General features: G+C 57.7%; 29 protein-coding genes and 4 pseudogenes. 16 read left to right on the plus strand and 17 right to left on the minus strand.

The genetic code is table 11. The features are described 5' to 3' along the window. Positions 1 to 539: 539 nt before the first annotated feature. Complete coding sequence (locus tag ACBR42_RS14265; protein ID WP_371208442.1) at positions 540 to 980, plus strand: glycoside hydrolase family protein; 441 nt, start codon at positions 540 to 542, stop codon at positions 978 to 980. Beyond that, complete coding sequence (locus ACBR42_RS14270; protein ID WP_371208443.1) at positions 980 to 1,414, plus strand: hypothetical protein; 435 nt, start codon at positions 980 to 982, stop codon at positions 1,412 to 1,414. Before ACBR42_RS14265 ends, ACBR42_RS14270 begins: the two co-directional genes overlap by 1 nt. A 368-nt stretch (positions 1,415 to 1,782) precedes the next feature. Here the strand turns inward: ACBR42_RS14270 and ACBR42_RS14275 are convergent, their stop codons facing one another. From ACBR42_RS14275 to ACBR42_RS14300, 6 genes and pseudogenes are all read right to left on the minus strand, one after another. After that, entirely contained in the window at positions 1,783 to 2,307 is a 525-nt protein-coding gene (locus ACBR42_RS14275; protein ID WP_371208444.1) for a hypothetical protein, read from the minus strand. Between the two features lie 210 nt (positions 2,308 to 2,517). Continuing rightward, a pseudogene (locus tag ACBR42_RS14280) lies at positions 2,518 to 3,275 on the minus strand (IS5 family transposase). 248 nt (positions 3,276 to 3,523) lie between these two features. Beyond that, complete coding sequence (locus ACBR42_RS14285; RefSeq protein ID WP_371208445.1) at positions 3,524 to 4,099, minus strand: hypothetical protein; 576 nt, start codon at positions 4,097 to 4,099, stop codon at positions 3,524 to 3,526. Between the two features lie 99 nt (positions 4,100 to 4,198). Then, a protein-coding gene (locus tag ACBR42_RS14290) for an IS5 family transposase (protein ID WP_371208446.1) occupies positions 4,199 to 4,953 on the minus strand; the annotation gives its coding sequence in 2 pieces (ribosomal slippage) (positions 4,199 to 4,623 and positions 4,623 to 4,953; 756 coding nt in all). 176 nt (positions 4,954 to 5,129) lie between these two features. Further along, positions 5,130 to 7,070, minus strand: coding sequence for a transglycosylase domain-containing protein (locus ACBR42_RS14295; RefSeq protein ID WP_371208447.1), 1,941 nt, complete (start codon positions 7,068 to 7,070; stop codon positions 5,130 to 5,132). Positions 7,071 to 7,144: 74 nt separating this feature from the next. After that, positions 7,145 to 12,205, minus strand: coding sequence for an alpha-2-macroglobulin (locus ACBR42_RS14300; protein WP_371208448.1), 5,061 nt, complete (start codon positions 12,203 to 12,205; stop codon positions 7,145 to 7,147). Between the two features lie 137 nt (positions 12,206 to 12,342). Between ACBR42_RS14300 and ACBR42_RS14305 the strand changes: the two are divergent. After that, positions 12,343 to 12,675, plus strand: a pseudogene (locus tag ACBR42_RS14305) (transposase); the annotation flags it as partial. Positions 12,676 to 12,819: 144 nt separating this feature from the next. On the opposite strand, the gene ACBR42_RS14310 reads toward ACBR42_RS14305, so the two are convergent. From ACBR42_RS14310 to ACBR42_RS14325, 4 genes are all read right to left on the minus strand, one after another. Beyond that, the gene (locus ACBR42_RS14310) at positions 12,820 to 14,067 is read right to left on the minus strand and encodes a haloacid dehalogenase-like hydrolase (protein WP_371208449.1); all 1,248 of its coding nucleotides are present in this window, start codon (positions 14,065 to 14,067) and stop codon (positions 12,820 to 12,822) included. After that, a complete protein-coding gene (locus ACBR42_RS14315) occupies positions 14,064 to 16,088 on the minus strand; it encodes a phosphocholine-specific phospholipase C (protein WP_371208450.1) in 2,025 nt (674 codons plus the stop codon). The genes ACBR42_RS14310 and ACBR42_RS14315 overlap by 4 nt, the downstream gene beginning before the upstream one ends. A 50-nt stretch (positions 16,089 to 16,138) precedes the next feature. Continuing rightward, complete coding sequence (locus ACBR42_RS14320; protein ID WP_371208451.1) at positions 16,139 to 18,484, minus strand: TonB-dependent receptor; 2,346 nt, start codon at positions 18,482 to 18,484, stop codon at positions 16,139 to 16,141. Between the two features lie 801 nt (positions 18,485 to 19,285). Beyond that, on the minus strand, positions 19,286 to 19,615 hold the full coding sequence (locus tag ACBR42_RS14325) for a transposase (protein WP_371208452.1): 330 nt from the start codon (positions 19,613 to 19,615) through the stop codon (positions 19,286 to 19,288). Positions 19,616 to 19,899: 284 nt separating this feature from the next. Between ACBR42_RS14325 and ACBR42_RS14330 the strand changes: the two genes are divergently transcribed. Genes ACBR42_RS14330 through ACBR42_RS14340 form a run of 3 tightly spaced genes read left to right on the plus strand, consistent with a single transcriptional unit; the run spans position 19,900 to position 25,620 of the window. Next, positions 19,900 to 21,120, plus strand: coding sequence for an efflux RND transporter periplasmic adaptor subunit (locus ACBR42_RS14330; RefSeq protein ID WP_371208453.1), 1,221 nt, complete (start codon positions 19,900 to 19,902; stop codon positions 21,118 to 21,120). Then, complete coding sequence (locus ACBR42_RS14335) at positions 21,098 to 24,202, plus strand: efflux RND transporter permease subunit (protein WP_371208454.1); 3,105 nt, start codon at positions 21,098 to 21,100, stop codon at positions 24,200 to 24,202. Before ACBR42_RS14330 ends, ACBR42_RS14335 begins: the two co-directional genes overlap by 23 nt. Continuing rightward, positions 24,199 to 25,620 carry an efflux transporter outer membrane subunit gene (locus ACBR42_RS14340; RefSeq protein WP_371208455.1) on the plus strand — a complete coding sequence of 474 codons (1,422 nt, stop codon included), beginning with the start codon at positions 24,199 to 24,201 and terminating at the stop codon, positions 25,618 to 25,620. The genes ACBR42_RS14335 and ACBR42_RS14340 overlap by 4 nt, the downstream gene beginning before the upstream one ends. 83 nt (positions 25,621 to 25,703) lie before the next feature. Here ACBR42_RS14340 and ACBR42_RS14345 read toward each other — a convergent pair whose 3' ends face one another. The 3 genes from ACBR42_RS14345 to ACBR42_RS14355 all read right to left on the minus strand — a co-directional run bounded on the left by ACBR42_RS14345 (position 25,704) and on the right by ACBR42_RS14355 (position 28,951). Further along, positions 25,704 to 26,339 carry a TetR/AcrR family transcriptional regulator gene (locus ACBR42_RS14345; protein WP_371208456.1) on the minus strand — a complete coding sequence of 212 codons (636 nt, stop codon included), beginning with the start codon at positions 26,337 to 26,339 and terminating at the stop codon, positions 25,704 to 25,706. A gap of 392 nt (positions 26,340 to 26,731) precedes the next feature. Then, positions 26,732 to 27,472: a TetR/AcrR family transcriptional regulator gene (locus ACBR42_RS14350; RefSeq protein WP_371208457.1), complete on the minus strand. Its 741-nt coding sequence runs from the start codon at positions 27,470 to 27,472 to the stop codon at positions 26,732 to 26,734. Between the two features lie 78 nt (positions 27,473 to 27,550). Next, positions 27,551 to 28,951 (minus strand): PLP-dependent aminotransferase family protein, encoded by a 1,401-nt coding sequence (locus ACBR42_RS14355; RefSeq protein ID WP_282760327.1) that lies wholly within the window; start codon positions 28,949 to 28,951, stop codon positions 27,551 to 27,553. 143 nt (positions 28,952 to 29,094) lie between these two features. Between ACBR42_RS14355 and ACBR42_RS14360 the strand changes: the two genes are divergently transcribed. Further along, a complete protein-coding gene (locus ACBR42_RS14360) occupies positions 29,095 to 30,447 on the plus strand; it encodes an aspartate aminotransferase family protein (RefSeq protein WP_371208458.1) in 1,353 nt (450 codons plus the stop codon). 34 nt (positions 30,448 to 30,481) lie between these two features. Next, positions 30,482 to 30,895, plus strand: a complete 414-nt coding sequence (locus tag ACBR42_RS14365; protein ID WP_371208459.1) for a tautomerase family protein — start codon at positions 30,482 to 30,484, stop codon at positions 30,893 to 30,895. Between the two features lie 94 nt (positions 30,896 to 30,989). Here the strand turns inward: ACBR42_RS14365 and ACBR42_RS14370 are convergent, their stop codons facing one another. Then, positions 30,990 to 31,592: a nucleoside 2-deoxyribosyltransferase gene (locus ACBR42_RS14370; protein WP_371208460.1), complete on the minus strand. Its 603-nt coding sequence runs from the start codon at positions 31,590 to 31,592 to the stop codon at positions 30,990 to 30,992. A 142-nt stretch (positions 31,593 to 31,734) separates the two neighbouring features. Here ACBR42_RS14370 and ACBR42_RS14375 point away from each other — a divergent pair, with 142 nt between their 5' ends. Continuing rightward, the gene (locus ACBR42_RS14375) at positions 31,735 to 32,664 is read left to right on the plus strand and encodes a nucleoside hydrolase (protein ID WP_371208461.1); all 930 of its coding nucleotides are present in this window, start codon (positions 31,735 to 31,737) and stop codon (positions 32,662 to 32,664) included. Positions 32,665 to 32,710: 46 nt separating this feature from the next. Here the strand turns inward: ACBR42_RS14375 and hydA are convergent, their stop codons facing one another. Next, entirely contained in the window at positions 32,711 to 34,096 is a 1,386-nt protein-coding gene (hydA, locus tag ACBR42_RS14380; protein WP_371208462.1) for a dihydropyrimidinase, read from the minus strand. 131 nt (positions 34,097 to 34,227) lie between these two features. Here hydA and ACBR42_RS14385 point away from each other — a divergent pair, with 131 nt between their 5' ends. Next, complete coding sequence (locus ACBR42_RS14385) at positions 34,228 to 35,679, plus strand: NCS1 family nucleobase:cation symporter-1 (protein WP_371208463.1); 1,452 nt, start codon at positions 34,228 to 34,230, stop codon at positions 35,677 to 35,679. A 50-nt stretch (positions 35,680 to 35,729) separates the two neighbouring features. Here ACBR42_RS14385 and ACBR42_RS14390 read toward each other — a convergent pair whose 3' ends face one another. Next, positions 35,730 to 36,671 (minus strand): nucleoside hydrolase, encoded by a 942-nt coding sequence (locus ACBR42_RS14390; RefSeq protein ID WP_371208464.1) that lies wholly within the window; start codon positions 36,669 to 36,671, stop codon positions 35,730 to 35,732. 677 nt (positions 36,672 to 37,348) lie between these two features. On the opposite strand from ACBR42_RS14390, the gene ACBR42_RS14395 reads away from it, so the two are divergent. From ACBR42_RS14395 to ACBR42_RS14415, 5 genes are all read left to right on the plus strand, one after another. Then, entirely contained in the window at positions 37,349 to 39,469 is a 2,121-nt protein-coding gene (locus ACBR42_RS14395; protein WP_371208465.1) for a TonB-dependent receptor, read from the plus strand. A gap of 474 nt (positions 39,470 to 39,943) precedes the next feature. Next, positions 39,944 to 41,293: an NAD(P)-dependent oxidoreductase gene (locus ACBR42_RS14400; protein ID WP_371208466.1), complete on the plus strand. Its 1,350-nt coding sequence runs from the start codon at positions 39,944 to 39,946 to the stop codon at positions 41,291 to 41,293. An 11-nt stretch (positions 41,294 to 41,304) separates the two neighbouring features. Further along, positions 41,305 to 42,579: an NAD-dependent dihydropyrimidine dehydrogenase subunit PreA gene (gene preA / locus ACBR42_RS14405; protein ID WP_118963504.1), complete on the plus strand. Its 1,275-nt coding sequence runs from the start codon at positions 41,305 to 41,307 to the stop codon at positions 42,577 to 42,579. Positions 42,580 to 42,619: 40 nt separating this feature from the next. After that, positions 42,620 to 43,891: a Zn-dependent hydrolase gene (locus ACBR42_RS14410; protein WP_371208467.1), complete on the plus strand. Its 1,272-nt coding sequence runs from the start codon at positions 42,620 to 42,622 to the stop codon at positions 43,889 to 43,891. A gap of 675 nt (positions 43,892 to 44,566) precedes the next feature. After that, on the plus strand, positions 44,567 to 45,802 hold the full coding sequence (locus tag ACBR42_RS14415) for a NupC/NupG family nucleoside CNT transporter (protein WP_282760359.1): 1,236 nt from the start codon (positions 44,567 to 44,569) through the stop codon (positions 45,800 to 45,802). 16 nt (positions 45,803 to 45,818) lie between these two features. Here ACBR42_RS14415 and ACBR42_RS14420 read toward each other — a convergent pair. Then, positions 45,819 to 46,573, minus strand: a pseudogene (locus tag ACBR42_RS14420) (IS5 family transposase); the annotation flags it as partial. Between the two features lie 145 nt (positions 46,574 to 46,718). Here ACBR42_RS14420 and ACBR42_RS14425 point away from each other — a divergent pair. Continuing rightward, positions 46,719 to 47,306: pseudogene (locus tag ACBR42_RS14425) on the plus strand (IS5 family transposase); the annotation flags it as partial. Positions 47,307 to 47,693 lie beyond the last annotated feature (387 nt).

A 47,693-nucleotide genomic window follows, 5' to 3' on the forward strand; every position in this document is an offset into this window, starting at 1 on the left:
GGCACGGATCAATGACATCCCCAATCCACGCCTCCATGAACTCCTGCCCTGGCACTGGAAAGCCCACCAGCAGGTCCACAATACCATCGCCGCCTGAATACGCCCGCGTCTCCCGCCGGATGCTTACATACCAACCAGCATCTCGCCCTGACATGTGTCATGAGCGAACACCAACTCGTCAGCGTCGTCAGACGCTATCTGCCAAGCCAGAAACCGGGCAGAAGGTCTGGCTACGATCGGCTTCGGAGCTGTGGAAATGGCCGGGGCTACGCGTCTCTCTAGGGCTACGTGCTGATTAACTTTTTAGCTTATCTGTGGCATCAAGCCATAGGGAATGAGGAAACATGTCTGGCTCAAACTGTACCTGTAATCCATCCTACCCCCGGTCATCGTCAGAATCGTCACGTGCTCCCAGCGCGACTAAGACGTCGCTTCAAGGAAGCGGTTTTATTGAACGCCACGAAGAGATGAGGGGCGTCAGCAACCGTCTGCACTGGCCGGGCGGGGCATCCGGGGTAACGCTCGGGCCTGGCTATGACATGCGCGATCGTTCCCGGGCTGAGATTGAACAGAAATTGCGGGATATCGGCATCAACTCTAGTCTGGTGTCTCGCGTGGCGGCGGGGGCCGGCCTGCGTGGCGAAGCGGCCAGGAGGTTCGCCCGGGATAACAGAAATCTCGTCAATCTGACGGACGATCAGCAGAGACGCCTTCTACAGGTCAATCTCCCGAGCTATGAGGCGATCGTTCGTCGGGGCATCCATGTCTACCTGACACAAAATGAGTTCAATGCCCTCGTCTCGTTCGTCTATAATCCGGGAAGAGGTTGGCGGGGCGTCCGTGCTGCTATCAACAGCGGCGACAAACGCAAGGCCGCCAGAATAATCGAGGAGCAGGTGCGCTCGAAAGGCAAGGTCTTGCGTGGCCTGGTCAAGAGACGGCACGACGAGGCCATGCTTCTGCTGGAAGGACGATATTGATGATCCGCGCTATCTTAAGCCTGATTTGCGCCGTCTGTATCGGCGGGACCGCCCTCGCGGACGCCAGGCCGGAGTCCCTGGAGGAGCTGACCTACAATCTCAACACGGTGCTCAACGAGGAGCTCGATGGAAAGGCGTTTCTCAATGGGCGGTTGATCGTGCGCGTCGAGCGTGTTTCGACCTGTGTGTCGGCGGTCTGGACCCGCAGCGGCGATGTCGGATCGCCGCTGCGGCGCGAGTTGCTGGAATGGAACAAAATGTTCGATGGCGATCCTCGGATCGAGGCTCAGTCTTACTATTTGACGTTCGTCTATACTGACCATCGGAGCGACGATGTTGTGTCCATGCCTCTTACGGCGCATCCGGATCGTTTTGAAGATACGGCGGGTGTCTACCTCCCATCGTGCCAACCGAAACAGCATCATCGCAAGTGACGATCTTTGCGCCGGGCGATCCGGCCGACAACATAACGCTCGGCGGGTCTGCCAGAGCGGAACCCATTCAGATGGGATCATCTGAATGGGCGAAGATGCTTGCAAAAACCAATGAAACAGAGCCTTTCTGCTGAATTAGAGTTCTGTGGAAATTCTCCAGACACCGTTTATCTCCCAAAGCCGACCTTCCGCATCCCCCCTATTTGCCTGTCTGCTCAGCGATATAAGAGCAGACAGGCAGCAGTCGCCTCTTTTCGGACGCCAGAGCGCGGTATGATTTTTCCTAAAAGCGGACGTGGCAACATGCGTCCGCGAGGATTGATCTCCGTCGATCCCGGTGAGGTTCAAACCTAGTTTTGTGTTTCCGGTCAGTTGAAGGCGCCACTTAGATCCTCGTAAGTCGTGCGCTCGGAAACCATTCCGGCTTCGCTGGCCGTGACCTCGCGCTCGAGGACGCGGTTCTTGTCGAAGCGGATGCGCACCTGCGTTGCTGCTGCCGCGTCGCCGCAGTTCAGGGTCAGGACAAACTGTGTCCAGCCATAGGCCGCGAGGCTCGCCGTGTTAACGTCGCTCAGGGTGGCAACCAAGGAATCAGGAATGTAAACGGTCGTCGGCCCGACCGTGAGCGACAGCTTTTCGACGGGGGAGCAGGTCGTGCGGCCGCCGGAACAGAGGTGGACCGAGTGGCTCGGCGTAGTGGCGGTTACCAGCGTTGCTGTGACTTTCGTGTCGGCGAGGGTTGTCTTAAGGGTAATCGCGCCGGTTGTGGGTATTTCTGTCGGTGTTGGGGTTTGGGACTCTGCACGGGCAGAGCTTGCGCCGAGAAGCGCGAGAAGTGCGCAGGCGGGCAGCGCCAGGAGGCGGTTGTGCGATGGCGGGCGGTGCGGGGGCATTGTTGTCTCCGATTGCACTGCAATCCGCAGTTTCAGCAGGAAGAGGGCGGGTAGTCAGGAACATAGGATAAGCAGCTGACGCTCTTCCATTGAAATGCAATTCACATTGCGGCTCAAAAGTTCACTTTTTCGTCCTGTGGTAAGATCTTCTAACTGAAGCAAGGGTCTACCCAGCCGGTATCACCCTGCAATACAGCTTAGGCTCAGGACTCATAACCAGAAGATGACGGTTGCAGCGAGGCAGATGGCTGAGAAGAAGACGTTCGGGCATCTGTCATAGCGTGTTGCGACCCGCCGCCAGTCCTTGAGGCGGCCGAACATGATTTCGATGCGGTTGCGTCTTTTGTATTTTCGCTTGTCGTATTTGACTGGTTTTCCGCGGGATCTTCTTCCCGGAATGCAGGGCCTGATCCCTTTTTCCTCCAGGGCATCCCGGAACCAGTCAGCATCATAACCCCGATCCGCCAGCAATCACTGTGCCATGGGAAGGCTGCCCAGCAAAGCGGAGGCTCCGGTGTAATCACTGATCTGTCCGGCTGTCATAAAGAAGCTCAGCGGTCGTCCGTTCTGATCGGTGATGGCATGCAGCTTGGTGTTCATGCCCCCTTTAGTGCGTCCGATCAGGCGGCCTGGATCCCCTTTTTTAACCGCAGACTTGAAGCCGTGCGGTGTGCCTTGAGATAGGTCGCATCAATCATAATAGTCTGAGGCTCAGCCTTCGCGGCAGACAGGCCATCCATCATCCGCATGAAAATGCCCATGTCGCCCCAACGCTTCCAACGGTTGTAGAGCGTCTTGTGCGGACTGTATTCCCGGGGCGCATCACGCCAGCGCATACCATTGCGGTTCACAAAAATGATGCCGCTCAGCACGCGGCGGTCATCAACGCGAGCTTTACCATGGCTCTTGGGAAAAAACGGCCGCAGACGCTCCATCTGTTCATCCGTCAGCCAAAACAGGTCGCTCATCTTCAGCTTCCTTGCAGAGCCTGAATCAAAATTCCCTACAAAAATCAATGGGTCCTGAGCCTAACTGTTTAAACTTTGGCATATCTATTCATCTCAGATGAGATAGTGTCGGTGGCGCACCCCGACCACCGATGGAGCCCTGATGACGTCTATAGGCACGCAGGACATGGAGCTTGTGTGTGTGCCGCAACTACGTTTCACTCAAAGAGTTCCACGTATGGCAATTTAGCTTGGGTGCCGCTCTAGCCTTAATAAACTTCGCGAGCACGCTTCTTGTCAAGTTCTCTCGAAAGATTAAAGTTCTCCCAGTTGGTAAACCAGTAAGGAGACGCACGCTGAAGCAAAGGTAACCGCGCAGTTTCAACCCCGTAGCTGGTCGCGATATATTCTTTGAGCCCTTGAGAAATGTAAGGGCAACACTGAAGATCGAGCGCAGCGATTACGAGCTCCGAATCCTGATGCAAGTAGGCACTTCTATCTTTGAAAATTTTCTTGATTTCGGCCTCTAGAAAGTCACGAAGTTTTCTGTACCTAGCTTGATTTCTTATGTAGAGCAGGCAAACAGAAATAGAGAAGTAGCTCATGTGCCGCTTGAATGAGTAATCTCCAGCATCATTGATTTCCAACCCAATGAAAGTCGCTATGTTTTGTTCATTAATTCGATAGCCGCGCCCTAATTTGTTAAGAGTAAGTAGCAGATAAAGCGTCTCGACCTCATGAAATCGATCATGAGGTGTATGTTTGATGTGTCGATTTATACTGTCGAAGATAAACTTAAAGACGCGATCCTTTAGGTCTCGTTCAACTTCATGCACTTTGTCCACTATCGTAGTGATAATTCTTGTTAATCTGACAGCAAAGTTAATACGAGGCTGAGCTGCGTAAATAAACGCGGAAAACTCCAAAATTCCTACGGCGTGTCGTCAGTTAAGCAGGATGATGATTGAGGCGAACTGCACGGCTGCGAGGAAGGTCGATTTCAGTTTATCGTAGCGGGTTGCGATAGCGCGAAACTGCTTGAGTTTATTGAAGAACCTCTCAACAAGGTTCCGTTCGCGGTAGAGAGAAAAATCGGTTTTCCGTCGTGTCGTTCTGTTGCGTTTTGGCGGGATGACCGGGGTAATCCCGCGCTGTATCAGCCGATCGATCAACCTGTCCGCGTCATACGCCCTGTCAGCAAGGAAAGCATCCGGGTCGATGTTTTCCAGAAGTGGTTCTGCCTGGGTGATATCGGCATCCTGTCCCGGTGTGATGCCGAGTTCCACCGGATTGTCCAGAGCGTCGCAGATGGCATGGATCTTTGTAGTCAACCCGCCTCGTGATCGTCCGATGGCCTGATCCGTGCCTCTTTTTTGAGAGCTCCGGCACTATGCTGATGCGCCCGGACAATTGTGCTGTCGATCATCATGTATTCGTTGTCGTGATCAGCGGCCAGATAACGAAATATCCGTTCGATGACGCCGCTTTCACACCAGCGGCGCAGACGCCGGTGCACGTTTTTCCAGTCCCCGAAACGGGCAGGAAGGTCGCGCCATGGAATACCAGCGCGATAGCGATACAGCACCGCCTCCACGAACAGACGGTTGTCCACCGCAGTGCCGCCGACATAGCCTTCTCGACCGGGAAGAAGATCCTTTATCCGCTCCCACTGGTCATCGCGTAAACTATAGCGCCGCATCTGTCTGTTTCCCTCAAAAAACGGGAAAACAGTCAGCACACGCAGACACAAAGTACAACCCTCACATGCCACATTCAGAGCTTAACTGACGACACGCCGTAGTCCACATCAGGCTGATTGGCTGGGAAATGGAAAACTTGTTATAAAATAAATCGACAGTGCAAGAGGGTTCCATTTTACCGTATACGAATATCAATAGTCGCATGGGCGTTTTGCGCGTCCGCAAGAGTGATGTGGGCAAAGCCAGGTGCATCGGGCGTCCAGGAAGGTTGCGCATCGGGCGGCACGTCCAGCGGAATGCCATTGATATACCAATGATAAGGCGGGTGGCCGCCTGAGCCTTCCAGTCCGACGGGAAGCATCATGCCCTCGGAAGAGCGGCTTTCAATTTCGGAATGATTGCGCGGAAAGATGATCTGCGGTGCCTGCCGTTGTTGCAGGGTGCGCAAAGCAGGTGACAGGACTGCAACAGCACGATGAGGTTGGGTACTGGCTGGCGGGGCTGATGTATGCGGGGATGAAGAAAGCAGAGAGAGGAGAACTGCCAGCACTGGCCCTGCCGTATCCCGTCCTGTCAGCCCGGGAGAGGCGGTGCCGTCCGGGCGTCCGGCCCAGACACCGACTGTTGCCTGCGGGGTGGAGGCCATCGCCCATCCGTCACGATTGCCATAGGATGTGCCTGTCTTGAAGGCAACTCCCTCCCATGATGCTACGCCAGCCGGTGGAGCGGTGCCCCGCAGGATTGTACGAATGTCGGCATTTGCTCTGCTGGACAGCAGGACTGTCCCGGGTGCAGGGCCTGCCGATTTCAGACCTGTCGGTTCACGATGCAGGGAGGCGACGTGACCATCATGATCGAGTGCCGCGTACAGCATTGTCAGGTCATGGAGTGAGATGCCTGCCCCCCCGAGCACGATCGCGAGGCTCGGCGCGCTTTGTGTGCCATCCGGGTTTTCTGGCAGTCGCAACCGCACACCGCAGGCGGAGAGGCGGTCCATGAACCGGGAGGGGCCAACCCGCTCCATTGCCTGAATGGCAGGCACATTGAGTGAAAGCTGAAGGGCTTCACTCACAGTGGTTTCACCCCGGAAAGCATGGTCAAAATCCCTAGGGGCATAGCCACCAATGGCAAGTCGGCTATCGCGCACACGTGTGCGGGGTGTCATCCAGCCTTTTTCGAACGCCATGCCATAGACAAACGGCTTGAGTGTGGAACCGGGGGAGCGGGGCGCCAAAACAGCATCTATCGCATTGCCCGGAGCCTTATGCTCGGCCCCTCCGACCCATGCAACGATCTGCCGTTCATGGTCGACAATCAGTGCTGCAAATGTTCCACGCAGCGGGGCAGGGTGGCTGGCAAGCACCTGCCGTGCGTTGCGCTGGAGCCTTGCATCAAGCGTGGTCACCACCACGCCGTTGCGCCCTGCGCTGAGAAAATGACCGGCGAGTTCAGGGGCGTCATGCGGTACGCCGCGTGTGTCTGGTGTTGGCCATGCAACAGGTCGTAATGAAGTGGCGCGTTGCAGTGTGCGGTGTGCAGCGTTCAGCAAGGCGTCAGGATGGCGGTCCGGGCGGAGTGCGGCGGGTCGCCGGGGTAAAGTTACAAGAAACGCGGCCTCGGTGGGTGTCAGATGGCTGGGCTCATGTCCGAAATAGAGCAGGGATGCCGCACGGATGCCTTCGATATTCGTGCCTTCAGGAGCCAGCGTGAGGTAAAGGTTCAATACACCCCGGCGCCCGAAATGCCATTCAAGCTGAAGGGCGCGCAGGATATCGCGCAGCTTGCCGCCCCATGTATGACGGTGCGGGGTAAGGAGGCGGCTTGTCTGCATGGCCAGCGTGGAACCGCCCGAGACAATATGACCACGCCGGGCCAGTTGCCAGATGGCGCGCGCAAGGGCCTGCGGATCAACCCCCGGATGGCTTTCAAAGCGGTGGTCTTCCGTCATCATCAGGAGTGTGATGTAGGTCGGGTCAACATCCCGGCTTTCAACCGGCAGGCGCCAGAAGCCATCGCGGCTTGTATGGCCGTCAAGCAGTGTATGGTCGCGGGCTTGAACAAGAAGGGCGGCTTGCTCGGCCCGATGCAGGTCTGGCGGATTAAAACGGTCGGCCACCAGCAGACCAGCCGGAATGAGGCTGGTGAGCAGCAGGCCGAGTGTACAGTTTCTGATGAGGCGGGGGGAAGCCCTCAATGTGCGGTGATCTCGACAGTCCCTGATGCCGTGCGAGCCATCAGGCTTGGAATACGCCGTGCGCTGACCATCGCTTCTGGCAGAGTGAAGCGGCCCGGCGTAATGGCGCGGACGATGTAGGCGACATGGAAACTCCGCGCCGCAAGATCTGGAGACTGCGTCGTGAAGCGCACCGCAGCACTGAAGCGATCATCCAGCGCGGCAGCATGTTCGGTGTTGCTGAGTGTGCCCAGAAAAGCGTAAGGGGGCTGTGCGCGGTCGTTTTCAGTGTCGTCCCCGTCATGCTCGTCAGATGCGGCATCCTCAGGAGACACAATGCTCTCGACTTCCCATCCGGCAGGAAGCAGGCTGGTGATGCCCACCAGATACTGACCGGGGTGGAGGGCCGTGCCTTTGAGACTGACGATAAACCGGTCATTCTGTTGCATGTGTGTCAGGTCAAATGGCTGGCCAGTCAGGGTAAAGCCCTGCATGGCCAGTGTCAGTCCGTTGGTGAGAGGTTTGACATTTCCGGCTGGCTCGCCTTGCACCGTCAGGGTGCTGAACAGCATCTTCCTGCCGGTATTTTCAACCTGAAGACCCTTTTCGAGTGCGGCGGGATCAAACGGATAGGCAAGCGGCAGGTGAAGCGGTGTGGCGTTGGAGCGCCCCTGCACACGCACGCTTCGCCCGTCAGTATCCTTGTTCAGGGCGCTGGCAGCTTCGAGCAGCGCCGTTCTGGTTGCGGTTGTCAGCATATCAGGCGACAGAGTCAGCTTGCCAAACCGCCCAATGAGCAGGTGGGTGCGCCGGTCGTCATGCGCTTCGGCTGTCAGGGCAGCAAGCCCGGCGAGGTCGCGCACGTAAGTCCAGTATCTGTAATCCCACAAATCCGGCTTTCCGGTGCGGGGTGGCCCGAGTGCCGAGATGGCTGCGTCCAGCAGTGCTTCTGGTGATGTCGCGCTGTTGTCCTCCGGTGCATCGTCCATCGCGAGTGCGACAGCGAGATGCCCAAGGGCCAGAGGATAGGCCTGTGCATTGGAGCCTGCCATGCCAGCCCAGACATAGTTGACGCGGGTACCATCCTGCCGCGCGACGAGAGAGGCCGCGAGAGTGTAGACTGCATCAGGGTGGAGGCGACCAGAACGGGCCAGCACGTACGCCGCGTAAGCGCGTGTATTCAGCAGTTCTGCCTGCCTTTCACTGTCCTGTTCTTCATCATCGACGCTCTGAGGCTGGAGCTGCTCGCTTTCAATATGGTCGAGTAGCAGGCCGAGCCGGTCCTCAGGCACGGTGTAGCCCGCAGCTTTTGCCCGGATCAGGAAGTCGGCAAGATAGTCCAGATCGTCGGGAAGACTGAGGCCATCGGAGCGGTCCCACTGGCCAATCTCACCTGAGGGGTTCTGGCGATCAAGAAGCGTATTGATGGCTGACTGGATGGATTTGCCCGGAGTGTCTTTGTGGTCGTGAGTCTCGGAGAGGGCCGGGTTGCCTTGTTGCAGCAGCGCACGGGCCTGAGCCGCCAGTGTATCAGAATCCCCCCAGACGCTGGATTGCAGGGATTCTTGCAACCCGACTGTATCAAGGCCGTCCGATGCGGAGATGTTGAGGGTTATCCGCGCGTCTGCCGGGTTGAAGCCCGCAAGTTCCGTGGGGTCCCATGTCTTATGGCTGCCGGGTGGGAGCGGGGCAGTCCGGCTGACGGTAAGCGGAACATGCGCCAGTCTGATGCCGATGGGCCAGCTTCGCGTCAGCAGCACTTTTGATGAGCCGGATCGGCGCAATGTGAGATGGATATGCGCAATGGCGGTACGGTCCGGCACGGTGGGGGGGGCGGCCAGCGCAACACGCAGGTCAGCGCGCCCACCGGGTTTGACAGGGGCGCTGAGTGTGCCGGAGCCGAGAACTCGGAGCGGTCCATCCGTGGTGACCTGGACCTCGTAAGGTGCTGATGGCGCATCAACATTGATAATGGAGACCTGTGCCTGTGCCGTATCTCCCGGGGCGAGGAACCGTGGCAATCCCAGGTCAGGGAAAACCGGGTCTCGTGCCGTGATGTCTGCCTGCGCGTTGCCAACGGCATCTTTGCTCCAGGCTGAGGCCATCAGGTGAAGCTGGCCGTCAAAATCCGGCACATCGAACGAGAGAGTGCCGTGTCCGGTGCTGTCGAGTGCGACAGGGCCATCGAACAGCGCGACGCTTTTCGTTGTCCGCACGGGCGGGCCGTCCGCGCTGCTGTCATTTGACGCTGCATCTCCCCCAGACCGGATCCGGCCATTTTTCGCATCACTCAGCAGAAGAGACCCGTAGTTGTCCAGCATGTCCAGCCCAAGACGGGGGCGACCGTAAAGGGCATCAAACAGGTTGAGCGGCGTGAAATGCGTGAGGTTGAGAATACCCTGATCGACCGCGGACACCGCGACCTGCACATGCCCCACAGGGAGACCCTGACTGGCCTGAACTGTCACGGGAACGGTGATGCGATGGCGCGGCGTGACGGTGCCGGGCGCGTCAAGCGTTACGTTCAGCCGATGTGTGTCCTGATTGACACCAATCCATGTGACACCAACCGCCCGCACAGGGTCATGCGGGCGCAGGCCGGAGGGGCTGTTGAGGGGGCGATAGAGTGTGACCAGCGCATAGGCGCCGGAATGCCAGTCCGGTGCGGCGGTTACGGGCACGTCCAGCCCTTCTTTCGGCACGTCCACGAAGCGTGTGTTCAGCACACGGTCTGTTGCAAGCCTTATCTGGGCCTGCCCGGAAAAACCGCCGCCAATGTGGATGACCGTGCTGCCGCCTGGCACGATATGGGTATCGCGCACGCTGAGCGGCAGATGGTCCGGTGTGCTGGCATTACCGCTTCCACCCCAGCCGACCTGAAAGCGGAGTGAACTGCCTGTTACGCCGTCACTTTCGCTCGGGACGGCACTCAGGCGATATTCGCCCCAGTCCAGCGTTGGGGTGATCCGCGCTGTACCTTTGGCATCTGTTGCAAGATCGCCCGAGCGCATGGGCACGTCCACAGTGTGGCTGCTGAAGGTCCAGCCATTGTCGGGCGTGTAGGACCAGTTATAGATCCGGTTGACGCGTGACAGGGTCCAATGAATTTTGCCGATGGCAACCGGACTATTGTCAGGCGCAAAACTTGCAAGATCAATGGGGATAACAGCACTACCCATGCTGGAGGAGGCATCTGTCGCGACACGGAGGCCGATCAGCGGTGCGGTGCGGCGGACGGGAATTGTAAAGTGTTCACCCACGCGCCGCCCCATGGGGTCAAGAAAACCGGCACGTATATCAAGGGCGAGCGGCCGGGTAAGGCCCTGAGGAATATCCGGCGTGAAGGTCAGCTGCGTATGGCCCTCATGATCGGTTGGATCTGCGCTGATGTCGCCGCTGGCTGATGGTGTCTCCTCGTTCTCAAATCCGAAAGCCCAGCCTGTGTGGCCAGGGATCGGATCGGTCGTGGGAACAAGTCTGTAGGAACTGTCACTTTTAAGGCCCGCACCGGGCGCGCCGTAGAGAAAACGTGCCGAGGCATCAATCACAACGGCCTGTCCGGCGGTTGCGGAGGCTGGTGGTCTGAAACTGGCTTCGATACTGGGTGGTACGAAATCCTGAACGCTGAAACGGGCCGAACCGATGGCGGGCAGGGAAGGGTCGAGCAGAATATCGGCCCGCCACAGGCCCGTAGGTGCGCTGGCGCTCAGGGGCAGGGTGGTGGCGTAGCCGCCTTCTGCCGCACCTGTAAGCGGAATGCGCCGTTCTTCCATCATATCGGGACGGTAAAGAACAAGAACCGGGTGCGCGTCTGGAATAGCCTGTCCTGCCCGGTCACGCAGGAGAGTGAGGAGATGCACGCTCTCACCGGGACGATAGATCCCGCGGTCAGGCTGCACGAGTGCGCGACTGTTCCCCTGAAAGGGGCTGACGGCACCTTCCAGATGCTGTTCTGAAAAATCGAACCATTGCCGGTCAAGATGCAGAAAGCCGAAATCCTCTCCCTTGCTGGCCAGCAGGACCGAGGAGCGGTCTGCCATGGTACCACGGAGCAGGGGGGCATCAAAATGTCCGAGGCCACGCGCATCCGTTGTGACTGTTGCCAGAGTGCCGCCATCACGGGCGCGCAGTGTCAGCGTGACATCAGGAGTAGGCTGTCCGCTCATCAGGGAGCGGGCACTGACTGTCAGCCCGTCTTCACCCCGCAGCATGGTCAGCCCAAGATCGCTCAGATTAACCCAGTGGGCAGAAATAGCCTTGTTTTGCAGAAGATCGGCGTTGATGTTCCCACGTTTAAGCGCAGTTTCCACGGGGCTTTTTTCGGGCGGTGTTGCAGCGTCTTCAACCGTCACCAGATAGAGGCCGTTCTGTCCTGCGCCAATTGTCTCTGCCAGCGGGAAGCCAGTTGTCACAGATCGGTCTGGAGCATGATCGATCGCCATGGTGCCGTGCCAGATTTCACGCATGGTCGTGTCCAGCAGGTTCTGGAACGTATAAGGGTCAAAACTGGTCTGGTTCAGATCAGGAAGTGTGCTGTCGATCTGAGCTGTGCCGGGAAATTGCTGATATGCAGCGACCCGAAAGACGTGGAGACGAACCGTGGAGACGTTGACAGTTTCGATAGCGAGGGCAGGCGTATGCCCGGTCGTGCGTCCGGGCAGGATAAAGCCGTCTCCTGTCAGCCCAACGTGCGCATCACGACGCCCAAAACGGGCGCTGAGCGTGAGGGGGGCGGCGAGATGCTGGCCATCGGCTGAAGTAAAATCCGGGTCGACCTTCATTGTGTAACCCTGCCCAAAGGCAAGCTTGCCAAGGCAGAATGTGTCATTCTCAACACGCGGTGTGAAGGCGCTTTCTGGTGAGAGATGGACCGAATGGGCCAGTGTTGATGTTTCTCGTGCGTTCAGGTTCTGATTGAAATGCAGGCAGATTTCAGGGTGTTCGCCTGTTGCATCGAGAGAGGTGCGCTGGAACGCGAAAGGCGAGGACTCAGTGGAGGCCGCCCGACTGCATGGCGCGAGGTACAGAACCGGAAGGACAGCAAGGCTCAGGGAAGAAAGCAGAAGGCGTAGAGACAATATCTTGAACCCTGAACAGTTTATGCTGGATTACGCGATGTAAACAGTCCCAGGATTGGCGGGGACCGGGTTTCACAAATTACGCGGCCATGAGAATTTGGTCCATAGCAGCGTAAAAATGTTGTTCGGCCTTGGCTGTCGTACATCCCGCCGACGTTCAGGATCGTGATGGTGCACCGCTGGTAGCAACCAGAATACGCTCATTGTTTCCCTGGCTTCGCCATCTGACCGGTGACGGGGGATATGCTGGCGAGAAGTTGCGTGGTGCGCTGGCTGAACTTGGCAGATGGACGATCGAAATCGTCAAACGTAGCGATCGCGCCGAAGGCTTCGTCGTCCTGCCCAAACGCTGGATCGTGGAGCGCAGCTTTGTATGGCTCGGACGCTGCCGTCGCCTCACGAAGGATGTCGAGGCAACAATCTCGTCATCCCATGCATGGTTGATGATTGCCCATATTCGCAGATTTCTGTGGAAAAAACAATCTAACCGCTTTCTGTTTCAGGCTTTTAGACCCTATAAATACATCTGCAGAATGTGGACTTCAGAGCCAGAAAGATTCATCATCAAACCCCGGAACTAAACATTCAGGCTCAGACCCCTAATGAGTATGGTTTCAGGAATGGGCAACCAACGCAGGCAATCGTGAGCCTAAGGGAATGCTCTGTTCTGATGGTCGCCATTCGCCGGTATTTTCATCGCGGCCCTGCAAGACAAAGCGTGGTTGGGGGGCGGATAGCTGTGCTGCAGCCAGACTTGCTATAGTACCAATTGGACCGGAAGACAGCCGGTTGACCACCAGACCAAGGCGGGTGTCCGGAAATTCGGTCAGCATGGCGTAATCCCCGTCACTATCCCCACACACCAGTAAAGGTCCATAGCCTCGCGGCCCTGCCAGTGCCTGACGTATGGCGCGCACTTTGCCTGCGCGATAGGTTACGGGCCAATGCGGCGCGGCATCAAGTCCCAGCCTGCCACTAGACCAGTCCATACGAACGCCAAGGACATTCTGGCGGGGCAGGCCGTAACCATAATCGGGATCTGTGGCGAACACGGCCACGACGTCTTCCAGTGATGCGGAACAGACATGGACGTCAATACCTGCCTGGCGCAGTACCCATTGCAGGTCCGCGATCTCCGGGGTCAGGCGGAGTCCGGTCTGGATGGGGCGTGCAACAATGCCCGCCTGCCCGGAACGGGTGGCCGGAGTGATCCATGTTTCCTGTCCCATGCCCTGAGCCAGATGCCATCTGTTGGACGCCCTGACCAGCGCCGCCAGTCCGGCTGCATCATGACCGGCCAGCAGGCGGATGATCCAGCGGCAGGCTACGTCCCCATTGCATGTGGCGTTGATGGCATCATAGGCAAATACCAGCTTGGCACGCAGACTGAGCAGTACCGGGTCCGTTGGTGCAGGGGGCATGGACCGGGCAGACAGAAGGGCATAATCCGCGCACAGATCGGCATGAAGGTCCTTGAAGCGGACATTTTGTCCACATACGGTCCGAAAAGGACCTGTAAACGTATGTGCAGGTACGTCGCGCGCCGTTGCCTGGGCAAAAGTTTCGGCTGACATCGCGAATGCAAAATGGTTGGCCGTATAATGCAGCAGGCTTTCCTCGCAATCGCCTGCGATACAGGTATTGTCCCAGTCGAATACGGCATACGGGCGTCGGGCAGGGTTATAGCTGGCGCTGGCGCTGCCGTATGTGGCGATCAGGCGTTCGATCACGCGGCGTGTGCGGGGCGCCCATTTCAGCGGTGCCAGCACCGGGGCGCATCCTTCAGCCCATGCAGGCAGGGATGGGCTGATGCCAGCCGCGATACTGGCGGCTAGCATGTCGCGGCGGGTCAGGCCTGTCATGCGCCAGTCCGGCCCATATGGGGATCCGTACGGCTTGGCCTGCCATTTTCGATATGTCCTGCCAGTTGGATCAGGCGGTGCGGGTGATGCGGGTCCTGAATGGTCAGATCATACCAGTGGTCGGATACAGCGACCGGCCATATGGTGTCGGTTGTCGCATTGGGGGGCAGTTCAGTTTCGTGCGTGGTATGGGTATAGGCGTCCTCGATCCGGATAGTGCGGGGCGCATGGTCATGGTTATGCAGCGACAGCACTGCCACGTCACGGGCGGGGTCGTAACGCAGGGTCACGTCCGGCAGACCCTTGCCCAGAAACTGGCGGAAAAAACCGTTGGGTCCATGAACGGTTACGGGCAGGCTGTCATGGGCTGTGACTGGTAGGGTCATATCGGACCCGGCGCCCAGCGTATAATGGCGTGTCACCTTGCCATCACGGATACGCAGTACCGCCCCCTGGCTGCCTTCGTTCGCAATATGGAGGTGTCTCGGTGCCATCAGGTTCACATGCAGCCGGTAGGGCAGGGCGCGGGCCGGGCGTTGGCCGGGTTCCTGCTGCGGCAGGGACTGCCGGGCGGGAATGGTGGGCTTGGGCAGCATGCATGACTGACGTGTTTCCGCCAGATAGGTATCCGTCCGCGGCAGGTGTGCGGTCCACCGGCGATCTGTTTGCGCGAAGTCGAAAATGGAGGTCATGTTCCCGCATACGGCCCGTCGCCATGGGGTGATGTTGGGAACCTCTACACCAAAACGCGCTTCAAGAAAGCGCAGGACGGACGTATGGTCGAATACCTGTGAATTGACCCATCCGCCCTTGGTCCATGGTGAAATTACGATCGCAGGCACGCGTGGCCCCAGTCCTACCGGGACGGTGTGATAGGATTCCCCCGTGGTCGCGACCGTACTGCCGCCATACCGTGGGTCAGGTGCGGGGACCGGCGGGGGAACGTGGTCAAAGAAACCATCATTTTCGTCATAATTCAGGATAAAAACCGTTTTGGCCCAGACATCGGGATGACGCACAAAGACATCCATCAACTGGGAAATCAGGTGTTCACCGTAACCGGGCGGGGCGTCAGGATGTTCCGACAGGGCGGCTGGTGGCACGATCCATGAAACCTGCGGCAGCCTGCCGTGCGCGACATCATCTTCAAAGGCGGCGACAAGGTAGCGGCCTTCGGTATCATGCATGTTGGTGGCAGTTGATCCCGGCACGATCATGCGGGCGCGCTGGTATTCCCATGACCGGGGATCAAGGTTGCGGAATTGTGCAAAGGACGCCAGCGGGTTGTCGCCAAAATTGTCGTATTCCTGATAAACGCGCCACGATATGCCCGCCGCCTGCAGTTTTTCGGGATAGGTGGTCCAGCGGAATGGTTGAAAATCGGCCCGGTCATGCGCCATGTCCGCCGACCAGTTGCCATCATCGACATTCTGTATGGCCTGTAATCCGTCATTGCCGACCGCCAGTCCGTTCGTGCCGGTGAAAAGGAACAGACGGTTGGGATTGGTCGGCCCGAAAATGGAGGCATGATAGGCATCACATACCGTAAAGGCATCGGCCAGCGCGTAATAATACGGGATTTCCGCACGGGTGAAATGGCCCATGGTCATGGCCGTCTTGTGTGGCACCCATGTATTCCAGTCATTCCATGCCGTCTGTGTGTCCTTCCAGCTATGATCAAGGCTGGCGAGGCAGGCGCTGGAGGTATGTGCGGTGTTGAACAGGAAGGGCATGACATGGCCGCCCTTCCCATCCGGTTGTGCAAAGACGCTGCTGCCGTCAGGCAATTTTTCAGCGCGGGGATCACCATATCCCCGCACGCCCTGCAGGCAGCCAAAGTAATGATCGAATGACCGGTTTTCCTGCATCAGGATAACCACATGCTCCACGTCCTGTATCGTGCCGGTCACCCGGTTGGGGGCGACCGCCAGTGCCCGTTTCAGGTTTTCCGGCAGTGCCGCCCCGATGGCGGCAGCAGCGCCAAATTTCAGGAACTGACGGCGATTGGCGATATCGGACATGGTGTGGTCATCCATAGGCTGCAGGAGGATCGAAGGCCGGCGTGCCGCAATCAGAAGAAGTGCTTGCGCAGGGTAAAGAACACCATGCGCGGCGCACCGGCCTGCAACGTCTGCAGGCTGCCCGTGGGGTCGCTGACAGCAAAGCCCGTGCTGCCGACTGTTGCAACGTAGCGTTTGTCGAACAGGTTGGTCACGTTGATCTGTGCATCCAGACCATGCAGCGCCCAGTTATGGCTGTGGAAGCGGTAGCCGACATTCAGGTTGAAGATGTCGTTCGGCTTGATCCACTGGTCATTGGTGTAAGTATAGGTCCGGCGGCCCTGATACTGCATGCCGATATTACCCCAGATCGTACCATCATCATAACTGATCTGGACGTTGGCCAGGTTACGCGGCATGCCAACCACGCTCTTGCCACGGGTGGCGTAGGTTATGCCGCCAGTCGTCAGGTTGTCGTCATACACGGACTGGTTGTAGGCATAGGACGCATACAGCGACCAGTTATCCGTAAAGCGATAGTTGAAAGCCGTATCAATACCACGCGCGGTCACGCCGCCGACATTGGTCAGGATGCTGGCGTAGCCCTGAACGTTCGTGCCGCTGGATACGGGTGAGATGGATGCCAGACGGTCCTCGAATTCGATATAGTAACCGGTAATGGACGCCTGAATGCGCCGGTTGTGGAAGCGGTAGCCGATTTCCTCGCTGTAGGACATTTCCGGGTGCAGCGTTTTTTTGGATGCGGCGTAGGCCGCGGATGTCATTGCAAACGGGCTGGTGGCACCCGTGGTCGAATTGTCAAAGGCGGCCATGTTCCGGGCAAAGTCGGCAAATATTTCATTATGGCGGTTGATGCGGTAATTGGCGCCAAGCTGCGGCAGGAAGCCGTTGGCCGAAGTAATGGAACCCGATGCATATGTATTGGCCACCGGTGTACCCATGTAGTTGCCTTCGAGCTGGCGGCCCCGATTATCAACAACCAGCGACTTGAAACCGTAATTCAGTTTCAGGGCCGGGGTGATCTGCCATGTATCCTGAATATGGAACTGGTAGGTCTTGGTGTTGAAGGCGCTCTGCCATTGGGTTTCGAACGGGTTGTTGCGGAACCAGTGGACGGAACTGCCGGTATATTTGTCCGCGCTGAGCGGATAGAAGCGACGTGCCTGCTCAAAATCGTTGTTTTCAAACCAGAAGCCGCCTTCGATCGTATGGTGACCGAGCTCGTAGGACAGGCTGCCTATAAAACCTTCACGATGAATGTCATATTCCGTGGTGCGGACGGAGAGTGGCGATCCGCCAAGGGATGCAGGCGTTGCCGTATACGGCGTGGCGTAAATGCCTTCACCCGTATTGGTATGGCCGTAAACAGTGGCGAAGCCCTTGAGGTGGTCAGTCAGATGGAAATCGAACTTGCCATATCCCAGCACGTCCTGACGGAGGCCGGCTGAGTTGTAATAGGACTGGTCCTGATTGGCGATGCCGGCAGGGAAGGGCTTGCCAGTCTGGTAAGCTGTCGCGATCTGCTTGGCCAGGCCATAGTTGTTGGTAATGTTATCGACGTTATAGCCCTTGGTCTGGATCATCTGCAGCGAGAGATCCTGATAATCATTTTCCGCGCGCTGGCTGTAATCACCGAACAGGGTCAGCTTGACCTTGTCACCCAGCGGCTGGATGAACTTGGCATTGGCCTGCTGCTGCTGCTGGATGCCATCGCCCTTCCACTTGTTGGCATCCTGATAGTCATAGGAAACATACAGCCGCCCGCCACCGGGCAGGGTGCCGGAATTGATGCGCCCGAAAGTGCGCCACGTGCCATATGATCCGACAGTACCTGCGACATCGACGCCAAATTTCTTGCTTGGGTCGATGGATGTGAATTCCAGTGCGCCACCAAGGTCATTGGATGCCGCGACACCGACCGAACCCGCGCCCTGCGCCAGACTGGCGGGGCCGTTGTTTTCGGTCTGCAGCGCACGACCGATGGAAAGGCCGTTATCATTACCATAGGCAAGGTTGCCCAGCGGGATGCCATCCATGGTAAAGCCAAGGCGGCTCTGGTCAAACCCGCGGATGATGATCTGCTGCGACCATTCGTAAGATCCCAGCGGATCGGAAGAGGTAAACATGACGCCGGGCAGCTTGGACAGGGTCTTGAGCGGACTGGTGCCAGGCGCGACTTCCTGCAGCGCGCGGTGGGACAGCGACTGTGTTTCACGTGCGGCACCCGCGCCCATGACGATGATTGATTCCGCCTTGGTGGCGGTAACGGAATCCGCGCTGGCATTTGTCGTGATCTTGCCCGCGGAGATTTTGCCACGATGGTCCGTCTGCTTGGTTGCGGGCTGCTTCTGTGCCGTGTCGGCTGCATGGGCGTTATGGAAGAACAAAGAACTCATGCATGTTGTGAGAAGAAGAAACGTGTTCTTTTTCATGCAGCGTGATCCCTCATGACAAGGCCCCGATTGGTGGTGGTTGAATGACGCGGCACACCCTATGTTTGGGGTTTCATGGTGTCTCGTGATGTTTTTATGAAACTATGATTTCAGTATTATTAAATCTGTATATTAGGCATCTGTGAAAATAAATTAGTACTTGTGATGTTATTTTTACGTGACCTGTTGATATTTATTTCGCCAATTTTACAAATAACTATCGAGAATATTTCAAATTATTCATGGTGTATGTAAAAAATAATAGTGGTTTAATCTGTTTATACAATGTAATTATCTAGATAATACGTTCGCGTATAGGGGATCTATGTTTCTGAAAACGGGCGTTTCATGATGGACATAGACTGTCCACGTATGATGAATTCAGAATGCGGTATCATCCATATATGAAGCATATCTTCATAATGCCCTTAATATATAAGGAAAATATTGAAACGATATAGATATGAATTAACGAGATTCGTCCTGTTTTCAGATATTGATATAAGATGCGGGAACATACCGTTGTTTTTATGACACAGGGACGGATGTTATCGTAATGGCGGCACATACAGACCATATCCGCAGTGACGCTACTGCCAATATCATCTGTGCATAGCATGCGCGCACTCAGTTTTTTGGTGGTCATGTCCTGACGTAGCACAGTGGTTCTTCCTCCCTGATGTGCTTCATCACCGATTTTGCCGATCAGGCTGATATTCTGCCGGCGGCGCTACGGTTGGCTTTGCCGCAGTTTTCAAAACCGGATTATGGCATGCCGCCGCCAGTCCGGCCTGAAACAGGACATGCCGGAGAAATCTCCGTCCCCCTTGAACTGATACGTTCCCCTCGCATTGCACCGCTATCGTGAGACATTGGCGCAGGTCCGGTCATGGCCGCAGCTTCGGTCGCTGCCATACTGCCGAGTTCTGGCTTTTCTGCGCGAAACATGGCGACTGATACCGGGCCGATAGCAGGGATGGAACGGACAAGCCCTGCTTTGGCACAGAGTTCTGCTGCCTCTGCGATGACGTCTTCAATTCGTTGTTCAAGCGCGCTGATCTGGCTTTCAAGAAACGCTTTGAGACTGTTGTCCATATCCTTCATCCGCAACCACATCACTGTCGACGAGACCGGGTTTGTGGACGGTCATTGTTCCGACAACTCCCTTAAGCTTTCCGGGGAAACGGCCCGGTTGGACACCAGCCAGACGCTATTGTCGCGCAATGTAAGAGATCATTGTCTGTTCCTGTTATCAGCACACCTGCCGCCGGGGATGGTGACTGAACGTCGTTGCAATACGATACGGTCTCGTCTATGTGGGCCATAACGGCTGCGTCCTGCCGCCGGGTTCCGGAAATGACTGAGGGTGGTCGGTATCCATGCAAACCAGACATACTGGCAGTGAGGGCGCGGGCTATGTGCAGCCGCCATCCTTCCTGACCACCATTTTTCATCCGGTCCCGCACGGTAAAGACAGCGCTCCCTCGGGCCAGCGCTCCATGCCCGCCGTAAAAAAAACCGGTAGCGCTTCGGGCCTGATCCTGCTCTGCCTGCTGCTGTTGCTCTCCGCCTGCCATAAAAAGGCAGCAGTGGAGGAAGTCCGGCCTGTCCGCTCCGTCATTGTCGAACCTGCGGCCGATGCAAATGGGGAGGTTGTAACAGGACAGGTTGCGGCCCACCGCTCCATCAATCTTGCTTTCCGTCTGCCCGGCAAGGTCGTGGAACGCACGGTGTTGGCAGGCAGCGTCGTGCATGCGGGGGATTTGCTGGCACGGCTGGATGATGCAGTGCCACAGCAGACGTTGCGCACCGCGCTGGCCGAAAATGCTACGGCACGGGCGGCGCTGGAACAGGCTGCGCCCCTGAAACAGCGCGCTGCGGCCCTGCTGCCGGTGCAGGCCATTTCGCGCAATGATTATGATGATGCGGTTCGTCGATACAAAACCGCGCAGGATCAGGTGCAGGCCACGCAGGCACAGGTACGTGTGGCGCAGGAACAGCTTGGCTATACCCGCCTTGTAACTGCTGAGGACGGCATCGTGACCGACCGGCTGGTAGAAGCGGGGGAGGTGGTCGCTGCGGGCCAGCCGGTGCTGCGCATGGCGGCCAATGACGGGCTGGACGCACAGTTCGACATGCCCGAGGCCCTCGCGCAGTCCCGTCTGACCGTGGGTATGACGATGAAGGTATGTCTGGACGCGGCACCCGTGATCTGCGCGCCCGCCGCAATCTACGAAATCGCACCCGATACCGATCCACTGACCCGCACCTATCATACAAAAGCGCTGCTGCATGCCACGCGGGACATGATGCCGTTGGGGGCAGTGGTGACGGGGCATCTGTCCGTACCATCAGCGCCAACCGTTCATCTGCCACCTGCCGCCCTGACGACACAGGATGGCAGACCTGCCGTATGGATCATTGCCCCTGACACGCTGCGCGTATCCCAGCGCCCCGTCACCATCGCACGCTACGGCACCGATGACGTGGTGATCGCATCCGGCCTGAATGCCGGGGAGCGGGTGGTGACAGCAGGCGTGCAGGCGCTGTATCCGCAAGAAAAGGTCAGCCTGCTGGATGAAGCCGATGTCCGCCCCTGAGCCACGCGCGCCGGGGGGCATAAACCTGTCTGACTGGTCCATCCGCCACCGTGCGCTGGTCCTGTTCTTCATGATCCTGATCGGTGTTGCGGGCATCCAGTCCTACTTCAGACTGGGCCGGAATGAAGACCCGCCCTTTACCGTCAAGACCATGGTGGTGGAGGCATTCCTGCCCGGTGCCTCGGTGGAGGAAACCACCCATCAGCTAACCGAACGCATCGAAAAAAAGCTGCAGGAAACGCCCGACCTCGATTACGTCAAGAGCTATACGCTGGCGGGCAAGACCACGATTTTCGTCAACCTGCTGTCGGGCGCGCCCAAGGCCGAAGTGCCTGATATCTGGTATCAGGTGCGCAAGAAGGTGGGTGACATCAGGGCGCAGTTGCCACAGGGCACGGTCGGCCCGTTCTTCGATGACGAGTTCGGCGATACCTACGGCATCATCTACGGCTTTACCGCCGACGGGTTTTCCCATCGTGACCTGCGCGACTATGTCGAGACGGTGCGCGACGAGCTGCTGCATGTGCCTGATGTCGCCAAGATCGACACGCTGGGCGCGCAGGATGAGAAGATCTACGTCGATTTCTCCACCCACCATCTGGCCCGGCTGGGCATAAACGGGGCGACGATCGCAGCCGCCCTTCTGGCGCAGAACGCCACGGTGCCATCCGGCGTCATTGATACCGGACGCGAGCAGATACAGGTCCAGCCGACCGGGCAGTTCGGGTCGGTGGCGGATATTGCCAACGTTACGGTCTATGCGGGCAACCGCAAGGTCCGGCTGGGCGACATTGCCACCATCACCCGCACCTATTCCGATCCGCCGCAGACCATGTTCCGTGTCGGCGGGCATGATGCGATCGGGCTGGCCCTGTCCATGCGCAGCGGTGGCAACGTGCTGGAACTGGAAAAGAACATCACGGCCAAAATGACCGAACTGCACGCCCGCATGCCCATTGGCATCGAGGCGCATCTGGTCGCGAACCAGCCCAAGGTCGTGCATGACGCCGTAGGCGATTTTACCGAGGCGCTGTTCGAAGCCATCGTCATCGTGCTGGGCATCAGTTTCCTCAGCCTTGGCGCGCGCGCGGGCACGGTGGTGGCGTTCTGCATACCCTTCGTGCTGGCGGTGGTGTTCGTATGTATGAAGCTGTTCGGCATCGACCTGCAGCGCGTCTCGCTCGGCGCGCTGATCATCGCGCTGGGCCTGCTGGTCGATGACGCCATGATTACGGTGGAAAGCATGGTCAGCAAGCTGGAGGAAGGCTGGACCCTGACGCGGGCTGCGACCTATGCCTATGTCTCGACCGCGTTCCCCATGCTGACCGGAACCCTTGTGACCGTGGCGGGATTCATCCCGGTCGGGTTCGCGAAAAGTGTAGCGGGGGAATACACGTTCTCCCTGTTCGCCGTGGTAGGCATGGCGCTGATCGCATCATGGTTCGTGGCCGTGCTGGTGGCCCCGCTGGTGGGCGTGACCATTCTCAAACAGCGCCCGGCAGCAGCGCCCCATGCCCCGCCGGAAGGGCGGCTGCTACGCGTATTCAGCCGGGCGCTGCTGTTCACCATGCGCCGGCCGCGTGCGACCGTGCTGGCCAGCCTTGCGGCGCTGGTCGTGGCCATTGCGCTTTCTCCCTTGGTGCCCCGGCAGTTCTTCCCGGCATCCGACCGGCCGGAACTGCTGGTTGACCTTTCGCTGCGGCAGGGTGCATCGATCAGGGCGACTGCGGATGTGTCGCACCGTCTGGACGCCGTCCTGCGCAATGATCCCGATATCGATCACTGGAGTTCCTATATCGGGCGCGGAGCCGTGCGCTTCTACCTGTCGCTTAATGAGCAGCTTCCCAACGACTTTTTTACCCAGACCGTCATTGTCGCAAAAAGCGCCGCGGCGCGTGACCGGCTGCGCAGGCGGCTGGATGTGGCCTTGAGCCGCGACATGCCCGATGTGGTGCATGGGCTGTTCCCGCTGGAACTCGGGCCGCCGGTGGGCTGGCCGGTACAGTACCGCGTCACGGGCCGCGACCCGGACCGGGTCTGGCATTACGCGCATGACGTGGCGAAGATCATGGCCGACAGCAACCAGTTGCACATGGTCAATTTCGACTGGGGTGATCCCGCGCGCAAGCTGAAGATTGACGTGCGGCAGGATGAGGCGCGTCGTCTGGGCCTGTCATCCGGCGCGATTGCGCTGGCCATCAATTCGGCAGTGACCGGGCTGACGGCGACACAGGTGCGCGACAGCATCTATCTGGTCGATGTCGTCCTGCGCGCCAACCACGCCCAGCGCCTGTCGATCGAGGACCTGCGCAACCTCGACATCCGCCTGCCCAATGACCGGACGGTGCCCTTGTCCACCGTGGCCAGCGTCTCCTACATTGAGGACTATCCCCTGATCTGGCGCCGTGACCGGCTGCCGACCCTGACCATACAGGCGCAACTCCGTGACGGGGTGCAGGCGGATACGGCCGTGGCAACGCTGGCCCCGAAAATCGCGGCCTTCAACGCGGGCCTGCCATCGGGCTACCATGTCGCGGTGGGCGGCACGGTGGAGGAAAGCGCCAGATCACAGAAATCCGTCATTGCCGTCGTGCCGCTCATGGTCCTGGTCATGCTGGGCGTGCTGATGATCCAGTTGCAGGACTTCAGGCGTCTTGCGCTGGTCATCAGTGTTGCCCCCTTCGGCCTGATCGGGGTGGTGGGTGCCCTGTTCCTGACCCAGAACCCGATGGGGTTCATCGCCATGCTGGGGCTGGTGGCGCTGATTGGCATGATCATCCGTAATTCGGTCATTCTGGTGCACCAGATCCAGATCGAGAAGGATCTGGGGCAGTCCGAATGGGATGCGGTGATGAATGCCGCCAGGATACGTTTCCGCCCCATCATGCTGACTGCTGTGGCGGCCATCCTTGGCATGCTGCCCATTGCGTCCAGCGTGTTCTGGGGGCCGATGGCCGATGTCATCATGGGCGGCCTTGCCGTAGCCACGGTGCTGACGCTGATTTTCCTGCCTTCGCTGTACGTGCTGTGGTTCAGGGTGAAGGAAACGCCATCGCCGCAGGTTGAGGGAACCGTCCGATGAAATGCACCCCGATCCTCCTGCTCCCCATGCTGCTGGCAGGCTGCGCGTGGCTTGCGCCGACCTATCACCGACCGCAGATGCCCATGCCCGATAAATGGGGCACGCAGCAGGGTGCTACCGTACCTGATGGCGGCGAATGGTGGCGCAGCTATGGTGACCCGGTTCTGGACGCGCTGGTGGCGGAAGCGTTGAAGAACAATGACGACCTTGCGCTGGCGGGTGCGAAACTTCAGCAGGCGCGGGCACAGTATAAATATGCCTTCGCCAACCAGTTGCCCTCCATTTCGGTTGCAGGGTCAGATGCCTATGGTCGCCTGCACCTGCACGATGACCTGCCTGTCGCGCACAAGATGAGCAATCTTGGCTTCGTCGGCGGCATGCTGAATTATGAAGCTGATTTCTGGGGCAGGAATGCCAGCCTGAGCAAGGCGGCAAAGGCGGGGGTGAAGGCGGCAGGTTATGGTCACGCGGCGGCCCGACTGTCCATCGCCGCAGCTACCGTAAAGCTGTATTTCAGCCTGCGCGCGCTGGATCGGCAACGCGAGATCCTGCAACAGACCATCGAGACCCAGACGGCGCTCCTGGCGCTTGTGCAGCGCCAGCATGAAGTGGGCGCGGTGGATGCGCTGGTGGTGCAGAATGTAACCGAGCAGCGTGACGCCGCACAGGCCGCCCTGCCGGATGTGGAGGACCAGCGCGGCAAGGCGGAAAGCGCCCTGGCCGTCATGCTGGGCCGCTCGCCCCAGCAGATCATCGGGCAGATAATGGAGCGGGGCAGGGATATAGACGCGTTGGCAATCCCCATCCCCACACCGCCGGAAATCCCATCCACCCTGCTCGAACGCAGGCCGGACATCGCCATGCATGAACAGACGCTGATCGCCAGCAACTTCAATATCGGCTTTGCGCGCGCGGCCTATTTCCCCACCATCTCGCTGGCCAGTCTGGCGGGGGTGCACAACATCGACATAGACAACCTGTATCGCGCCACCACGCGGTCATGGACGCTGGCGGCCTCCATGGCGGCGCCTGTGATGGATTTTGGCCGCACGTCCAGTGGCGTCAAACTGGCAAAAGCCGAGAAGAATGAGCAGGTTCTCCTGTATAAGCAGAGCATCCGCACCGCCTTCAGGGAGGTGCATGACGCCCTGTTGGAACAGAACAATGCCCATGAGCGCGAACAGGGCGATGGCGACAAGGAAACAGCCGCCGAAAAAACCGTTGAACTGACGCGGTTGCGGCTGGAACACGGCTATTCCAGCAGGCTGGATGTGCTTTCCGCACAGGTACTCGCGCAGCAGGCGGAACTGGCGCATACGACAGCACTCCTGTCCAGCCTTGATGCGTCGGTTGACATGTACAGGGCAATAGGGGGTGGATTTGATACCAGGGCCCCGCAGGACAGGAAACAGAAATAACAGCGGGTAGGAGCCTGCCCGCCAATCTGTAATAGATCAGGCGGCCCGGCTACGGATACGTGCCGGGAAAAACCAGCCCTTTTTTACCGGCTCCGTCTGTCGCGCGGGCCGGAAGCGGGGGGTGCCAGTATGCCCGTCATGAATGCATGCCAGGCCAGGTCGAGATAATTATCCCGCTCCTCTGCCGTCGTCAGGATCCTGCGCCCGAACAGCATCTGCTGGTGGGGACCGCCAAGGCAGAGCGTGGCAAGCATCTGGCTGGTTTCTTCAAGGTCACAGTCCGCCTTCAGAAGGCCCGCCCTGGAGACAGCGGTCAGGAGCTTGCAGGTCAGTTTTTCAAGCGGATCAAAGATATGGGCACCGGCATGGTTCACCAGATCCGGAAAACGCCATCCTTCCGCGATGAAGGTGCGGCTCAGCGAGAGCGTTTCAGGGCTGAGGATCAGGTCAAGCAGCATCCGCATGGTTTTGTACAGCGCCTGTAGCGGATCGCTGGAAACCATTTCATCTGACGGGGACGCAGCGAGCAGGAAACTGTTTCCCAGTTCGGAAATGACTGTCTTGAAAAGATTTTCCTTAGAAGGATGTCGCCGATAGATGGTCTGCTTGCCGACCTTGGCCACGGCCGCGATCTGTTCGACCGATGTGGCCGCGTAACCCTGTTCTCCAAACAGTTGGGTGGCGGTTTTCAGGATGAGGGCATCCAGTTCTTCCGACATGCGACTGTCGGGTCGACCTGCAAATTTCCTCCTTCTGTCCTGATCCGCCATTCGACCTCCTGTCTGCGATCCCTTCCGATTATAGGGGACGAACCCCTCTCGCAAGGGCTTTTGACAGGATCGACATCCCGTTCAGAGCAGAAAGAAGGCATCATCCTTTTCGCCTGAATTCCATGAATAACGGATCCAAACGACGGTCATGGGTGTTGGTTTTCACTAAGCAGGCTGTTGGGTTGGGCTCTGCCGCAGGATCACGCGACTGAAGGCCGCATAAACGCCATCGCCTCCGTCACTCATCACTACGGCAGAGCTCAACCCGACAGCCTGATAGGTTAGCCCCTCGCTTTCGAAGCAAGGGGGAGCATAATCACTTCCTGACCGGCACAAAACCGTTACAAGTCCAGTTGTGCCGGTGCGCTGCCTCGCGTGGTTTTTCGGGCTCTTGTACGTGGCGGCGGAGTATCTGGCCCTTTACCGTCAGGTGGTACGACCTGACAAATCGATGATGCCAGTTGCATGATGGTGTGGGTGCCTGCCTCGAAATCCTGGGTATCCAACCGGGGTTTTCCCAGCACGGCGGCCATCTGTGCCTGCATGTCGGCATAGGCCTGTGTCATCGCCCATAGACAGAACAGGAAATGGACAGGGTCGACCGTCCCGATCAATCCCTGTTTATGCCACTGTTCGAATACGGCGATGCGTGTCTCCACATGCTTGCGCAGGGTATCCACCAGGAAATCGTGTACATAGGAACCACCCGCCAGTAGTTCATGCGCGAAAAGGCGCGAGCCTTCGGGCCGAAGGCGTGAGAATTCCATCTTGGCGCGAATGAAGCCCGACAGCCCTTCCTGTGGTGTCCAGTGGGTCGAAAGCCAGCAGTTTGCATCATTCAGCCAGTCTTCGAGCAACTGTTGCAGGGTTGCTCTGTACAGATCCTCTTTCGTGCGGAAATAATAATGAATATTGGCCTTGGGCAGGTTGCTGGCTTCGGCAATGTCGCTGACCCGGGTGCCAGACAGGCCGTGAGCCGCGAAAACCTTTTCCGCAGCGTCCAGAATCTGGCGGGTATTGTTCTGCCGGGGCACACTGGTGCGTTTGCCGCGTGTTGAACGGGTCGATGTGGGAAGAGACATGAGCAGGCCAGCATTACCGTAAAAAAGGGAACAGACGACGTGAACTCCAACTTCTCAAGCCGGGCATTTCACGTCAATCTATTCCATTCTCCGTGCGGTGTTTTTTATGAAGGCGAACAGGCGTCTGTCATCGGCGTGGGCAACATTGAACCGGAACCATTGCGAGGGCTGGCTACCCGGCCGGAACAGGTGGCCCGGTGCCAGCATGATGTCATGTTGGCACGCCCGCTCCGCCAGGGCGCGCACATCCATGTCATGTCCAAAGCGCGCCCATGCGAACATGCCACCCAATGGATGAAAATAAAGGCGCATGCCTGCCTGTTCCAGCCGCGCACATACCTGTGTCTGCGCGCGTGTCAGGTTCTCCCGCAGATTGGCGAGATGCGGGCGGTACAATCCGCTGCTGACAATGGTGTGTACGATTTCTTCATTCAGGGGGGCAGTGGTCAGGTTACTGGCCATTTTCTGGCGCAGGATACGCTGGGCTGTGGGTGCCGCACAGGCTACGTAACCCACCCGCAGTCCCGGCCCGATGGTTTTGGAGAAACTGCCGATATGAATGACCTGCTCCAGTCCGCCCAGTTGTGACAGGGTCTGCTGTCCCTGCGGAGCAAGGTCCAGAAAGATGTCGTCTTCAATGATGGTGAGGTCATGCTGGCGTGCGATGCGCAGGATCTGGCGCATGTTCTGGGTTGTACTGCATGTGCCGGTCGGATTGTGCAGGATGGAGGTGGTAATGAACAGGCGCGGGCGGTGCTGGCGCAGCATGCGCTCGAGTTCATGCGGGCAGGGACCATCGGGCAGGCGCGGAACGCTGGCAATCTGTAGTCCCAGCGCCTGCAGCGCCGGGTAGAGATTGCAGTATCCCGGATCTTCCACCAGTATCGTGTCACCGCGTGTGGACAGGCAGCGCACGGCCAGTTCCAGCGCCTGGCTTGCGCCATGGGTCATGATGATGTTGCTGTCCTCGCATGCAACATCCCGACGGGCCAGCATCTGTCGTATGTTGTGGCGAAGTCCGGCATGGCCGTAAGGGTTGCCATATTCCAGCATGGCGGTCAGGCGTGCGGCCGGTATGGCGGCAAGGGCGCGCCGTGTGGCGGATGCAAACAGCATGTCTGGTGGTAACCAGCCGCATCCTGCCTTTATGACCGGAGCTTCGTCCTCATAGGCGTGCTGAAGCAGCCACATCGAATCTATGGAACGCTGGATAAGGGGGGCAGTGCGTGGGGGCGTGGTTACAAAATAACCGCGCGTACCCCGGCTTTCCACCAGTCCTGCCGCCGCAAGCCGTAAGTAGGTATTGGCGATGGTCAGTGTGCTGACACCGCAGTCCCGTGCCATGCGGCGGATGGAAGGCAGGCGTTCGCCCCGTCGGATTACGCCAGTACGGATGCGCTGGGCAATGTCTTCGCCGATCTGCCCTACAAGCGGGATCGGACTGGCGCGGTCTGTCTGGACAGGAGGAAGATGGGCCATGGGCAGATACTTCAGGTCAGTACAGTTTCAGATAAAATAGGCTGGTTGTACATATACACACAACGAGACCAGTATTACGATCCTGAAATGAACCGCCCCGGCATGGGACCGACGGCGTATGCCCGTATGGACAGGATTGCATCATGGCTCTGGATTCAGGACAGACTGCCCTTCTTCGCAACGAGCGCGAGGGAACTTACTGGCAGCCTTTTACAGCCAACCGCATGTTGCGTGCCAATATGGAACCGCGCACCATGGTCAGCGCACAGGGGGCCTATTACACCAGTAGTGAGGGTGTAAGGCTGTTCGATACCCTGTCCGGTCTGTGGTGTACGCCACTGGGCCATGCCCATCCCCGTATTGTGGAGGCGGTGCGCAGGCAGGCGGAAACGCTCGACTTTGCCCCATCTTTCCAGTTGACCCACCCTGGCGCCATTTCTCTGGCCGAGCGTATTGCCGATATGGCGCCTGAGGGCATGAATCACGTTTTCTTCGCCAATTCGGGGTCGGAAGCGGTTGATACGGCGCTGAAGGTGGCGCTGGGCTACCATCGCATCAAGGGCGCGGGTAACCGCTTCCGCATGATCGGGCGTGAGCGCGGTTATCATGGCGTAGGTTTTGGCGGCATGTCGGTTGGGGGCATCGTGTCCAACCGCAAGATGTTCGCAGCCGGCATGATGTCAGGTGTGGATCATCTGCGTCATACCTACGAACCCGAACACATGGCCTTTACCCGGGGGCAGCCCACATGGGGCAAACACCGGGCGGAAGACCTGGTCCGGCTGGTTACGCTGCATGACGCCTCGACCATTGCAGCCGTGATCGTGGAGCCCGTACAGGGTTCAACCGGCGTGATCGTGCCGCCTGTCGGCTATCTGCAGCGCCTGCGAGAGATCTGCACCGCCAACGGCATCCTGTTGATCTTTGATGAGGTCATTACCGGCTTTGGCCGCATGGGCGAGAATTTTGGTGCCCAGCGTTTTGGCGTCACACCCGATATCATTACCTTCGCCAAGGCCGTCACCAATGGCATCGTGCCGATGGGTGGCGTGATCGTGACTGATGAGATTTACAACACCTTCATGACCGGGCCGGAAAACGCCATCGAATTCTGTCACGGCTATACCTATTCCGGACACCCGATGGCGGCGGCGGTAGGGCATGTCGTGCTGGATGTGATGCGCGAGGAAGGGCTGGTGGCCCGGGTGCGGGAACTCGAGCCCGTTCTGGAAGACGCCATTCACGGCCTGAAGGATATGGATGTCATTGCCGATATCCGTAATATCGGTCTGACGGCGGCCATCGACCTCAAACCCGCGGCGGACAAACCGGGAGCGCGGGGGGCGGCATTGTTCGAGGCCGGGCTGCGCGGCGGCCTGCTGCTGCGCTGTACGGGGGATACGGTGTCCTTCGGGCCTCCGTTCATTTCCACGGCGCAGGAACTGCGTGACATGGTCAGTACGCTGCGCAGGCTGATTATCGAAGTGTGCTGCTGAGACAGAAACCGTAATCAAGGACAAGGAGACTACCATGCCGTTAATGCATTTTCATGTCATGAAGGGCGAACGTTCCCCCGCCGAACTGCGTGCGCTGCTTGATGCCGCGCATGATGCCATGCTCGAAGCCTTCAAGGTGCCTGCACGGGACCGCTACCAGCTCGTATCGGAACATGAACCGACCCATATGATTCTTGAGGATACGGGGCTGGATATTCCCCGTACGTCCAGGATCGTGCTGCTGCAGGTTGTCTCGCGCCCACGTGGCAAGGAGCAGATCGCGGCTTTTTACAGGTTGCTGGCGGAAACCCTGCATGCCCGTGTTGGGCTGCTGCCATCCGACCTTATGGTATCGGTTGTTGAAAACCAGGATGAACACTGGAGTTTCGGCCTTGGGCGCGCCCAGTTTCTTACGGGTGAATTGCCGTTGCCGGGGGCGAAAGCCTGAATAACAGGCAGATTTTCCGGATTTCCTGCGGGGAAATCCGGTACTGCCCCGTCATGTGCGTGAAGGTGCGGACTGTTTGTACTGGTGCCTGTGCCTATCCGTGCAGGGTCAGGCGCAGGTTTTCGATTGCTTTGCCGAAAGCTGTCAGCAGGTCGGGATCGACTGCCACATTTCCTCCTGACAGACGAATGAAGCCTTCGGTCATGGCGTTCTGAACCATGCCTTCGGAATGCACGATAAGGCCATCGGCATCTTCCATGCCGCCGCTTCCACCGCGGCCATCGCGCGTGCGCAGCGTGTCGCCCCATGCGGCGGCGCGATAAGCCGCGACTTTTTGCGGATAGGAACGGCCATCCACAGTATAACCTGCCAACTTCTTGCCCTGTGCCGCCATGTAACCGATCTCGACGGCGGTACCGGGGTCCATGTCGGCGCTCCGGCGAAAGGGGTCGAGACAGAAGACACCCGCATCGCACCCATCCATCAGGTCACGGTCAAGGCGGGCGATCAGCAGGCTGGTCTGCGCACCCGGTGCCAGCGCATCTATGTCCGCCTGTCCATCAAACGGGCAGACGCCCTCAAGACCGGCATCGGCACATATCGCCTTCATCGCGCGGAACAGATCCTGCGCATCAGGGCGAAAAACCGTGTCACCCGCCAGATAGATACGATGTGAGCGCGTCATTTGCGTAGGCATGGTCATGTAAGTTCCTGTCCGTTCGTTCTAAAGAAAAAAGAGTACGAAATTGTCCTCTGCCCGTCCCGTATTATTGTTACGTGCCTGATCCCGTTATCGGGACGCCCCGTGTACGGGCCGGAGTTGCCTCCATGGAGTATGCATGAAGATTATTATTGATACTGATCCTGGACAGGACGATGCCCTTACCATTCTTCTCGCCCTTGCCAGTCCCGAGATTGATCTGCTGGGTATCACCACGGTAGCGGGCAATGTGCCCCTGACCCAGACGACGGAAAACGCGCTCAAGACCCTTGATCTTGCCGGACGGCCCGACATACCGGTCCACGCAGGGGCTGACCGTCCGTTGCTGCGTCCTGGCGTGACCGCGACCCATGTGCATGGCCGCACGGGTTTTGAAGGGGTAGACCTTCCGCCACCCAGTCGTCCGCCTACGCCAGGACATGCGGTGGATTTCATTATCCGGTCGGTCATGGAGAACCCGCCGGGCACCGTGACACTGTGTACCATCGGTCCCCTGACGAATATTGCCCTTGCACTGGGGCGTGAACCCCGCCTGCGTGAGCGGATCGGGCAGATCGTGATGATGGGCTGCGCCTTTTCGGAAGTGGGTAATATTACAGCCGCGGCTGAATTCAATGTCTATGTTGATCCCCACGCGGCGGAAATGGTGTTTGCGTCGGGCGTGCCGCTGGTGGTGTTTCCGCTGGATGTGACGCATCAGTTGCATACCAGCACCGCCCGACTGGCCCGCATCGCGGCCATTCCAAACCGGATCGGCCCGGTTGTTGCGGCATGGCTGCGATTTGAAAAGCACTTCGAGGCGACGAAATACGGTACGGATGGCGGCCCCCTGCATGATCCCAACACGGTCATATGGCTGCTGAAACCGGACCTGTATCGCGGGCGGCAGGTTAACGTGCAGATTGAAACGGGCAGTCCGCTGACAATGGGCATGAGTGTGGTGGACTGGTGGGGCATAAGCAGTGCGAACAGAAATGCGCTGTTCATGCGTGAGGTGGATGTGGACGGTGTCTACGACCTGCTGATCGAACGCCTTGCCCGGTTTTAGGGCATGATACGGGTGGCGGCATCCTGCCTGCCACCCGGTCGGAAGGTTAGCGGCGCGACAGGGCAGGGCGTTCAATATAACGGCCCGCGCCGCGCGTGGCCCGGAGATCACCCTCATCCCATACAACGCGCCCCGCGCTGATGGTACGACGGGCGACGCCGGTTACGGTCATGCCCTCGTAAATATTGTAATCCACGTTCTGGTGGTGGGTGCGCGCAGAGATGGTGCGCGTACCCTGTGCATCCCATAGTACCAGATCGGCATCCGCTCCCTCGACAATACAGCCCTTGCGCGGCAGCATATTGAAGATACGTGCCGTGTTGGTGGATGTAATGGCGACGAATTCCTGTGGGCTGAGTCGTCCAGTGGTGACACCATGATGCCAGAGAATACTCATCCGGTCTTCAATGCCGGGGGTGCCGTTGGGAATGTGGGTAAAATTGGTGCGGCCGTTTTCCTTCTGCCCCGCGCAGAAACAGCAGTGATCGGTCGCCGTGGTCTGTAGCTGTCCCGATGTCAGGCCCGCCCATAGCGCATGCTGATGGTGTCTGGGGCGAAAGGGCGGACTCATGACATAGCGCGCGGCGGTCAGCCAGTCAGGGCTGGAGTAGACGCTTTCATCAAATACCAGATGTTGCGGCAGCACTTCGCCATATACGCGCTGGCCACGCATGCGGGCATCGGCAATGGCGTGCGCAGCCTCGGCAGTGGAGACATGGACGATATAGACTGGCGCATCCAGAAGTCCCGCCAGGGCAATGACACGCTGGGCGGCTTCGCCTTCCACCGTTGGGGGGCGGGAGGCGGGATGGGCATCGGGACCGGTACGGCCTTCAGCCAGCAGCCTGGCCTGCATGTAGGCTACAGCATCGCCATTTTCCGCATGGACGGTGCATAGCGCACCCAGTTCTCCCGCACGGCGGATGGAATGCAGCAGTACATCATCATCCACCATCAGGGCATTTTTATAGGCCATGAAGTGCTTGAAGGAGTTGACCCCGCATTCATTCACCAGCGTGGCCATGTCCTGATGGACCTGATCATCCCAATGGGTGACCGCCACGTGGAATGAATAGTCGGCAGCCGCTTTTTCGGCCTTTATTCGCCATGCTTTCCATGCTTCCAGCAATGAACTGCCGGAATCGGGAATGACAAAGTCAATGATACTGGTCGTACCACCTGCCAGCCCGGCAGCCGTTCCGGTGTAGAAATCATCACTGGCGATTGATCCCATAAAGGGCATTTCCATGTGGGTGTGCGGATCAATGCCGCCCGGCATCACCAGCAGGCCATGGGCATCCACGATTTCACAACCGGTGGGCGTATCGATTTCCGGTGCGATGGTGGCGATACGCCCATTGTCGTCACACAGGATATCGGCCCTGAACGTTCGTTCGGCTGTGACAATCGTGCCGCCTTTTACATGAAGCATGATCGTCTTCCTTCTGATCTGGTATTGCGTGTTCGAAAGCGGGTTGTCATTCCATATCGGAACCGTATTGTTATTCTGACCTAATGGTCAAGATTATATCTTTGCCGCATACAGACCAAAAAGGAATTACCATGCTGGACAGCACGGATCGCATGGACAGCCATCTGGTGAACGAGGATCTCGCGCCCGTGCGGACCAGAAGCTGGGGATGGTTTGATTATGTCTCGCTATGGATGTCCAACGTGCACAGTGTGGGTGGCTATGTGACGGCAGGTAGCCTGTTTGCAGTCGGGTTGCCTGCAGGCGACGTGTTCATTGCCCTGGTGGCGGGCATCATGATCATACAGGTGGTCTGCAATCTGGTCGCGCGGCCCAGTTTTGAATCCGGCACGCCCTATCCGGTCATGGCGCGCATGGCCTTTGGCGTGCGGGGGGCGGTGGTGCCTGCACTGGTACGTGGCGTAATCGCGGTGGGGTGGTACGGTATCCAGACATGGCTGGCTTCGAACGCGGTGCTGATCCTGCTGCTGCGGCAGTGGCCAGCACTCGCACGATGGGCTGACCTGCGGCAGCATGGAATGCTGGGCCTGTCCACGTTGGGGTGGGCAGCATTCCTGCTGTTATGGGGGATGCAGGCTGCAGTTTTCTGGCGCGGGATGGAAACGATCCGCCGCTTCATCGACTGGGCCGGTCCCGTGATCTATGTTGTCATGATCGCGCTGGATGGTTGGCTTCTGTGGAAAGCGGGGGGGCACATATCGCTGGATGTATTTGACGTCGTGCCACAAAGTACCGGATGGCGAATACTGGGCATTGTGAACGCAATGGCGCTCATTGTGGCCTATTTTTCGCCCATTGCGCTGAATTTTGGCGATTTCGCCCGCTATGGCATCAGCCTGCGTGATATCCGCCGTGGCAATTTCTGGGGGCTGCCGGTTAATTTTATCTGCTTTTCCGTGTTGACGCTGGTTACGATCGTACTGAAGCGTCCGGTCTTTGGCCGCATCATTCTCGACCCGGTGGAAACCGTGTCCCAGATCGACAGCCCGACCGCCGTGGCCATAGGCGTGCTGACCTTTGTCACCGCCACGGCGGGGATCAATATCGTGGCCAATTTCGTCTCGGCCGCATTCGATTTCTCCAATCTCGCGCCACACACCATCAACTGGCGCAGAGGCGGATTGATTGCAGCGGTCGGAGCGCTGGTTGTTACCCCATGGAACCTGTATGCCCGGCCTGAACTGATTCATCTGACGCTGGACATTCTGGGCACGTTCATTGGCCCGCTGACGGGTGTGTTATTGGCGGATTACTACGGTGTGCGCAAAGGACGGATGGAAACCGTAGCCCTGTATACAGCCAGCCCGCAGGCCGCGTACTGGTATCGCAACGGTATCAATTTCACGGCAATGGCCAGCCTGCTGTTTTCTGTCCTGTGCGGACTGGGGCTGGTATTTGTTCCGGTTTTCGCGCCAGTACGCAACCTGTCATGGTTTGTCGGGTTTTCCTGCGCGATCGCAAGTTATCTTGCCCTGTTCCATATCAGGATTCGTGCAGTCGGTGAGAATCGGCAGACAAGATGAAAGACCTGCGGGCGGACGGGATGATCTGTCCGCGCGCAGGTCATAAGGGCTCAGGGCAGGGTGGCCAGTCGCGAGGTCAGGAGTTCAAAGAAAGCGTCGGCCTTCACGTCACGTATGAACAGGGCATTGGGCTTGCGGTCTGTCACCTTCCACCAGTCCACAACCGTCATGCCCACCGACAGGCTGCTTTCCGTCTCGATACTGACATTGACGTGTCGACCGCCAAAAATGTCGGGCTTCAGTAGCCACGCGATGGTGCAGGGATCATGCAGGGGTGCACCTTTCCAGCCATATTTAGCCAGGTCGAAACGTTCGGAAAATGAAAGCATATCCACGGCCGCATCGGAACAGCGATTGCCATTTGCACGTAGCGCTGCCAGCCGCTCAGGCAGGGTCAGGCACTGATGTGTGACATCCAGTGGTAGCACTACAAGCGGGATACCGGCGCTGAACACGATATTGGCGGCATGCGGGTCGGCATAGATATTGAATTCAGCCGCAGGCGTGATATTGCCCAGTTCCGACCATGCTCCACCCATCAGCACCACCTCGCATATGCGTTCTGCAATATCCGGTGCAAGGGTCAGGGCAAGGGCCAGATCCGTAAGTGGACCCAGCATGACAAGCGTCAGTTCGCCCGGTTCTGCATTGCGGACAGCCTCGATCAGGTACATGACCCCGTTGCGCGTCTGAAGGGGCATGGCGGGTGGAACAGACAGGTCAATCCCATCCAGACCCGTGGGGCCATGTACATGTTCAGCCGTGGTCTGGATGGTCTGTAAGGGACGTGGCGCGCCGCAGAAAACGGGAATATGGGGGAAACCAGCCATTTCCAGGATGCGGCGGGCATTTTCACCTGTCCGTGCCAGCGGCACATTTCCTGCGACGGCGATAACGGCCTGCACTTCTATTTCGGGTGAAGCCAGCGCTAGGAAAAGGGCGACCGCGTCGTCCTGGCCCGGGTCGGTATCAATGATGATTTTCCGTTTCAAAAAATATCTCCCTCGTGAATGGCGTCCAGACCGTTTCCTGCCGTGCAGGCGGGTCTGCAATGCGTAACCGGTTTTTAGGGACAGAAGCAGTGTCTGGTCTTATTCTCACTCCATTGGACCATAGCGGACAGATTGGAAATCCGTTCTGCCGCACGTGGCGCTGCAATGGTTAAATCCCATGTAAGCAATTGGAAAAAACAGTTTTTTCCATTACAGCTCATTCATGACAAAATGTGCCATTTCTGCAACGATCTTAAAAACCTGATCATATGGTTAGAATCTTATTGCGTTCTAGAAAAGATATATATTATTGTTTTTATATCCTTAGATATTCAGAAATACTTCGTCTTTTGTGTAAAATGAAAATAATAACAACGATATATAACATTAAGGACGATAAAACCATATTTTATTTGTGTGCCGCCGCCGAGAGGTAAGAATAAATGAATCAGGTTTATTTACATTCGTTTGTCAGTGTAGTCGTGCTGACAGCGGTTTTCTCTGGTCATAATGCCCGTACCCAGACCGTGCAGCAGGCGGCGGTGCACAGACCCCCAAACCGTTCACCGACCCATGGCGTGTCCCACCACACGGCACCTGCGCATCAGATGGCTTCCAGCCAGCCGGAGACGCTGGCAGTGCATGTTTCGCGTCACGCTCGTGACGGAGGCGGCGGGATGATGAGGATTGAAACCGAACCCCATGCAGTGCAGAGCGTGGGCAAGCAGTATATCGACATGCGCAGCCCCACCTCCACCGGTCTGGACCTGATTCAGAACCTGCCCAGCGTAAGTATAGCCATGCCGGATACTTCGGGAATCAAGGGTGGTTCGATTTTCATCCGTGGCTTTACGGATGCTGATATGGGGCTGATGTTGGATGGTGCGCCAGCTTCGCTTGCGGCGTACCTGCAGCAGAATGTCGATTCAGAGAATATTGAAAGCGTTAATGTCACCCCCGGCAGTTCGCAGGTGGACATGCCGACTGCCAATGCCTCGGCCGGTGCGCTGGATGAACGCACAATCACACCCAGCGCCAAGCGCGGCGGAGCGATGGATTTTTCGTATGGCACCAATAATATGTCACGCGAATTCATTCGCCTGCAGTCAGGCTATATCGGGCATTCGGGTGTGCGCACCTATGCGTCCTTTTCCAACACACATTCACGGCAGTGGATGGGCGGCGGCATAAACCAGCGCGAACATGTGGATTTCGGGCTGCAGAAGGATTTCAATAACGGATCATACATCAAGCTGTTCACCTCGTGGAACAACTCGATGTTTACCATCGATAATTACGCGACGGCGGCCCAGTTCTATAATTACAAACGTACTGGCGAAGGCTTCAACCGGACAGCCGGTTGGAACCCGACGGCTGCGAATGCCGGAGATTACTGGAAAAGCAACCTGGATTCCTGGAACCAGTTTTTTGTCAGTGCTCCAGTGCATGTGGTCATAAACCGCAGGCTTGATTTGGATGTAACATCCTACCTCAGCACCGGTTTTGGCTGGGATGGATCGTCAGCGGGAACCGTTGGTACGACAGGCGCGTGCGCGAATGGGTGCAAATATGGCAATGGCACACCTGCGGCCAGCGGGCAGCAACTCAGCACCTATTACGCGCAGGGTTGGTCACCTGATGTCGGTGTCGTGGCCAAGCTGAGTTACAAGCTTGACCGCCATAACCGCCTGACCTTTGGTTACTGGTATGAAAACAACGCCGTATCCGAATTCTCGCCAACCATGGCGACCATGGCATCCGGACGGAACCCCAAAACCGATAATGCCGAGCAGATGCTGTACAACATGCAGGGACAGAAACTGGTCAGCACGGACCATGCCGGTTATGAACTGAATTCGTTCTTCATTCAGGACAGTGCGAAATACCTGCATGACCGGTTGACGGTCAATGCCGGGTTCAAGTACGTCATGTCCAATTACTGGGATCGCTCAAGCGGTCTGCTGGGTAGCGGCACAAGGCTGGGGGAAAATACGACCGCCCCCCTGCCACATCTGGCGGTTGCTTACCGCTTCAACCAGCATCACCAGATTTACATGAATGCGGAAGGCGATTTCCGCCAGCCCCTGCCATCGGCGCTGCCCGCAGGCATGGCGACACTGCCCAAGGACCAGTATTCCATTACCGAACAGCTTGGCTATCGCTTTAACAACAAGTGGCTGATTGCTGATGTTTCGGTATTCAATTCCAACATCACCAACCGCCTGTTGTCCGTTTACCTGCCTACAACGCAGTACGCGACAGTCAATGCCGGGAATGAAACGGTGCGTGGTATTGATGCAATGATCGCCGGTCGCCAGTTCCATCATTTCAGCCCTTATGCATCGGTTGAATACCTGTATGGCCGGATGGATTCCAACATCGCCTATGGCAATTCCTACCTGCCGACCAAGGGCAAGCAGGCGATCGCCACGCCGCGCGTGATGGCGAATTTCGGGCTGACCTATGCCAATGAAGGCTTTTTTGGCAATTTCAGCCTGCACTATACCGGCCCGCAATCCGTTACCATGGTTGGTGATGAACGGATGCCGGGGTTCGTCACCGATACCCTGGCGCTCGGTTATCATTTTCACCCGATTTCCTTCATGAAGACGCCGACTTTCCGCCTGAACTTCACCAACCTGACCGGTTCCATCGTGCGTGTCGGCACGACGGGCGTGGCTTACAACATGCATGATGTCACCCTGCTTAATGGTCAGACCGCAGCAGGCGGTGGTGGGGCGAACTTCTATGTCATGCCACGTTTTTCCATGACCGGAACGATTTCGACCGATTTCTGAAAAAAAACGTCCTTATGATAGCCGGGATGTCCGGCAAGATGCTTCCTGATCCAGTCCTGCCGCACGATGCCTATCGTGCGGCAGGTTTCGTCTGGGCTGACCGAACCTGATACACCCGTCAGGGCAGGGCGCATCCATCTGGTGTCGTGGTGTTCGTGCAGGAAGGCTGCCATGGCACTCTGGCTGCCTATGTCAAATCCCGGATTACATCCGCAGCACGCTACCTTCACAAGCCAGCCTGATATCAGCTTGAACGGAATGACGGCTGCTTCAGTCTCCTGTTACCTTCAGGGATGAAAGGCCGGATTTCACCTGCATACAAATAAATGCGTTCTTATATATCATTTCTTTGAAGATATGATCCAGGTCGATTTAGAATTGGTCAAAAAACCTGACCATATAGTCAGAAAAAACATTGCAGTCTGTTATTGAATGACCTTAAGGTAAATCCAACACACAGTTGTTGGAGCGATCATGCCGCAGGGTCCCGATATCGCGCCTGGACGTCTTTCAGATGTTGAACTGGCGCATAATTTTTCCGATGCACATCCGCCACTTACGCACGCCCAGGCCGTGGTCGAAGCTGAGCGCTGTTTCTACTGCTACGACGCCCCGTGCATAGAAGCCTGTCCTACGGGTATTGATATTCCCCGCTTCATCCGCGCCATTGCCACGGACAACATGGCGGGCTCGGCCCGGACCATTCTTGAATCCAATATTCTGGGTGGCTCCTGCGCACGGGTATGCCCGACCGAGATACTGTGCGAGCAGAAATGCGTGCATAACACGCGTGAGGAAGGCCAGCCCATCCGCATTGGCATGCTCCAGCGTCATGCTACCGACTGGCAGATGGAGCATGGCGGCCAGCCCTTTGCCCGCGCACCGGAAACCGGCCATCGTATCGCCATTGTCGGTGCGGGACCTGCCGGCCTTGCCTGCGCGCACCGGCTGGCCATGCATGGGCATGATGTAGTGATCCATGACCGTCATGCGCTGCCTGGCGGCCTGAATGAATATGGTGTCGCCGCTTACAAACTTGCGGATGAGTTTGCCCAGCGCGAGGTGGATTTCCTGCTCGCCATTGGTGGCATCTCCTTTGAAGGCGGCAGGACGCTGGGCCGTGACATGACGGTCGCCAGCCTGCGGCGTGCCTATGACGCGGTATTTCTTGCCGTGGGCCTTGCAGGAGTAAGGTCGCTCGGGATCGAGGGGGAAGACCTTGATGGCGTGATGGATGCGGTCGACTTCATTGAAGGGCTGCGTTCAAGCAGTAAGCAGACCGTACCGGTCGGTCGCCGCGTCGTGGTGATCGGTGGGGGCAATACGGCGGTGGATGCGGCCGTGCAGGCCCGCAGGCTTGGGGCGCAGGATGTGACCCTGGTTTATCGTCGTGGCGCGGAGAATATGTCGGCTACGACCGTGGAGCGTGAATGGGCGCAGACGAATGGCGTCACCGTCAGGCTATGGGCGTCGCCCGTCCGGCTCGTGGCGCGTGATGGCGCACTGGCTGGCGTCGCATTCGCACGGGGTGGCCTCGGGCCGGATGGCCGCCCCGCCTACGATCCCGACGATACGTTCGTGGTGGAGGCGGACATGGTGCTCAAGGCCGTGGGGCAGACCTTCCTGCCCGACCCGCTGGAGGGGGACAGTATCGCCATTTCTGGCGGGCGCATCATGGTTGATGAGACAGGGCAGACCACCATGCAGGGTGTGTACGCAGGTGGCGACTGCACGCCGGGCGAGGACCTGACGGTTGCCGCCGTGCGCGACGGGCGCAACGCGGCGGAAGCAATTCATGCGGCCTGGATGGCGGCAGGCAAGTAAGGAAACGGGACATGGCTGATCTACGTACGAATTTTGCTGGTATCCGCTCGCCCAACCCGTTCTGGCTTGCGTCCGCGCCGCCGACGGACAAGGAGTACAATGTCCGTCGCGCGTTCGAAGCCGGATGGGGCGGGGTGGTATGGAAGACGCTGGGGGAAGACCCGCCAGTGGTCAATGTCAGTTCACGCTACGGGTCGCTGAACTACAACGGCACCCGCATGATCGGGCTGAACAATATCGAACTGATTTCCGACCGCCCGCTGGCCACGAACATTGCCGAAATCAAGTCGGTCAAGCGCGATTATCCCGACCGCGCCGTTGTGGTCAGCCTGATGGTGCCCTGCGTGGAAGAGAGCTGGAAGGCGATCCTGCCCATCGTGGAGGAAACTGGCGCGGACGGCATCGAACTCAACTTCGGCTGCCCCCATGGCATGTCCGAACGGAACATGGGGGCAGCCGTAGGACAGGTGCCCGAATATGTGGAAATGGTCACGCGCTGGTGCAAGCAGAACACCCGCATGCCCGTTATCGTCAAACTGACCCCCAACATCACCAATATCCTCATGCCCGCGCGTGCAGCCATGGCCGGTGGTGCGGATGCGGTCTCGCTGATCAACACCATCCAGTCCGTCATTGGCGTTGACCTGGACCAGATGGCGCCCATGCCGGTTGTTGGGGGGCAGGGCACGCATGGCGGGTATTGCGGGCCTGCCGTCAAGCCCATAGCACTCCGTATGATCGGTGATATCGCACGTGACCCCGAACTGGGCGCCCTGCCCATTTCAGGTATTGGTGGGATCAGTTCATGGCGGGATGCTGCTGAATTTCTTGCCATGGGTGCCAGCACACTGCAGGTCTGTACGGCGGCCATGCATTACGGTTTTCGTATCGTCGAGGACATGAAGGACGGCCTGTCCGCATGGATGGACCAGAAGGGCTACGCCACGATTGATGACGTGACCGGCCGCGCGATTGAACGCTTCGTGCCGTGGAACCGGCTGAACATGAAGTTCAAGACCATCGCGAAAATTGATCAGGACGCCTGCGTCAAATGTGGTCTGTGTCATATTGCGTGCGAGGATACTTCCCATCAGGCCATCGCCCGGACGCGGGTGGACGGGGAACGCCATTACGAAGTGATTGATGAGGAATGCGTGGGTTGCAACCTGTGTGCGCATGTCTGCCCCATTGATGATTGCATTACCATGCAGCCACAGCCGGTAGAGGGTGTGCTGACATGGCCCGAACACCCCAACAACCCGGCGCGCGTGGCCATAGATTCGTAACAGGTCCACAAGGATGCAGTCCGACGAGGAAGGGAGCTTTATGATACAGCATACAAACGCGACACATGGCAGCAATCTTGGCATCGACGCGCAGGCCCTGTGGTCTGACCTTATGCAGACCGCGCGGTTTGGCGGCACGCCCAAGGGTGGTATCCGCCGTCTGACGCTTACGGCGGAAGATAAACTGGTGCGCGACTGGTTCGTGCAGACCTGTGAGGAGTTGGGGTGCACGGTTACGCATGATTCCATGGGTAACCAGTTTGCCCGCCGGGCCGGTCAGGATAACAGCCTGCCGCCTATTACCATCGGCAGCCATCTCGATACGCAGCCCACTGGCGGTAAGTTTGACGGAATTCTGGGTGTGCTGGGCGGGCTTGCCGTACTGCGCGCGCTGCATCGCGCGGGGTATGTGACCCGGCACCCGATCGAACTGATCAACTGGACAAATGAGGAAGGCTCCCGCTTCACCCCGCCCATGATGTGTTCGGGCGTCTTTACCGGCGTCTTTACCGAACAGGAAGTGCTGGACAAGCGTGACCGGGCCGGGCTGCGTTTTGGTGACGAACTGGAGGCCATCGGCTACCGTGGCAGTGAACCATGCGGTCAGCATCCCGTCACAGCCTATTTTGAACTGCATATCGAACAGGGACCGATTCTGGAAGCTGAAGGCAAGACCATCGGCATCGTAACAGGCGTACAGGGCGCGCGTTGGTATGAGGTGACAGTAAGGGGCAAGGATGCCCATGCCGGTTCCACCCCCATGCCCATGCGTCATGATGCACTGCTTGCCGCCGCGCGCATGATCGAGGCAGTCAGCACGGTTGCCGTTTCCCATGCGCCCAGTGCCGTCGGTACCGTGGGGCTGATCGAAAACCGTCCCAATAGTAATAACGTGGTGCCGGGTGAGGTCTTTTTCACCATCGACATGCGCGACCCTGATGATGCAGTTGTGGCGCAGATGGAGGAGGAACTGTACAGCCTGCTCCCCGAAATCGCGCAGCGCAGTGGCGTTACACTGGAAATCGTGCGGATATGGGATGCTCCGGCAGTCCATTTCGATCCTGCCTGCGTTGACATGGTTGAGACCGCGGCGGCAGACAGCGGGTACGGGGCCCGACGCATTGTCTCTGGTCCTGGTCACGATGCTGCTTATATGGCACGGGTTACACCCACGGCGATGATTTTTGTCCCCTGCGCCGACGGTCTGAGCCATAATGAAGCCGAAAGCATTACCGAACAGGATGCGGAGGCAGGTGCCGGTATCCTGCTTAAAACCGTTCTCAAAGCAGATGCGGTCTTCAACGCCAGATAGTAACCTTCACGCTTAATAACGTGCGGGACCGATGACTGTCGGTCCCCGCGTCTGGCGTCCGTTATGTGCGTTCATGTCTGATGGGTTCGGTAATGGGATATGATGTTTGCAGGAAATCCGTGCTGCTTCTGAAGTATAAGACGAAGAACAGTCGCTGGTAGCTCCCCTATCTGATCCTGTTATACAAGGATGCAGAACAACGGCATTATGCATTGGCCGAACGATCCTGTGAATTGCGTTACGTTATCCGCTACGGAATTGTCGGGCGTCCCATGGCCCAAGTGACCCTTCGGCATGGTCTGCGCTCTTGTTGCTGATGGACGCATGCTGCTTTGAATCATTGGTGTGTAATCAGCGTAATACGTTACGCATTGTCTTTGGGCACCGGGGGTACCCGCAACAGCCATCCTCGACTGGCAGACATTTCTTGCATTACAAATGCTAACCGCAGAAGCATCGATATATAATAGGCTACAGTCCAGATTATATTATCTGAATAATTTCTTTTAACCTGACAGCCAGTCATGGAATTACACTCCAGTTGACGGCCGCATATGCAGTTTGTTGCCGTACGGGATCGAGCGACGCTTGACGGTATCCGATGTGATGTTACGATAACATAACTTAATGGTCAGGAAATTCCAATTTCCGGTTCTGCTGGCTGAAAGTTCGCTCATGCACGTCCGTGGCTTCATTGGCATCATATTCCTGATGTGTATTGGTCTGGTGTTTTCCACAGACCGCAAGCAGATCAGCCTGCGCATTATCGGGGCCTGTCTGCTGTTGCAGGCCGGTATCGGGGTGCTTGTATTGCGCCTACCTGCCGGGCAGGCTGTTCTGCGGGCGATATCGGACATAGTCACACAGATCCTGTCCTATGGGGGGGAGGGGGCACGTTTCCTGTTCGGTGCGCTTGTCGGGCCGAAGATGCATGAGATCTTTCCTGACGGATCCTATATTTTTGCGTTTCAAGTATTGCCTTCCCTTGTCTATGTCAGTGCGCTGATTGCCATTCTCTATCACTTCGGTATTATGCAGGGTGTCGCTCGACTGCTTGGTCGGGGGCTGCAGTGGCTGGCGGGTACCTCGCCTGTTGAATCTTTTGGCGCTATCATCACGATCTTTGTGGGTCAGAGTGAATTACCGGTTGCCTTGGGGCCTTATCTCACTTCCATGAGCGAGAGCGAACTGGCGAGTACAATGTGCAGTGGCACGGCATCGATTTCCGGGGCGACACTGATCGGTTATTTCGGGCTGGGTATACCAGCCAGTTACCTTGTGGCCGCGTCTTTCATGGCTATTCCCGGCGGCCTGATGTTTGCCAAGATTCTGGAACCCCGTGCATCTGGCGCGCCAGTCAGTTCGATCAATGCGGGACAGGCCGCCTATCATCGCGCGTTTTTTGAAGCGCTGATGGAAGGTGCGCAGAAAGGTGCCCAGACCGCAGTGGCTGTAGCTGCCATGCTGGTTGCCTGTATCGGACTGATTGCGCTGGTCAACGGCGTATTGCAGGGTATCGGGGGGCATATCGGTTTGTCCATGCTGTCGCTGGAATATCTGATGGGCTTAATTTTTGCGCCCATTGCCTGGATGCTAGGCGTTCCCGCGGGCGAATGCGATGCTGTTGGTTCCGTACTTGGTCTGAAAGTCGTACTGAATGAATTTGTAGCCTATTTTCATCTGGGGCCCGATATACAGGCAGGCCGCCTGTCAAAACGGGCAGCGGCCATTGCCTCTTTTGCCCTATGCGGATTTGCCAATCTGAGTTCGCTCGGTCTGCTCGTCGCTGCCTTTGGTAGTCAGTGTTCTGACCGGCGTGAGGAAATCGCCCGAAAAAGCGCGCGTGCTGTGCTGGGCGGCTTGCTATCCAATCTGATGAGTGCCGCTATAGCAGGTATTATTATGCCCTGATCGTATCTAGGGCCTGTTAGGTTCTGTTGACAAAAGATGGTAGCCACAATTTTACGGCTGCGAGGTTAAGAAAGGCGAGGAACGATTTTCTTGTCTTGTCATATCGTGTGGCGATACGTCGGAACTGCTTCAGTTTGTTGAACATCCGCTCGATACGGTTTCGATCCCGATAACGACGGAAGTCGCAGGGAATATCCTCTGTGCGATTTGAACGCGGTGGGATTACGGGAAGAATGCCTCGAAAAAGCAGGTTCTCTCGTATCCTGTCACTATCATACCCCTTGTCGGCCAGAAGTCGGCGCGGTGTCACGACCGGCAGGTCCATCAGGGCATCAGCGCCGGAATAATCAGAAACTTCACCCCCCGTCAGGTCGAAGCCAAGAGGGCGTCCCTGACCGTCAGCACGGGCGTGGTTCTTGCTCGTAAAGCCGCCGCGGCTTCGACCAAAGCCTTCCTTATGCGTCCCCCTTTTGCGCCAGCCGCCTGGCTGTGAGCCCAAACGACCGTGCTGTCGATCATGTGCTGCCAGTCATCGGTCAGACCGAGTTCAACCAGCGTTTCCAGCAGAGCGTCCCAGACGCCCTGTTCTGCCCATCGACGGAACCACACATAGACCGAGTTCCATTTTCCGTAGCGCTCATGCATGTCCCGCCATGGGCAACCAACACGCAGGACATAAAGCATTCCATTGAGAAACAGACGGTTATCCTGTGCCGGTCGTGACCAACGGCCACGTTCAGGCGGCAGCAGGCCGCCAATGATCGCCCATTCCTCGTCCGTCAGGTCGCCACGCATCCACAGGCCTCCGCAAAGACCAACGTTGAATCACGTCCAAGTCAGTCTGAAAAGACCTTTTGTCAACAGAACCTAGATCTTGAAATTCTTCTCATATTGTAGGGATGGAACAGGCACTTTTATGGATGAGACGTGGGCGATCTGGGAACCTCTGATCGAGGCGGTTCGCCCGTGAAGCAGGACGCTGCCACATGATCTGCGGCGCACGATAGCATCGATTTTCTGGCGTCACGAGAATGGTGCGAAATGGCGGAGTATCCCCGCTGAACTGGGGCCGTGGTGGCGGGCGGCCCAGCTTTTCATCCGCTGGGCGAAACCGGGTGTGTGGGAGCGCCTGCTCGAACTGGTTCAGGAACAACGGGGCGTGGCACTTGGTATGACTTTTCTGGATGGCACAAACATCAGGGCTCACCACAAAGCGGCGGGAGCCCAAAAAAAGGGGGCCTCTTTCGAAGAGCGAGACCATCGTGAAGCTCTTGGCCGTTCTCGCGGCGGCTATGGCACAAAAGTCTGCGTGATCGCTGTTGGACATGGAAAAGCCTTCGGTTTTGCGCGGGCCCCTGGACAGGCTCATGAACTGCCTCTGGCACCAGCCATGCTCGACAGCCTTCCCGCCATTCCCCTGTGGGTAGTAGCGGACAAGGGCTATGCGTCGAACGCCATGCGTGAACGGATATGGGAGTACGGCCGGCCATTCCCGCGAAACGACGGGACGGGCTGCTCAATATCTATATTTACTGTTTTTATTGTTCATCAGGATTCATGTTCGTTTGAACATGCGTCCTGATGGATTTTTTATGGCCCGATGCGAACGCCATATTGGAGCCAATAAAGAGTTCTGATTATCTGTTTTGGTAATATTTTTTCTATTTCTATTTCTATTTTTTTGGTTTTTCATAAATAATAATTTTAAATACTTTCTTCCAGAACAGCATGCAGGACACGCCCACATTTCTTCTACTGATTGCTACCTGGAGGGTTCGAAAAACCCTCTGGTATTGAGGTCTGCTCTGTGATTCCATTTTCCTTGCGTTGATTGGAGTATGGATCATGAAGCAGGCGGGATTTTTTGACGTTGAAGAGCGGCTTGCCCGGC

The sequence above is a fragment of the Komagataeibacter sp. SM21 genome, from assembly GCF_041402665.1.
Lineage (GTDB): Bacteria > Pseudomonadota > Alphaproteobacteria > Acetobacterales > Acetobacteraceae > Komagataeibacter > Komagataeibacter saccharivorans.

What these genes read in the sequence shown, in the direction of transcription:
- hydA (WP_371208462.1), bottom strand. Translation starts at nt 34,096, where the DNA reads ATGCTTCATGTAAAAGGCGGCACGATTGTCACAGCCGAACGAACGTTC.
- ACBR42_RS14270 (WP_371208443.1), top strand. Translation starts at nt 980, where the DNA reads ATGATCCGCGCTATCTTAAGCCTGATTTGCGCCGTCTGTATCGGCGGG.
- ACBR42_RS14345 (WP_371208456.1), bottom strand. Translation starts at nt 26,339, where the DNA reads ATGTCGGAAGAACTGGATGCCCTCATCCTGAAAACCGCCACCCAACTG.
- ACBR42_RS14265 (WP_371208442.1), top strand. Translation starts at nt 540, where the DNA reads ATGCGCGATCGTTCCCGGGCTGAGATTGAACAGAAATTGCGGGATATC.
- ACBR42_RS14375 (WP_371208461.1), top strand. Translation starts at nt 31,735, where the DNA reads ATGAAGATTATTATTGATACTGATCCTGGACAGGACGATGCCCTTACC.
- ACBR42_RS14415 (WP_282760359.1), top strand. Translation starts at nt 44,567, where the DNA reads ATGCACGTCCGTGGCTTCATTGGCATCATATTCCTGATGTGTATTGGT.
- ACBR42_RS14410 (WP_371208467.1), top strand. Translation starts at nt 42,620, where the DNA reads ATGATACAGCATACAAACGCGACACATGGCAGCAATCTTGGCATCGAC.
- ACBR42_RS14370 (WP_371208460.1), bottom strand. Translation starts at nt 31,592, where the DNA reads ATGCCTACGCAAATGACGCGCTCACATCGTATCTATCTGGCGGGTGAC.
- ACBR42_RS14275 (WP_371208444.1), bottom strand. Translation starts at nt 2,307, where the DNA reads ATGCCCCCGCACCGCCCGCCATCGCACAACCGCCTCCTGGCGCTGCCC.
- ACBR42_RS14400 (WP_371208466.1), top strand. Translation starts at nt 39,944, where the DNA reads ATGCCGCAGGGTCCCGATATCGCGCCTGGACGTCTTTCAGATGTTGAA.
- ACBR42_RS14365 (WP_371208459.1), top strand. Translation starts at nt 30,482, where the DNA reads ATGCCGTTAATGCATTTTCATGTCATGAAGGGCGAACGTTCCCCCGCC.
- ACBR42_RS14325 (WP_371208452.1), bottom strand. Translation starts at nt 19,615, where the DNA reads ATGGACAACAGTCTCAAAGCGTTTCTTGAAAGCCAGATCAGCGCGCTT.
- ACBR42_RS14330 (WP_371208453.1), top strand. Translation starts at nt 19,900, where the DNA reads ATGCAAACCAGACATACTGGCAGTGAGGGCGCGGGCTATGTGCAGCCG.
- ACBR42_RS14340 (WP_371208455.1), top strand. Translation starts at nt 24,199, where the DNA reads ATGAAATGCACCCCGATCCTCCTGCTCCCCATGCTGCTGGCAGGCTGC.
- ACBR42_RS14355 (WP_282760327.1), bottom strand. Translation starts at nt 28,951, where the DNA reads ATGGCCCATCTTCCTCCTGTCCAGACAGACCGCGCCAGTCCGATCCCG.
- ACBR42_RS14350 (WP_371208457.1), bottom strand. Translation starts at nt 27,472, where the DNA reads ATGTCTCTTCCCACATCGACCCGTTCAACACGCGGCAAACGCACCAGT.
- ACBR42_RS14385 (WP_371208463.1), top strand. Translation starts at nt 34,228, where the DNA reads ATGCTGGACAGCACGGATCGCATGGACAGCCATCTGGTGAACGAGGAT.
- ACBR42_RS14360 (WP_371208458.1), top strand. Translation starts at nt 29,095, where the DNA reads ATGGCTCTGGATTCAGGACAGACTGCCCTTCTTCGCAACGAGCGCGAG.
- ACBR42_RS14310 (WP_371208449.1), bottom strand. Translation starts at nt 14,067, where the DNA reads ATGACAGGCCTGACCCGCCGCGACATGCTAGCCGCCAGTATCGCGGCT.
- preA (WP_118963504.1), top strand. Translation starts at nt 41,305, where the DNA reads ATGGCTGATCTACGTACGAATTTTGCTGGTATCCGCTCGCCCAACCCG.
- ACBR42_RS14320 (WP_371208451.1), bottom strand. Translation starts at nt 18,484, where the DNA reads ATGAGTTCTTTGTTCTTCCATAACGCCCATGCAGCCGACACGGCACAG.
- ACBR42_RS14335 (WP_371208454.1), top strand. Translation starts at nt 21,098, where the DNA reads ATGAAGCCGATGTCCGCCCCTGAGCCACGCGCGCCGGGGGGCATAAAC.
- ACBR42_RS14315 (WP_371208450.1), bottom strand. Translation starts at nt 16,088, where the DNA reads ATGTCCGATATCGCCAATCGCCGTCAGTTCCTGAAATTTGGCGCTGCT.
- ACBR42_RS14395 (WP_371208465.1), top strand. Translation starts at nt 37,349, where the DNA reads ATGATGAGGATTGAAACCGAACCCCATGCAGTGCAGAGCGTGGGCAAG.